Annotated in this window: 44 protein-coding genes, 1 tRNA gene and 2 pseudogenes (2 of these 47 cut by a window edge); 33 read left to right on the top strand and 14 right to left on the bottom strand. The window is 60.6% G+C overall.

Annotated elements, in window-relative coordinates; translation table 11 throughout:
- From rpsK to bfr, 6 genes are all read left to right on the top strand, one after another.
- On the top strand, positions 1–324 hold the 3' portion of the coding sequence (gene rpsK, locus ACZ5KU_RS28200) for a 30S ribosomal protein S11 (RefSeq protein WP_007924177.1). The gene continues 66 nt to the left of window position 1, outside the view; the window shows 324 of its 390 coding nt (coding positions 67–390); the start codon falls outside the window, past its left edge; its stop codon occupies positions 322–324.
- 18 nt (positions 325–342) lie between these two features.
- Positions 343–963 (top strand): 30S ribosomal protein S4, encoded by a 621-nt coding sequence (rpsD, locus tag ACZ5KU_RS28195; protein WP_017901543.1) that lies wholly within the window; start codon positions 343–345, stop codon positions 961–963.
- A 22-nt stretch (positions 964–985) separates the two neighbouring features.
- On the top strand, positions 986–1,987 hold the full coding sequence (locus ACZ5KU_RS28190) for a DNA-directed RNA polymerase subunit alpha (protein ID WP_003186012.1): 1,002 nt from the start codon (positions 986–988) through the stop codon (positions 1,985–1,987).
- A 42-nt stretch (positions 1,988–2,029) separates the two neighbouring features.
- Positions 2,030–2,416 carry a 50S ribosomal protein L17 gene (gene rplQ, locus ACZ5KU_RS28185; RefSeq protein WP_017901545.1) on the top strand — a complete coding sequence of 129 codons (387 nt, stop codon included), beginning with the start codon at positions 2,030–2,032 and terminating at the stop codon, positions 2,414–2,416.
- Positions 2,417–2,607: 191 nt separating this feature from the next.
- Positions 2,608–4,056, top strand: coding sequence for a catalase (locus tag ACZ5KU_RS28180; protein WP_054059481.1), 1,449 nt, complete (start codon positions 2,608–2,610; stop codon positions 4,054–4,056).
- A 156-nt stretch (positions 4,057–4,212) separates the two neighbouring features.
- Positions 4,213–4,677 carry a bacterioferritin gene (gene bfr, locus ACZ5KU_RS28175; protein WP_054062546.1) on the top strand — a complete coding sequence of 155 codons (465 nt, stop codon included), beginning with the start codon at positions 4,213–4,215 and terminating at the stop codon, positions 4,675–4,677.
- 182 nt (positions 4,678–4,859) lie between these two features.
- Here the strand turns inward: bfr and uvrA are convergent.
- Positions 4,860–7,693: pseudogene (gene uvrA, locus ACZ5KU_RS28170) on the bottom strand (excinuclease ABC subunit UvrA).
- A gap of 190 nt (positions 7,694–7,883) precedes the next feature.
- Between uvrA and ACZ5KU_RS28165 the strand changes: the two are divergent.
- The 14 genes from ACZ5KU_RS28165 (at position 7,884) to ACZ5KU_RS28100 (ending at position 24,742) form a co-directional block, all read left to right on the top strand.
- Complete coding sequence (locus ACZ5KU_RS28165; RefSeq protein ID WP_054059478.1) at positions 7,884–9,281, top strand: MFS transporter; 1,398 nt, start codon at positions 7,884–7,886, stop codon at positions 9,279–9,281.
- 9 nt (positions 9,282–9,290) lie between these two features.
- On the top strand, positions 9,291–9,800 hold the full coding sequence (locus ACZ5KU_RS28160) for a single-stranded DNA-binding protein (RefSeq protein WP_054059477.1): 510 nt from the start codon (positions 9,291–9,293) through the stop codon (positions 9,798–9,800).
- A 132-nt stretch (positions 9,801–9,932) separates the two neighbouring features.
- On the top strand, positions 9,933–11,153 hold the full coding sequence (locus ACZ5KU_RS28155; protein ID WP_464736572.1) for a tyrosine-type recombinase/integrase: 1,221 nt from the start codon (positions 9,933–9,935) through the stop codon (positions 11,151–11,153).
- A gap of 57 nt (positions 11,154–11,210) precedes the next feature.
- On the top strand, positions 11,211–12,773 hold the full coding sequence (locus tag ACZ5KU_RS28150) for a site-specific integrase (RefSeq protein ID WP_464736571.1): 1,563 nt from the start codon (positions 11,211–11,213) through the stop codon (positions 12,771–12,773).
- Complete coding sequence (locus ACZ5KU_RS28145) at positions 12,766–14,832, top strand: integrase (RefSeq protein ID WP_464736570.1); 2,067 nt, start codon at positions 12,766–12,768, stop codon at positions 14,830–14,832. Before ACZ5KU_RS28150 ends, ACZ5KU_RS28145 begins: the two co-directional genes overlap by 8 nt.
- Positions 14,823–15,272 (top strand): hypothetical protein, encoded by a 450-nt coding sequence (locus ACZ5KU_RS28140; RefSeq protein ID WP_464736569.1) that lies wholly within the window; start codon positions 14,823–14,825, stop codon positions 15,270–15,272. Before ACZ5KU_RS28145 ends, ACZ5KU_RS28140 begins: the two co-directional genes overlap by 10 nt.
- 81 nt (positions 15,273–15,353) lie before the next feature.
- Positions 15,354–15,737 (top strand): hypothetical protein, encoded by a 384-nt coding sequence (locus tag ACZ5KU_RS28135; RefSeq protein WP_464736568.1) that lies wholly within the window; start codon positions 15,354–15,356, stop codon positions 15,735–15,737.
- 833 nt (positions 15,738–16,570) lie between these two features.
- Entirely contained in the window at positions 16,571–17,701 is a 1,131-nt protein-coding gene (locus ACZ5KU_RS28130) for a type IV toxin-antitoxin system AbiEi family antitoxin (RefSeq protein WP_464736567.1), read from the top strand.
- A complete protein-coding gene (locus tag ACZ5KU_RS28125) occupies positions 17,686–18,588 on the top strand; it encodes a hypothetical protein (RefSeq protein WP_464736566.1) in 903 nt (300 codons plus the stop codon). Before ACZ5KU_RS28130 ends, ACZ5KU_RS28125 begins: the two co-directional genes overlap by 16 nt.
- 131 nt (positions 18,589–18,719) lie before the next feature.
- Positions 18,720–19,724 (top strand): hypothetical protein, encoded by a 1,005-nt coding sequence (locus ACZ5KU_RS28120; protein ID WP_464736565.1) that lies wholly within the window; start codon positions 18,720–18,722, stop codon positions 19,722–19,724.
- Positions 19,725–20,027: 303 nt separating this feature from the next.
- Positions 20,028–21,023, top strand: coding sequence for a ubiquitin family protein (locus tag ACZ5KU_RS28115; protein WP_464736564.1), 996 nt, complete (start codon positions 20,028–20,030; stop codon positions 21,021–21,023).
- A complete protein-coding gene (locus tag ACZ5KU_RS28110; RefSeq protein WP_464736563.1) occupies positions 21,020–22,096 on the top strand; it encodes a hypothetical protein in 1,077 nt (358 codons plus the stop codon). The genes ACZ5KU_RS28115 and ACZ5KU_RS28110 overlap by 4 nt, the downstream gene beginning before the upstream one ends.
- 114 nt (positions 22,097–22,210) lie before the next feature.
- The gene (locus tag ACZ5KU_RS28105) at positions 22,211–22,780 is read left to right on the top strand and encodes a hypothetical protein (protein WP_464736562.1); all 570 of its coding nucleotides are present in this window, start codon (positions 22,211–22,213) and stop codon (positions 22,778–22,780) included.
- Positions 22,781–23,299: 519 nt separating this feature from the next.
- The gene (locus tag ACZ5KU_RS28100) at positions 23,300–24,742 is read left to right on the top strand and encodes a hypothetical protein (RefSeq protein ID WP_464736561.1); all 1,443 of its coding nucleotides are present in this window, start codon (positions 23,300–23,302) and stop codon (positions 24,740–24,742) included.
- A 437-nt stretch (positions 24,743–25,179) separates the two neighbouring features.
- Here ACZ5KU_RS28100 and ACZ5KU_RS28095 read toward each other — a convergent pair whose 3' ends face one another.
- From ACZ5KU_RS28095 to ACZ5KU_RS28085, 3 genes are all read right to left on the bottom strand, one after another.
- Positions 25,180–26,016: a hypothetical protein gene (locus tag ACZ5KU_RS28095; protein WP_081006021.1), complete on the bottom strand. Its 837-nt coding sequence runs from the start codon at positions 26,014–26,016 to the stop codon at positions 25,180–25,182.
- Positions 26,017–26,106: 90 nt separating this feature from the next.
- Complete coding sequence (locus ACZ5KU_RS28090; protein WP_464736560.1) at positions 26,107–27,207, bottom strand: hypothetical protein; 1,101 nt, start codon at positions 27,205–27,207, stop codon at positions 26,107–26,109.
- 14 nt (positions 27,208–27,221) lie between these two features.
- The gene (locus ACZ5KU_RS28085) at positions 27,222–28,004 is read right to left on the bottom strand and encodes an MAC/perforin domain-containing protein (protein ID WP_464736559.1); all 783 of its coding nucleotides are present in this window, start codon (positions 28,002–28,004) and stop codon (positions 27,222–27,224) included.
- A 330-nt stretch (positions 28,005–28,334) separates the two neighbouring features.
- Here ACZ5KU_RS28085 and ACZ5KU_RS28080 point away from each other — a divergent pair, with 330 nt between their 5' ends.
- Entirely contained in the window at positions 28,335–30,509 is a 2,175-nt protein-coding gene (locus ACZ5KU_RS28080; RefSeq protein WP_464736558.1) for an ATP-binding protein, read from the top strand.
- Entirely contained in the window at positions 30,506–31,609 is a 1,104-nt protein-coding gene (locus tag ACZ5KU_RS28075) for a tetratricopeptide repeat protein (protein ID WP_464736557.1), read from the top strand. The genes ACZ5KU_RS28080 and ACZ5KU_RS28075 overlap by 4 nt, the downstream gene beginning before the upstream one ends.
- 2 nt (positions 31,610–31,611) lie before the next feature.
- On the opposite strand, the gene ACZ5KU_RS28070 is transcribed toward ACZ5KU_RS28075, so the two are convergent.
- The 3 genes from ACZ5KU_RS28070 to ACZ5KU_RS28060 form a co-directional block, all read right to left on the bottom strand.
- A complete protein-coding gene (locus ACZ5KU_RS28070) occupies positions 31,612–32,313 on the bottom strand; it encodes a hypothetical protein (RefSeq protein ID WP_081009827.1) in 702 nt (233 codons plus the stop codon).
- Positions 32,306–33,481 carry an AAA family ATPase gene (locus ACZ5KU_RS28065; RefSeq protein WP_206542424.1) on the bottom strand — a complete coding sequence of 392 codons (1,176 nt, stop codon included), beginning with the start codon at positions 33,479–33,481 and terminating at the stop codon, positions 32,306–32,308. The genes ACZ5KU_RS28070 and ACZ5KU_RS28065 overlap by 8 nt, the downstream gene beginning before the upstream one ends.
- A 149-nt stretch (positions 33,482–33,630) precedes the next feature.
- Positions 33,631–34,542: a LysR family transcriptional regulator gene (locus ACZ5KU_RS28060; RefSeq protein WP_054062544.1), complete on the bottom strand. Its 912-nt coding sequence runs from the start codon at positions 34,540–34,542 to the stop codon at positions 33,631–33,633.
- A 302-nt stretch (positions 34,543–34,844) separates the two neighbouring features.
- On the opposite strand from ACZ5KU_RS28060, the gene ACZ5KU_RS28055 reads away from it, so the two are divergent.
- Positions 34,845–36,920, top strand: coding sequence for a mechanosensitive ion channel family protein (locus ACZ5KU_RS28055; RefSeq protein WP_464737440.1), 2,076 nt, complete (start codon positions 34,845–34,847; stop codon positions 36,918–36,920).
- Between the two features lie 132 nt (positions 36,921–37,052).
- Here the strand turns inward: ACZ5KU_RS28055 and ACZ5KU_RS28050 are convergent, their stop codons facing one another.
- On the bottom strand, positions 37,053–41,351 hold the full coding sequence (locus tag ACZ5KU_RS28050; protein ID WP_464736556.1) for an Lhr family helicase: 4,299 nt from the start codon (positions 41,349–41,351) through the stop codon (positions 37,053–37,055).
- A gap of 189 nt (positions 41,352–41,540) precedes the next feature.
- Here ACZ5KU_RS28050 and ACZ5KU_RS28045 point away from each other — a divergent pair, with 189 nt between their 5' ends.
- Positions 41,541–42,425, top strand: a complete 885-nt coding sequence (locus ACZ5KU_RS28045) for a sugar nucleotide-binding protein (protein WP_162491335.1) — start codon at positions 41,541–41,543, stop codon at positions 42,423–42,425.
- On the top strand, positions 42,418–43,347 hold the full coding sequence (locus ACZ5KU_RS28040; protein ID WP_054061300.1) for an NAD-dependent epimerase/dehydratase family protein: 930 nt from the start codon (positions 42,418–42,420) through the stop codon (positions 43,345–43,347). Before ACZ5KU_RS28045 ends, ACZ5KU_RS28040 begins: the two co-directional genes overlap by 8 nt.
- A gap of 57 nt (positions 43,348–43,404) precedes the next feature.
- Here the strand turns inward: ACZ5KU_RS28040 and ACZ5KU_RS28035 are convergent, their stop codons facing one another.
- From ACZ5KU_RS28035 to ACZ5KU_RS28015, 5 genes are all read right to left on the bottom strand, one after another.
- Positions 43,405–44,103, bottom strand: coding sequence for an OmpW/AlkL family protein (locus ACZ5KU_RS28035; protein WP_054061299.1), 699 nt, complete (start codon positions 44,101–44,103; stop codon positions 43,405–43,407).
- A 241-nt stretch (positions 44,104–44,344) separates the two neighbouring features.
- Entirely contained in the window at positions 44,345–44,878 is a 534-nt protein-coding gene (locus ACZ5KU_RS28030; protein WP_464736555.1) for a DUF3299 domain-containing protein, read from the bottom strand.
- An 11-nt stretch (positions 44,879–44,889) separates the two neighbouring features.
- Positions 44,890–46,155, bottom strand: a complete 1,266-nt coding sequence (locus ACZ5KU_RS28025) for an ABC transporter permease (RefSeq protein ID WP_054061297.1) — start codon at positions 46,153–46,155, stop codon at positions 44,890–44,892.
- A 1-nt stretch (position 46,156) separates the two neighbouring features.
- A complete protein-coding gene (locus ACZ5KU_RS28020; protein ID WP_464736554.1) occupies positions 46,157–46,867 on the bottom strand; it encodes an ABC transporter ATP-binding protein in 711 nt (236 codons plus the stop codon).
- Between the two features lie 152 nt (positions 46,868–47,019).
- Entirely contained in the window at positions 47,020–47,616 is a 597-nt protein-coding gene (locus ACZ5KU_RS28015; RefSeq protein WP_054061073.1) for a DUF2796 domain-containing protein, read from the bottom strand.
- 145 nt (positions 47,617–47,761) lie between these two features.
- On the opposite strand from ACZ5KU_RS28015, the gene ACZ5KU_RS28010 reads away from it, so the two are divergent.
- From ACZ5KU_RS28010 to ACZ5KU_RS27975, 8 genes and pseudogenes are all read left to right on the top strand, one after another.
- Complete coding sequence (locus tag ACZ5KU_RS28010) at positions 47,762–48,115, top strand: hypothetical protein (protein WP_464736553.1); 354 nt, start codon at positions 47,762–47,764, stop codon at positions 48,113–48,115.
- 204 nt (positions 48,116–48,319) lie between these two features.
- Positions 48,320–51,388: a formate dehydrogenase-N subunit alpha gene (gene fdnG / locus ACZ5KU_RS28005; protein ID WP_152972995.1), complete on the top strand. Its 3,069-nt coding sequence runs from the start codon at positions 48,320–48,322 to the stop codon at positions 51,386–51,388.
- Complete coding sequence (gene fdxH, locus ACZ5KU_RS28000) at positions 51,388–52,338, top strand: formate dehydrogenase subunit beta (protein WP_054061077.1); 951 nt, start codon at positions 51,388–51,390, stop codon at positions 52,336–52,338. Before fdnG ends, fdxH begins: the two co-directional genes overlap by 1 nt.
- Positions 52,335–52,991, top strand: a complete 657-nt coding sequence (locus tag ACZ5KU_RS27995; protein WP_054061078.1) for a formate dehydrogenase subunit gamma — start codon at positions 52,335–52,337, stop codon at positions 52,989–52,991. The genes fdxH and ACZ5KU_RS27995 overlap by 4 nt, the downstream gene beginning before the upstream one ends.
- A 4-nt stretch (positions 52,992–52,995) precedes the next feature.
- A pseudogene (gene fdhE, locus ACZ5KU_RS27990) lies at positions 52,996–53,921 on the top strand (formate dehydrogenase accessory protein FdhE).
- A 158-nt stretch (positions 53,922–54,079) separates the two neighbouring features.
- Entirely contained in the window at positions 54,080–55,507 is a 1,428-nt protein-coding gene (selA, locus tag ACZ5KU_RS27985; RefSeq protein ID WP_464736552.1) for an L-seryl-tRNA(Sec) selenium transferase, read from the top strand.
- Entirely contained in the window at positions 55,504–57,426 is a 1,923-nt protein-coding gene (gene selB / locus ACZ5KU_RS27980) for a selenocysteine-specific translation elongation factor (protein WP_464737439.1), read from the top strand. Before selA ends, selB begins: the two co-directional genes overlap by 4 nt.
- 8 nt (positions 57,427–57,434) lie before the next feature.
- A tRNA-Sec gene (locus ACZ5KU_RS27975) sits at positions 57,435–57,530 on the top strand.
- Positions 57,531–57,597: 67 nt separating this feature from the next.
- On the opposite strand, the gene ACZ5KU_RS27970 is transcribed toward ACZ5KU_RS27975, so the two are convergent.
- Positions 57,598–57,671 carry the end of an asparaginase gene (locus tag ACZ5KU_RS27970; RefSeq protein WP_054061489.1) on the bottom strand. It continues 916 nt past the right edge of the window, so 74 of the gene's 990 nt are visible here — the last part of the coding sequence; its start codon lies off the right edge, out of view; the stop codon is at positions 57,598–57,600.

The following is a 57,671-nucleotide window of genomic DNA, read 5'->3' as shown; positions in this document are numbered from 1 at the left end:
ATCCACGCGTCTTTCAACAACACCATCGTGACCATCACCGATCGTCAAGGTAATGCTCTGTCCTGGGCTACCTCCGGCGGTTCGGGTTTCCGCGGTTCCCGTAAGTCCACCCCGTTCGCTGCCCAGGTTGCCGCTGAACGTGCTGGCCAAGCTGCGCTGGAATATGGCCTGAAGAACCTCGACGTCAACGTCAAGGGCCCGGGTCCAGGTCGTGAGTCCGCTGTCCGTGCTCTGAACGGCTGTGGCTATAAGATCGCCAGCATCACCGACGTGACGCCAATCCCGCACAACGGGTGCCGTCCGCCGAAGAAGCGCCGCGTGTAATCCAGGAGATTGTAAAGAATGGCTCGTTACATTGGTCCAAAATGCAAATTGGCTCGTCGCGAAGGCACCGACCTCTTCCTGAAGAGCGGCGTGCGCGCTATCGAATCCAAGTGCAACATCGAAGCAGCTCCTGGTATCCACGGCCAGCGTCGCGGTCGTCAGTCCGACTACGGCACCCAGCTGCGTGAGAAGCAAAAAGTTCGTCGTATCTACGGCGTACTCGAGCGTCAGTTCAGCGGCTACTATAAGCAAGCTGCTGGCAAGAAAGGTGCAACCGGTGAAAACCTGCTGCAACTGCTCGAGTGCCGTCTGGACAACGTCGTATACCGCATGGGCTTCGGCTCGACTCGTGCCGAATCGCGTCAGCTGGTATCGCACAAGTCCATCAGCGTTAACGGCAAGACCGTAAACGTTCCGTCCTACCAGGTTCGTGCTGGTGACGTGGTTGCTGTTCGCGAAAAGGCGAAGAACCAACTGCGTATCGTCCAGGCCCTGGAACTGTGTGCTCAGCGTGGCCGCGTAGAATGGGTAGATGTGGACACTGACAAGAAGTCGGGCGTTTTCAAAAGCGTTCCTGCTCGCAGTGACCTCTCCGCCGACATCAACGAAAGCCTGATTGTCGAGCTCTACTCCAAGTAAGGGCTAGAAAATAGGTGCATCCATGCAGATTTCGGTAAATGAGTTCCTGACACCCCGTCACATCGACGTGCAGGTTGTCAGTCCAACCCGCGCTAAGATCACTCTCGAGCCTCTCGAGCGTGGTTTTGGCCACACCCTGGGCAACGCGCTGCGCCGCATCCTGTTGTCCTCAATGCCAGGCTGTGCAGTAGTCGAGGCCGAGATTGACGGTGTGCTCCACGAGTACAGCGCCATCGAAGGTGTACAGGAAGATGTCATTGAAATCCTGTTGAACCTTAAAGGTCTGGCTATCAAGCTGCACGGCCGTGACGAAGTTACGCTGACCTTGTCGAAGAAGGGTTCGGGGGTGGTTACCGCTGCCGATATTCAGCTGGATCATGATGTCGAGATCGTTAACCCCGATCACGTAATCGCCAACCTGGCGTCCAATGGCGCCTTGAACATGAAGCTCACCGTAGCTCGTGGCCGTGGCTATGAACCAGCAGACTCGCGTCAGAGCGATGAAGACGAAAGCCGCAGCATCGGTCGCTTGCAGCTCGACTCTTCGTTCAGCCCGGTTCGCCGTATCGCCTACGTGGTGGAAAACGCCCGTGTCGAACAGCGTACCAACCTGGACAAACTGGTTATTGATCTGGAAACCAACGGTACCCTGGATCCTGAAGAGGCTATCCGTCGTGCTGCAACCATCCTGCAACAGCAGTTGGCTGCGTTCGTCGACCTCAAGGGTGACAGTGAGCCAGTGGTTGTCGAGCAGGAAGACGAGATCGATCCGATCCTGCTTCGCCCGGTTGACGATCTGGAACTGACTGTACGTTCGGCTAACTGCCTTAAGGCGGAAAACATCTACTACATCGGCGACCTGATTCAGCGTACCGAAGTAGAGCTGTTGAAGACTCCGAACCTGGGCAAGAAATCCTTGACCGAAATCAAGGATGTTCTGGCCTCCCGCGGTCTGTCCCTCGGCATGCGCCTCGATAACTGGCCGCCTGCAAGTCTTAAGAAGGACGACAAGGCGACTGCCTGATCGTCGTAATCACCGAACGTAGTGTTTGGTAAGGAATGAACCATGCGTCATCGTAAAAGTGGACGTCACCTGAGCCGCACCAGCTCGCACCGCAAAGCCATGTTCCAAAACATGGCTGTGTCGCTGTTCGAGCACGAGCTGATCAAAACCACTCTGCCAAAAGCCAAGGAACTGCGCCGCGTTGCCGAGCCGCTGATCACCCTGGCTAAAGTAGACAGCGTTGCTAACCGCCGTCTGGCTTTCGACCGTACTCGTTCGAAAGCTATCGTTGGTAAGCTCTTCAACGACCTGGGCAAGCGTTACGCTACCCGTCAGGGTGGCTACCTGCGCATCCTGAAGTGCGGTTTCCGCGCTGGCGACAACGCTCCTATGGCGTACGTCGAGTTGGTTGATCGTGCTACTGCTGGCGATGCTGTATCTGCCGAGTAAGACGTCAGTCTGAAACAGAAAACCGGGCCCAGTGCCCGGTTTTTTGTGCCTGCTATAAAGGCACAGGTTGTTAATAGTTGTTAACTATTGCCTTTGATGGATTAATGCATTTGTTCCTGTAACCTTCATGGTCAATACTTCCCCTCAGCCGATTAGCCGGCAGCACCAAGACCCAGAGAGGAAGGATGAGTATGAGCCAGAACAAAACGCTGACGACCGCCAGCGGCGCTCCCGTCGCAGATAACCAGAATTCCCGTTCCGCCGGCCCGCGTGGCCCGCTGCTGCTCGACGACTTTCACCTGATCGAGAAGCTTGCCCACTTCAACCGTGAGAACATCCCTGAGCGTCGCGTACACGCCAAGGGTTCGGGTGCCTACGGTACCTTCACCGTTACCAGGGACATCACCCAGTACACCAGCGCCAAGCTGTTCGAGGCGATCGGCAAGAAGACCGAGACCTTCCTGCGTTTCTCCACCGTCGGTGGCGAGCGTGGCTCGGCCGATACCGAGCGCGATCCACGGGGTTTCGCCCTGAAGTTCTACACCGAGGAAGGCAACTGGGACATCGTCGGCAACAACACGCCGGTGTTCTTCATTCGCGACCCGCTGAAGTTTCCAGATTTCATCCACACTCAGAAACGCCTGCCGCAAAGCAACCTGAAAAGCGCGCAGATGATGTGGGACTTCTGGTCGCACTCGCCTGAGGCATTGCACCAGATCACCATCCTGTTCTCCGATCGCGGGATTCCGGATGGCTACCGCCACATGCACGGTTTTGGCAGCCACACCTACAGCCTGATCAACGCCAAGGGCGAGCGTCACTGGGTGAAATGGCACTACAAGACCAAGCAGGGCATCAAGAACCTGGCGCCGGCCGAGGCGGCACGCCTGGCAGGTACCGATCCGGATTATGCCCAGCGTGACCTGTTCAACGCCATCGAGCGTGGCGATTTCCCGAAATGGCGCGTGTGCATCCAGGTCATGACCGAGGCCCAGGCGGCGGCACACTACGAGAACCCGTTCGACGTGACCAAGACCTGGTCGCAGAAGGAGTTCCCGTTGATCGAAGTCGGTGAGCTGGAACTGAACCGCAACCCGCTGAACTACTTCGCTGAAGTCGAGCAGGCGGCCTTCGGTCCAAGCAATATGGTCCCGGGTGTCGGCCTGTCGCCAGACCGCATGCTGCAAGGCCGCGTATTCGCCTACGCCGATGCCCACCGCTATCGCGTCGGTACCAACCACCAGCAACTGCCGGTGAACGCGCCACGCAGTCCGGTCAACAGCTACCAGCGCGACGGTGCCATGGCCTTTGGCAGCAACGGCGGTGCCGCGCCGAACTACGAGCCCAACAGCTACGCCGATGCGCCGAAACAGGCTCCTCGCTACGCTGAGCCGGCACTGGCCCTGAGTGGTGCCGCAGATCGCTACGATCATCGCGAAGATACCGACTACTTCAGCCATGCCGGTGCGCTGTTCCGGTTGATGAACGACGAACAGAAGGCGCTGTTGATCAGCAACATCGCCGGTGCGATGGCCGGTGTGTCCGATGACGTGGTGCAGCGCCAACTGCAGTATTTCTTCAAGGCCGACCCGGCTTATGGTGAAGGTGTCGCGAAAGCGTTGGGAGTAGTGCTGAAGTAAGTCTAAACGAGAAGCAGAACCGCCCTCAATTGGGCGGTTTTTCGCTTCAAATCGATGGTTTTTCTCTGCTATTTCTCACTTTTCTGCTGTTTTTGCCGTGACCTTCCGGTCAGCTTGGTTCAAAATACAGACTTTCAGGCAGGGAGATGTAGGGCGATGCAAGGTCACCCGGACGTAATCGATTACCTCAACACGTTGCTGACCGGCGAACTGGCAGCCCGTGACCAATATCTGATCCATTCGCGGATGTATGAGGACTGGGGCTTCAGCAAGCTCTACGAGCGCATGAATCACGAAAGTGAGGAAGAGGCTCAGCACGCCGATGCACTGATCCGCCGGATCCTGATGCTCGAAGGCACACCGCGCATGCGGCCGGATGATCTCGACATTGGTACCACTGTGCCCGAGATGTTCGAGGCCGACCTGCGCCTGGAGTACAAGGTGCGTGCCGCGCTGTGCAAGGGCATCGAGCTCTGCGAGCAGCACAAGGACTACGTCTCCCGCGATATCCTGCGTCAGCAACTGGCCGATACCGAGGAAGATCACACCTACTGGCTGGAAAAACAGCTGGGGTTGATCAAGTCCATTGGCCTGGAGAATTACCTGCAGTCGCAGTGCTGAGGTGAATGGCCGGTGCCATGCAGCGGTTCGCCGGCCAGCCAGGCTCCTGCAGGATCGCGTCGTGCCGCGATATCGGATACACCGCCCCCTGTAGGAGCCAGGCTTGCCGGCGAAAGCGTCCTCAACGCTCACCAAAAAGTCCCTGCCATCACACGATGACAGGGGCTTTTCATTCCCGTTGATTACGCCCGATCGCGAATCAGCAACGGCTTCAGGTAATGCCCGGTATGCGACTGCGGCATCTCGGCTACCTGCTCCGGCGTACCCACCGCGATGATCTGGCCGCCCTTGGAGCCGCCCTCGGGTCCCAGGTCCACCAGCCAGTCGGCGGTCTTGATCACATCCAGGTTGTGCTCGATCACCACCACGGTGTTGCCGTGGTCACGCAGGCGGTGCAGTACGTCCAGCAACTGCTGGATATCCGCGAAGTGCAGGCCGGTAGTCGGCTCGTCGAGGATATACAGGGTCTTGCCGGTATCGCGCTTGGACAGCTCGCGGGACAACTTGACCCGTTGCGCCTCGCCACCGGACAGGGTGGTCGCCGACTGCCCCAGCTTGATGTAGGAAAGCCCCACATCCATCAGTGTCTGCAGCTTGCGCGCCAGTGCCGGTACGGCATCGAAGAACTCCCGCGCTTCCTCGATGGTCATCTCCAGCACTTCGTGGATGCTCTTGCCCTTGTACTTGATCTCCAGGGTTTCGCGGTTGTAGCGCTTGCTCTTGCACACGTCGCACGGCACATAGATATCCGGCAGGAAGTGCATCTCCACCTTGATCAGGCCATCGCCCTGGCAGGCTTCGCAACGGCCGCCCTTCACGTTGAACGAGAAGCGCCCCGGACCATAGCCCCGGGAACGGGCCTCCGGCACACCGGAGAACAGTTCACGGATCGGCGTGAACAGGCCGGTATAGGTCGCCGGGTTCGAACGCGGGGTACGGCCGATCGGGCTCTGGTCGATATCCACCACCTTGTCCAGGTGCTGCAGGCCGTTGATGCTGTCGTGGGCCGCCGCTTCCAGGGTCGTGGCGCCGTTGAGTGCGGTCGCACTGAGGGGAACAGGGTGTTGTTGATCAGGGTCGACTTGCCCGAGCCGGACACACCGGTCACGCAGGTCAGCAGGCCGATCGGGATTTCAAGGTCGACATTGCGCAGGTTGTTGCCGCGGGCGCCCTTGAGGGTCAGCGACAGCTTCTTGTTGCGCGGCGTGCGCTTGGCCGGCACCTCGATCTTCACCCGCCCCGACAGGTACTTGCCAGTCAGCGAGTCCGGGTGCGCCATGACCTCGGCCGCGGTGCCCTGGGCGACAATGCTGCCGCCATGCACGCCGGCACCGGGGCCGATATCCACCACATAGTCGGCCAGGCGGATCGCGTCCTCGTCGTGCTCGACCACGATCACCGTGTTGCCGATGTCCCGCAGGTGCTTGAGGGTGCCGAGCAGGCGGTCGTTATCGCGCTGGTGCAGGCCGATGGACGGTTCGTCGAGGATGTACATCACGCCCACCAGGCCGGCGCCGATCTGGCTGGCCAGGCGAATGCGCTGGGCTTCACCGCCGGACAGGGTGTCGGCGCTGCGGTCCAGGGTCAGGTAGTCGAGGCCGACGTTGACCAGGAACTGCAGGCGCTCGCAGATCTCCTTGAGGATCTTGTCGGCGATCTCGCCGCGGCGCCCGGTCAGCTTCAGCCCCGAGAAGTAACCGGCTGCATCGCCGATCGGCAGGTTGGTGACCGCCGGCAGGGTTTTCTCGCCGACCCACACATGCCGGGCCTCGCGACGCAGGCGTGTCCCGCGGCAATCCGGGCAGGGTTGGGTACTGAGGAACTTGGCCAGCTCCTCGCGCACGGTAGCCGACTCGGTCTCGCGGTAGCGCCGCTCCAGGTTGGGCACGATGCCTTCGAACGGGTGCGAGCGCTTGACGATATCGCCGCGGTCGTTGAGGTACCTGAAGTCGACGTTCTGGTTGCCGCTGCCGTTGAGGATGACCTTCTGCTGGTCCGCCGGCAGGCTGTTGAACGGCACTTCCAGGCTGAAGCCATAGTGCGCGGCCAGCGAGCCGAGCATCTGGAAGTAGTAGACGTTGCGCCGGTCCCAGCCGCGTATCGCCCCTTCGGCCAAGGTCAGTTCGCCATTGACCAGGCGCTTGACGTCGAAGAACTGCTTCACCCCCAGGCCGTCACAGGTCGGGCAGGCACCGGCCGGGTTGTTGAAGGAGAACAGCTTGGGTTCCAGCTCGCTGATGGCGTGGCCGCAGACCGGACAGGCGAAACGCGCGGAGAAGATCATTTCCTCGCCCGGCTCGTCGTCCATCGGTGCGACCAGGGCAATGCCGTCGGCCAGCTTCAAGGCGGTCTCGAAGGATTCGGCCAGGCGCTGCTGCAGGTCGGCGCGGACCTTGAAGCGGTCGACCACCACATCGATCGTGTGTTTCTTCTGCTTGTCGAGTTTGGGCACTTCGTCCAGCTCGTACAGCTTGCCGTCGACCCGCGCGCGGACGAAGCCTTGAGCCCGCAGTTCCTCGAACACCGACAGGTGCTCGCCCTTGCGCTCGCGGATCACCGGTGCCAGCAGCATCAGCTTGGCGCCTTCGGGCTGGGCCAGCACCAGGTCGACCATCTGGCTGACGGTCTGCGCTTCCAGCGGGATGTCGTGGTCCGGACAGCGCGGCGTCCCCACGCGGGCATACAGCAGGCGCAGGTAGTCGTAGATCTCGGTAATGGTGCCGACCGTCGAGCGCGGGTTGTGCGAGGTCGATTTCTGTTCGATGGAGATCGCCGGCGACAGGCCTTCGATGGTGTCGACATCGGGCTTTTCCATCATCGACAGGAACTGCCGGGCGTAGGCCGACAGCGACTCGACATAGCGGCGCTGGCCTTCGGCATACAGCGTGTCGAACGCCAGGGACGACTTGCCGGACCCGGACAGGCCGGTGATGACGATCAGCTTGTCCCGGGGCAGGGTCAGGTCGATGTTCTTCAGGTTGTGGGTTCGAGCCCCACGAATCAGGATCTTGTCCAAAGTGGCCTCGCACGGCGGGCGGTAAAGGCAGGAGTATAAGGCTAAATACTGGATGGATGCACACTATCGCGACACAGCATTGCAGCCTTGCATGACAGGATGCTGAACGAGTGAGCGACAAAGCGTCACCCTATACCCGCTCAAACGATGGGACTGATAGAATCGCCGCCGGTTCACACGAGGTTTTTCCATGCACGATCCCCACAGCGAACGCATGAGTGGCGGCGAGACCCGCGCGGCAAGCGGCCTGGCCCTGGTGTTCGCGTTCCGTATGCTTGGCATGTTCATGGTGTTGCCGGTCCTGGCGACCTACGGGATGGATCTGGCGGGCGCGACACCGGCGCTGATCGGCCTGGCCATCGGTGCCTACGGCCTGACCCAGGCCCTGTTCCAGATCCCCTTCGGGATCATTTCCGACCGTATCGGCCGCCGCCCGGTGATCTACCTGGGCCTGGTGGTCTTCGCCCTCGGCAGCCTGCTGGCGGCCAACGCCGACTCGATCTGGGGCGTGATCGCCGGGCGCATCCTGCAGGGCGCCGGGGCGATTTCCGCGGCGGTCATGGCGCTGCTCTCGGACCTGACCCGCGAACAGCACCGTACCAAGGCCATGGCCATGATCGGCATGACCATCGGCCTGTCGTTCGCCGTGGCGATGGTGGTCGGGCCGCTGCTGACCCGGGCCTTCGGCCTGTCCGGGTTGTTCCTGGCGACGGGCGGCATGGCGCTGGTCGGCATCCTGATCATCGCCCTGATGGTGCCCAGGGCCACCAGCCCGCTGCAGCACCGCGAGTCCGGCGTGGCGCGCCAGGCCCTGTTGCCGACGCTCAGGCACCCGGACCTGCTGCGCCTGGACCTGGGCATCTTCGTGTTGCACGCGATGCTGATGTCGAGCTTCGTCGCCCTGCCGCTGGCCTTCGTGGAAAAGGCCCACCTGCCCAAGGAGCAGCACTGGTGGGTGTACCTGACCGCCTTGCTGATCTCCTTCTTCGCCATGATCCCGTTCATCATCTACGGCGAGAAGAAACGCAAAATGAAACGAGTTTTGCTCGGCGCGGTGACGACGTTGATGCTCACTGAGCTATTCTTCTGGGAGTTCGGTGATGGTTTGCGGGCCCTGGTGATCGGTACGGTGGTGTTCTTCACCGCCTTCAACCTGCTGGAGGCCTCGCTGCCGTCGCTGATCAGCAAGGTTTCACCGGCCGGAGGCAAGGGCACGGCGATGGGGGTGTATTCCACCAGTCAGTTCCTCGGCTCGGCTCTCGGCGGTATTCTGGGCGGCTGGATGTTTCAGCATGGCGGTCTGTCGGCAGTCTTCCTCGGATGCGCCGCACTGGCTGCCCTCTGGCTGGCCTTTGCTGTTACCATGCGTGAACCTCCCTATGTGACGAGCCTGCGCTTGCCGTTATCGCCTGAGGCGATCCGCGAAGCGGGTCTGGTCGAGCGCCTGAAAGCCGTCGTAGGGGTAACCGATGCAGTCGTCGTCGCCGAAGAGGCCGCCATCTACATCAAACTGGACACCGAATTGTTGGATCGCACCACCCTTGAGCGCCTGGTCAATGAACCGGCCTCGCAAGCGTGCGAAGCCTAGGAGAACGTTATGGCCCGTGGGGTTAACAAAGTCATATTGGTCGGCACTTGCGGCCAGGATCCCGAAGTTCGCTACCTGCCCAACGGCAACGCCGTGACCAACCTGAGTCTGGCGACCAGCGAGCAGTGGACCGACAAGCAGACCGGCCAGAAGGTCGAGAAGACCGAGTGGCACCGTGTGGCGATGTTCGGCAAGGTCGCCGAGATCGCCGGCGAATACCTGCGCAAGGGTTCGCAGGTCTACATCGAGGGCAAGCTGCAGACCCGCGAGTGGGAAAAGGACGGGATCAAGCGCTACACCACCGAGATCATCGTCGACATGCAGGGCACCATGCAGTTGCTGGGCGGCCGTCCACAACAGGGCGACCAGGGCGGCTACGATCAGTCCGCGCCACGCCAGCAGGCTCCGCGCCAGCAGGCACCGCGTCCACAGCAGGCACCCCAGCGTCCAGCCCCTCAGCAGGCCGCTCCGCAGCCGGCTCCGGACTTCGACAGCTTTGATGACGATATTCCGTTCTGAAACCCAGCTTTTTCAGAACTGTAAATACTAGAAGCGAAGCCATTGATTTGGCTTCGCTTTTTTATTGTTTACGGAATTTTGTGGCGTAAGGGCTACATTTGTTAAGCGTTTACCTTTCCAAGGTGTAAACAAATGGCCCTCAATCCCTATGCGGTGAAGACGCTCGTGCTGAGTTCCGGGGAGCGCTTGCCGGTGCTGATTGCACTGGCCACGGGTGCCCCCCTTTTTGAGCCGTCTGTTTACGTGCTCAGCGAGATTCGGGCTACCAACCGAGCGAGCAATACAATTGACCAGGTCCTGCGGTCGATCATGGTGTTGCAGCTATTCCTCGACTCGAGCGGGATCGATCTTGAGCAGCGAATCCGACTGGGTTCAGTTTTTTGCCTGAGTGAGCTCGATGAGCTTGTCCGGCACTGCAGGCGGCCTGTTGCCGATCAATTGAAGTGCACATCAACTCTCCCTTCCCGGCAGTCCGTACGTAGAGGCACCGCTGAAAGTGTGCGCCTTGTTCAACGAGATACGGCACCAGCTGAGGTGGCAGGCCATACCGCAGCCAACCGTATTCGGGTCATCCGCGACTATCTTGATTGGCTCGTGAGATACCACATGGCTCGTTATCACTCAGGTGCAGCTGAGAAAGAGCGACTTTGGAACGAATGGACGTCTTGCAAGGATGCGCTGGAGGCGCGACTGCCGCGTCGCAAAGGGCGGAATACCGTTGGACAGCGGGAAGGGCTTCAGCCAGAGGTGGTGGAGAAGCTTCTCACTGTCACGTCGCCAACATCGTCGGAGAACCCTTGGAAAGGGAGAGGCACATGCATTCGAAATGCTCTCCTGGTCCGCTGGTTCTACGAGCTTGGCCTGCGTCGTGGCGAAGTGTTGAACGTAAAAATTTCCGACATTAACTTTCAGTCGGAGGAGCTGACGGTGGTCAGGCGAGCAGACGATCCTGAGGATCCCCGTAAGGACCAGCCACTGGTCAAGACGCGCGACCGAAAGATTCCGTTATCCCCAGGGCTGTGCAAGCTGACGCACGAATACATCACGAAGACACGCCGAGCCACTGAGGGCGCAAGACGTCACCCATTTCTGTTCATCGCCATGGGCACCGGGGCACCTCTGTCGCTCAGTGCCGTAAATGTGATCTTCGCCGAGCTGCGGAATGCTTTTAATGGCGAGTTCGATGCTGTAACTCCGCATGTGCTTCGCCACACTTGGAATGATCGTTTCTCGGACGTAATGGACAAGTTGAAGGTTTCCGAAGCCGAAGAAGAGCGCATGCGTTCGTTCCTCATGGGTGGGCACCGACCTCGAAGACCTCTGCTAGTTACACCCGTCGGCACATCCGACTGAAAGCTCAGCAAGTGTCCTTGGCAATGCAAAGCAAGCAAGCAGAAGGTGTGCTGAGTGATGACTGAGAACCGAGCGATTACCTCTCAATCGTCGTGTTGTTTGAGCCTCCCAACCACTGTGAGGACGCTCAGCGGAGCCGTTTTCGATCCAAGTGCCAAGCGTTGGACGTTCCATGATGGCCTCCATTCAATCAGTGTGAATTTCGAAAGGTTGAGTGGCTGTGCAACAGATCAGTTGATCGCAGCAGCGAAATTTCCCTTGATTTGGTATGCCGAAAACGCCCAGGCAGTAACTATTGTCAACCTGTTTGACAACTTGCGACGATTACTGGCATCGGTATCGGCGGCACAGGGCAAGCCCGTCGGCATCATCGATGCACCAGAGCTCGCCAGTTATCGAGCTTCTCTGACATGGGAAACCGAGTGGAAGCTGGGAGGGTTAAGTGCCTTTTTCAAAAAGTGGGAGAGTTTAGGTATCCCGGGCGTAACGAAGGCTGCCGTGCGCTTGCTAAAAAGCCATCGCCTCAAGGGGAACCGCAAGGGGACGGCAGTCCTCACGATGGATCCGCTCACGGGACCGCTGACTGATATCGAGCGTTCAGCTACGCAAGCAGCACTTAACGATGCCTTTGCCGCCAAGAAGATTGCACTGGATGACTATCTTTTGGCCTGGCTTTGTCTGCTGTTGGGACAGCGGAACATCCAATACGCAATGCTGAAGGTTGGCGATGTCAGGGAAATTACGAAGGCTGACGGGGCTACTGAGTATGTACTCCGTGTGCCTAGGGTCAAGCAAGGGAGAGCGGAGGCGCGACGGGAACAGTTCAAGGAGCGGCTGATCACCCCCGGTATCGGGAAAATGCTCATCAACTACGCGAGCAGTCTCCGCACCCGATTCAGCGGGGAAGGCAAATTCGCCATCCCAGCATCGCAAGTGCCGCTGTTTCCTCAAAGGAAGTCGACGAAGAAGGTTCGTCCAGACTTTCATCATCACATGTCACCAGAGGGTATCGGTAAGAGAATCAGCTCGGTATTTGAAGCTTTGCAGGTGTACTCCGAGCGGACTGGTGAACCCATCCAGGTGACCTCGAAACGGCTCCGACATACGGTCGCTACGTCCGCGGCAAGAGAAGGGCATGGTGAGCTGATCATTGCTGAGTTGCTCGACCACAGCGACACCCAAAATGTTGGAATCTATGTAAAGGCCACGCCTGAAATCATCGAGCGGATCGATCGTGCCGTGGCGCTTGGAATGGCCCCGCTTGCCCACGCCTTTGCCGGTGTCGTCATTGGTAACGAGTCAGCGGCAACCCGTGGCGATGACCCAACAAGTCGCATTGTCGATCCCCGCTTCGACGAAGCGATGAAACCGATGGGAAGTTGTGGTCGTGACGGGCCGTGTAGTTTTATGGCTCCTATCGCTTGCTACACCTGTAAAAGCTTCCAGGCCTGGGGCGATGGCCCTCATGAAGCGGTGCTGGACTACTTGCTGGCCGAGCGTGGACGTCTGATCGCAGCGACTGATATGCGCATTGCCACAGTGAATGACCGGACGATTCTGGCCGTTGCCGAGGTGGTTCAGCTCGCTCGAGAGAGGCGCAAGGAGATGAAGGATGCCTGACAGCCTAGTGGTGTTTACCCCCAAGGCGGAGCGGGATGCTACGGAAAACCTGAGCGAGTTTATCGCGATGAGCCGGTCTCAACTGAGCATCTTCGGTGCCGATCTTCGTTTTGACGATATGGCCTGGGACGTTACCAATACCACTCAGCAGAAGGCGCTTGGGAGCAAGCGGGTCCGCATCTATTTCTCTACTCAAGAAACGGTAGACGACAGGTTGCCGACTCAGATGGCTGAGCCGTTTGTATCCTTTGCAAAGGCTTACATTCGCTACATGCAGGGGATGCGGCCAACGAAGAATCCTGCTTTTCGTGTCACTGCGTTACGTGCCCTTGATGCTGCTCATCGGCAGAGCGGTCGCTTGGGGCCGGTGATGATGGATGGTGGCACGTTCAATCGAGCGGCGCGAGTTGTCGCTGAGCGGCTTACAGGATCTACGGCCTATCGAGTGGGTGCTCAGCTTGAGCTCATTGCTAAGTTCATGTCCGAACACCGTTTGACCGCTGTTCCACTCGCGTGGCGAAGCCCTATTAAACGACCAATTGACACGACCCGTGTTGGGCCAGAGTTTGACAAGCGCCGTAGCGAGAAAATGCCGTCTCAAGCTGCATTGGAAGCGCTTCCAAAGGCGTTTCACATTGCGACCCAACCTAATGACGTTCTGTTCTCGTCGATTGCCGCGATCCTATGCTCTGCGCCTGACCGCATTAATGAGGTGTTACTGCTTGCCGAGAACTGTGAGGTTCATGAAAAAACTTCAGGCGGTAAAGATGCTTATGGCCTGCGCTGGCACTCAGCTAAGGGGGCTGATCCAATGGTCAAATGGATTATTCCCTCGATGGCTCCCGTTGTCGCTGAGGCCATTGCCAAAATCAGGAATTTGACTGCGGACGCTCGACGTATTGCGCAGTGGTACGAGATTAATCCAGAAAGGCTTTATTTACCTCAGAATTTTGAATATTTGAGGAGTCAGGAACTTCTGACATTGGATGAGATTCAGCGGGCGATTTTACTGGAGGAAGGCGCTTCCTCATTTGCGAGGCTATGGTACTCCGCAAATAACGTGTTGTTGAATAAGAGAGGGAATCGTGTGTACGCGCGATTCGCCGATGTTGAAAGAGCGGCAATAGCGCTTCTTCCGGCCGGATTTCCACTGTTAAACGCGGAGGTGAATCTTAAGTTTTCGGAGGCGCTCATTGTAGTGCGGCGTAATGAGCTGCACTCTGCAAAAGGTACATTTCGCTGTGTCATTGAGCCTGTCAACATCAACCAGGTCAATACAGCACTCGGAACGAGAAGCAAGCATGGTTTTGAGTCGATATTTGATCGCCTTGGCTTCACCGAGCCAGACGGCAGTCCAATCGGAGTTTCTACTCACCAGTTCCGTCACTACCTGAACACCCTGGCTCAGATAGGGGGGATGAGTCAGTTGGACATTGCGAAGTGGTCGGGTCGCCTGGATGTCCGCCAAAACGAGGCGTATGACCACGTGAGCGCAGATCAAATGGTGGCGAAGATTCGTGAATCCATTGGTGACCAGACTCTGATGTTTGGCCCTCTGGCAAAGCTGCCAAAGAAGATCCCGATTTCACGAGATGAGTTTGCACGGCTTAAGATTCCGACGGCCCATACGACTGATTTCGGCTTCTGCGTGCATGACTACACGATGACACCATGTGAACGGCATGCCGACTGTGTCAACTGCAATGAGCATGTATGCGTGAAGGGTGATGAAGGCAAGGCCATGATGGTGAAGCACCGGCTACAGGACGCGCAAGAATTGCTGGAGCGTGCTGAAGCTGCGACCGCGAAAGGCTACTACGGAGCGGATCGATGGATGGATCACCACAAGAAAACGGTTCTACGTCTGACACAGCTTACAGAGATTCTCGATAACCCAGCGGTTCCAGTCGGCGCTGTAATTCAGTTGGCTGATGTTCCCGATGTCTCATGGGGTGAGCACGCTTTAGAGGATGGGGTTGCACTGGACGGTCGTTCGGCGAAAACCCACTTGGAGGCTTCGAACCCCCCGCCACTTGAAAGGAATAGACAATGGCAATGACTAAAGGGCGAGCAAAGAACCTCAATGATGATGCCATTGGAGTCATCGTCGCCATATTGGATGGGTGGTCCGGCAAGCTCACCTGGGATCTCCTCATTGACATGATTGAGAGGCGCCTACTTGTTCGTTATACACGCCAGGCACTGGACAAGCGAGCTCGTGTGAAAATGGCTTATCAAGTCGCTAAGCAGCGAGTTGGTGGCGAGTCTAGTTATAAAGCTGGCCAAAAACCATCTGCTGTAGAAGCCGGGGTGTTAAGTCAGCGAGTTAGTCGGCTAGAGGCAGAAAATAGTCGATTGAAGATTGAAAATGAGCGGCTGCTCGAGCAGTTCGTTACGTGGGGCTATAATGCGTATCTAAAGGGTTTAACAAAAGAATACCTGAATACTCCGCTTCCTAGAGTAGACCGAGAGGTAACTAAGGTTGCGCGGCATAACTAGGTTTGGCTGAGGTGGAGGGAGTTTCGGATGCTTCGGCTGCTGGCGTAGTGAACATATATCTTACAAATTGAGGGGTGCCCTATGAGTAATGCTTATATGCTCAAACGTTTTCAGGAAGAAGTCATGAAGCAAGGTTGTGACGCTACGTTGCCCTCAAATTTGAGTGATTTTTGGATTGATGAGCTCCAGAGGAGTTTGGCGCAGCTGTTTGAAGGTCTCGACGATGCAGATGACTCTGACAGTAATGGCTGCATGTCCCTGCCGTTGGCAGCTATTATTCATATTCTGTTTGCCAAAAATGAAGGTTTGGTCGTAAAGGAGTCGATGGAGGATATGTACAGGTATTTTGAAGACTATAGAATTGAGTTGGCTTTGGAGGCGCTTCGAAGAAGAACAAGTGTGCAGGCTGAGCCGGCCACAATTGAATCTATTTTCACTAATCGAAAGGTTTGCATTAATGGCTAGATTTAAAGCTTTCGGCCTTTGACCCGCTAGGCAGCTTTCCAAGGGCATCGTTCAGCGATTTGAAACCCATCGCTGACATCAGCAACAGGCTTGCCTTTCTCGGTCACTTACTTGGCGGCTTCGATCTTGAATTCTTCGAGGTAACGTTGACGACTCTTGGCTCCTTCTATCTGGGACTTATTGTGAGGCTTAGAGGTGTCTACGGAACTAGGAGCGATTCAGGCATCGCTGAGTTCATCCAGATGACGGTGAAGCGCCCGGTGCCTCAGGTGTCGTTTGAGCATCCTCAGGATTGATGGAAGGTGGCAGCGCTCATTTTGGAGAACGAATGGGCGAAGCTTCAGCAAGATCGCCCATATGAGCTCTTCATCAAGTCGCTCGCTGCCCAGGCGCACTGGATGACCCAAGCTCGATTTGATGCTAATGGAGCCGCCGCGTTGCTCTTGGACAAACCGAGTCGAGCGAAGCACCTCCGCACGCTGCCAGAACTCCTTTAGGTGTGCCCAATCACGCTCCGGAATCGTAAAGGCCACTGCCTCGCGCTGAAGGTCATTTGTAGCAATCAGGGTAGTTTTGATAAGCAGGAAGTCTAAGCCCCCTAGGCTAATCAGTGGCGAGCCATAGCGATGGTGGCCGTAGGCTACCCTCAATCGCAGTATTGCCCCGCTAGCTCCTTTCACGCCAGTAGGAGTACAACCTAAGGCAGCGGGGAAGCCTTATCCTTAGCCTAGAATGGTTTGTTAGCTGGTCAGCTAATGATAACCTTAGACCTAAGATTAGCTGATGCGACAATATTTGCTGTGCAGCTAAAAAGGCACATGAGGCTAAGGTAAATGGATCAATATCATCGTCAATCGGGTGGATTCGAATTCGAGAACCTTGTCCTAGAGGAGCTAACGAGGACTCTCGACGAGGCCTTGGGACCCGATGCCATCGTACGACGTGTAGAGGGGATGCCGTTTGCTTCGTCAGCTGACTCCGAGCCAGATGGATTAATCGAGATCCAAACCCCCTACAAAATGCTGGTGGTCTATGTCGAGGTCAAAAAGGACGTTTACCCCCGAGACATTAGGGACGCCGTATGGTCGCTGAATAGATACATGCGCTACCAAGACCAGGCACACGACGCTATTGGGATGCTGGCTGCTGGTTCGTTAAGCCCTGGAGCAAAGGATGAACTGAAGGCCGAGAACATAGCTTTCTTCGATCTGGGGGGCAGCCTTCACCTGAGGCACGAGACTTGGCTTATCAGTATCAATAAGCCCTCCAAGCGCCTAAAAAGTTACTCACACGGCGTAGACCTTTTCACCGACGCACGTGGGAGTGTGGTACATGCCCTTCTGATGCATGCAAACGCATGGCTGACAGGCGCGGAGTTAGCAGAGCAGGCTGAGACCTCTCCGTATACCTGCTCTGTGGTTTTGCAAGAGCTGACGTTGCGTGAATGGGTGGAGTCTACTGGTGGAGGACCGAGTAAGCGCAGAATGCTCGTTCGCCCTGAAAAGCTTCTAGATGCTTGGGCTGAGCAATGGCAAGAGCGCAAAGAGAAGCAGACGAAGTGGTACACCTTCGTTGAAAACCCCAAGCACATGCTGGCTCACTTGGCTGATCGCATAGATCGCGCCCGAGTCGACTTTCCGTGGGCGTTTACTGGGGCCTCTGCTGCTAATGTCGTTGCTCCGCTGCTGACTAGCACTGATGGTGTGGAAATCATCGTGCCAAAAGGCTATGCAGAAAGGATGGCTGACATGGTAGGGCTGAAGCCAGTCACCAAGGGGGCAAACGTCACGCTCATCGAGCGAGAACCTGCGAGTTTGCTCTACCGTTACAGACATCCAGATCACCCTGCATTTTTTGCCAGTGCCTACATCTTGTACTTGGACTTGTTGGATGGCCGTGGCAGAAACAAAGAACTGGCAGACCATCTAAGAGAGAAATTGGAGTCATTATGGCAACGGGACTAAAGCCTCGTACAGCGGATGGATACGATCAGGATGTTACTTCGGCATGTGAGAGGACGTTACTCACGCTGCTGAGCGCTTTTGGGAATCTGAAGGAGACGCTGAGACTTGTCGGAGGCCTTGTTCCTCGCTACCTCACTCCTGCGACCCCACCAGACGTTCCGATGCATGCGGGCACTTCAGACGTAGACATTGTGTTAAATCTTGAGGTGTTGGCTGCTGGCAACGAATACGCCAGCCTCGCGGAACAGCTAAATGCTCGCGGTTTCACCCGCTGGGTCGAAGAGGGACAGGCAGCATCGTGGCGCTGGCGTCGTCGGGTTAGCGAGCATATCGAGGTCGTCGTTGAGCTTCTTCGAGACGCAGGTGATGAGGCGCCAGGTAGGTCCATCAACGTCGACGGAGAAAGGGTATCGGCACTGACAATCAAGCACGCCCGAATTGTCCACGACTGGTATCAGGAGATGGAGATTTCTGCCGAACTCCTGGATGGTGATGGAGTGTCAGTAGATGTTGTGCGATTTGCAGATGTGCCTGCGTTCGTAATCTTGAAGGCACTGGCTCTGGATCAGCGTCAGGAGAGGAAGGATGCCGCCGACCTCATTCATGTTGTGAGGTACTCAGGCTCGATCAAGGAAGTCGCAGCCCTATTTGTCGAGCGTATTCGTTCGGAACAGCACCCAGAGGCGGTGCGGGATGGGTTAGCGGCTCTTGCCAGGCGATTTGGGGATGACCAGCATAGTGAGGGCTTCGAGAAGGTAGGAGCAGTCGCCTACGCGCGTTTCTACGGCGACGAGGAAGAGGATGAGCTTGTGGGTCGACAGCGTTTTGCAGCAGGGTTAATTCAGAGCTTGCTGGCGGAAATTGACACCCAATTAACGGATGCTTAAGGCGGTTACTCGATTGGGCAGCATGGAGCATGGTGCCATATTCGGCCCCATGCCTCACTGCTATTTCCAGCTAGGCAAGTAGGAAGACAAATGAGGCTTTCGAACTCGCGCAGTTATAATAAGGAAATGGCATGAAATTAAAACGGGAAAATTTTCAGTTCGATCTGAAAAGTAGATTCGTATCTACAAAAGAATACGCCAACGGCCTAGTGGTGGCCCTAAATGATTTGGCCCCTCATCTGAGTTATGCAGAGCGAGAGGAATTGTGTTTTAAAAAGCTTGGCCTAAAGTCTGATAGCGTCTCCGAGCAAGCCTACATTCAAGCGGCTGTGGAGCTAACCGTCTGTACTCATTTTGCAAAATTTTTTCCTGATGCCTTCGTTTACGAGGAAAAGGTAAATCCGCCGAAAGACGTAGACTGTTCGTTCCGTGTTGGCGACTTGAAGTACAACGTAGAAGTGAAGTGTGCTGATTTCTCTAAGAAGCATGCCATTGATGAGCTTGATGGTTTTAAAATTGGTGCTCTTGGGCGGTTGGCAGATTATGATGCCGTTTTTTTGGATCTCGAGGGGCTGTTCTCAAGCGACGGCCATGTGCTTTCTCGGCAAAGGCACATGGATAATAATCTAAAGGATTTTCTAATTTCAGCTCATGAGAAATTTCCTCCCAATACGCCAGATAGAGAGCTTAATGTGTTGGTTGTTGGGTGCGATGATGCGATGGATATGCAGAAGTGGCACTCCTATCTTTACGGTTCGCAAGGGCTTTTTACCCTCGAGTCATATGCCGATGCATCCACCTATTCCAGGGTCGATTTGGTAATTCTGACCAATCTTTACCATCGCCATAAAGATCCAAATCAAAAGCCAATGCTGCACGGGCATTGGCGGTTAGTCGAAGCGTTTTGTATTTTGTGCGAAAATCCAAATTCAGGTAAGCCGGATAGTACCTTTTTAGAGTTTTCGCGGACTATACGACACCATAATGACGGTTTACATAATCACGTTGCCGAGGGGGACGCGCCTGATTTCATTTTGAAAGGATTAGCGATCCCTAGTTATGTTGCTGATGAGCTTCAGGCGAAAGGGGTTTACTATTTTCAACCGGCTAAGCCCGAGCCGAAGGAAGAGCAGTAGTAGCGTGCGGCCCGGAGAGGCTATGAAGGTTGAGTGCCTCTGAGATGAGTCCTCACGGATGATGCGACGCTCATGATTTTCGGCTCCTCGGATGCATCTGGAGGGATGACGTACTCCGCCTGCCAGCATGGCTATCCTGAGGGTAGAAGGTACTGACAGGAAGCCTTGAAGCTGATCGGGGCTCGATTTTTACGGGGATGGAGCAGGCCTTTGCGCTATGGCTCGAAGGACCGCTCGAAGGGTGCAGATGCTGCTATGATGGCCCTACGCCTGTACGATGGCTGACTTCTGTAGGGATGCGTGATGGCCGAAACAGTAAACATTGGCGAAATTGCCGAAAAATTAGTTGATGATATTTTTTCCTACTTTTTTTGGGAAATTAAACCTCGGACCAACGAGAATTTTGATTGCCATTGCCCGCATCATCAAACACCTAGTGGGGACCCTAAGACTCAACATCCCTGCGATCTGATTTTTCACTATCAAGATCCGTATTTGGGGTCCACAATATACCTGCATACGGATTTAAAAAGCTATGCAAAGGACTCCATAACAAAAAGCAAAATAAGAGATGCCTTTAAGTCTCTTGGAATGACTATTGAGTGCGCAAGGCAGTCGCAATCTTGGTGCGACACCTTCAGCATAGATACCTCCGAGGAGTACGAGGTTCGCGGTCTCCTATTCGTGCATAATCACGATCATGAATACAGAGCGACTTTTTCAAGCCTGATTGAGAAGGTAGGTTTCGACTCAATTCCTATTCCCGAGAATGTATGTCTGCATTGGCTTGGGCCTGATGACATTCTGCGGATGGTGAGTATTGGGAACGATATCATGCGTTTGATTGCGCAGAAGAAGATATCCTCAGAATATTCTTTCTACTATCCCGATTTGGTTATGAGGCATCGCCAAGGCGATGTATGGGCACAGCCTGCAACGGTTGAGGCGCTCACCAGTCCTTACGTGATTATTCAGCACAAGGGGGCTGAAGATAATCCACAAGTTGGCTATGTGGTTTATTATAATCGCACGGGGGCATCATCTGCGGAGTTTGAGTATTTTCTGGATAGCTTGTCTCGCTATCAGATGCTCGAGTCAAACAAGACGGTGCAGGTGCGTGTAACGGCCCGTGATCCCCATAAAAATCTAGTTGCAAATTTTAATGCGGCGAAAGAAAAGTACGCAAGGGTATGGGGATTCGATCCTATCCGGGAGCAAGTGCTGGACGACGTTAAGATAACCACTATTCCCGCAATGGTTGATGGTTACAGTCCTGGGTGGATGGGGTGGAGAGAATGAAAAAAAATAGAAATTACGGTCCCGCCCTATACTTCGCCTCGGACAAGAATGTCTTTGATGCACTGGTGCAGAAGCATAAGGTTGACTCGGCTACAATCGCTCAGCTCTTTAGAAATCGAAACACGATTGTTTCTAAAAAGACCGAGCGAGATGACTTGGCAGAGCATTTTTCCAGGCTTACACACGACTACTATGACCATAAAATTATTTCTTCAAAGCTCGGTGTTGCACCGCGTCGCGAGCGAGCTACTACAGTAGAGTTGGTGGGCGACGTAAAACCTGAGTCAGTGCAGGCCGCGGTTGAGGATCTAAAGAAACAGATTCTTAAGGTTGGGGATGTTGCAAAGGTAACTCGAAATGGGGACGACTTTATCTTAGAGGTTCAGTACTCTAGATATGATTATAAAAAATCTGAGTTCTCCCAGTTGATTGTTAAAGATGCGGTGATAAACATCCGCAAGACCGACCTCGGCTACACAATCGTGGCGCCTCAAAACGAATTTGTTAACGGGCTACGAGATGATTTAGCCAATGGGGTCGAGGCCAAGTCGGATCAGCCCGTTGAGAAATTTACTGTATCGCTTTTCCACATCCCATCGCCGAAGAGTCGTACAGAATTTTTCATCGAATTGATGAGTAAGATGAATGGATTTTCTCGCAGGGATGTAACTGATGTATATGTGTATAAACCGAAACCGGCAAAGGACTCAGATGAGGATTTGTCTTCGGATGATGATGAAACTCATATTGAGAAGGTGCTTCTACGCGGAAACGGAGTGACCAGATCTTCCATTCTCCAGGATCTGGTTGGCGCAGACGATTATTATATTGTCAAAATTTGTTGGTTGGCCAAGCGCGTGATGGGGAATGGTGATGTTTATAAAATGGAGGCGTCGTTTGCAGACCCTAGGAACTGTGAAGGCTTCTCTGTTTTGTTAAAAACGGTCTACCCTAATACTGATAATAAGTTCACTAAATATCGTCCCCCTATGGCACTCGAGATTGAAGAGCTAACTAGGGCCGTCGAGGCAGCTGCCAAATTAATTGTACAGACACATACGGGCTCAAAGTGAGGCGCTATGTTAGCTAGGTACAAATGGTATACGATTAGATTCCCTAGGCCATTGGCAGAGACGTTTGCTCGTCTAGACGCTTATCGTCAAGACGACGGTCAGACGCGCAGCTTTATGACGGATATAGCATCCTCTTCCTTTGAGTTTTTCTGGCGTACCCCGTTGTACGCAACATCTATTGATGTTGATGGGCAGGAGCAGAGAAGTGAGTTTTTTTCTACTAATCGTCAGAAAGCACAGATAGTCGGAGAGGATAAGTTGTTGCTAAGATTGGAGAATCCGCCTAGATCTTCCAAGGAGATGTTAAATTGCCTTGAAAATGTGGTGGGGTTTGGCTTTGTTTGTCAGCCTGTTTTAGTAACTGAAAATATAGTTTTGAATGCTATTTCGGGATTCTCGCCGATATTATTAAGCTCCATAAAAATGTCTGGGGGAATTCCAAGTATCGTTGCTGTAGGGCGTGTAGAACTGGCTTCGAAGGTTGGGTTGAATAAAGAACATCTGGATAGCTTTGGATTGGAAGGCGTTACTGTCGAATCTGCGTCTTATTCCGTTAGGCATAACAGTCTGAGCGGTCAGGTGGGATTTTCCAGGACGGGGATATGCAAAATTAGCGGTGAGTTGTCCCCACTGCTGTTGTCTAGAATTGAACGTAGCATTTTGGCTTCGTCGATTAGAGGGTGATGAGTAGACAATATAATCCCTTGATGGATTGTGCGTTATGAAAAACTGTTAGGGTAAATCTGACAAGGGTAAGGAGGTTTACCCTATTCACTTTTCTTTCTGCCCTGCGGGTCGCGCTGGGATAAGACTATATCAGGTGAGTCGCGCCACGAACTGAATAGTCCCGAGGCTCATTCCGCGCAGTGGCTTGATCGGAAGTTGGAGTTTGCGTCATATCCAAAGGAGCGTAGAGCATCATTAATAGCGGAATCCCTTTCTGATTTCACCTGCCAGGCGCTGGTCGTCGTCAGCGATACGGGCCGCCGTTGGGTCCGCAACTGAACCGTTTGTGAAAGATGGACATGTAACCAATTCACCTTTAGTGTGTGACCGGCCATCTGGGTCTTCGCGCCTGTCTGTAGAGGGGAGGTCGTAACTGCTGTGGGCATGATGACCCAGTGGATGCAATCACAATTTACCTCGCACTACGCGGTCAACTCACATAGGGAAGCCCTGATCAGGCTTGGCTAGGGGAATGCAATGAGTGGAAGCAAAACAGAACTGGTGGCCATTGACGTGGGGCAGTTGGTTTCTCCGATTGGTGAGCTAAATGTTCAGCTTGAGGGATATCTTTCCAGCATCGGGCTTCCTGTTTCAGACGTTGTGGCGCCAATCGCAGAGCGTAAAAAAATCATCACGCAGCTATCCGACGCCCTTGATGTACTACCATACGAAACCAGAGCAAAGTCTCATTACCTGTCGCGTTTCACAATAGCCATTGCGGCGGGGTTGTTTGATGGTGCGCTCAACTATCTTTGGGATGAGACAGTAAAAGCGTTACGCCTTCAGGTAATTGCTTTTGATGTTCAATATTTCTATTCGGTTGCGGAGAAGATTAGTTCGCGATATAGGAATCTCTCGAAGCCAGAAGAAATTGATCAGATTAGTGAGCACGATCTGCTAGAGGGTTGTCGTCGAATCGGGCTCGTGACAGATGTCAACTATCAGCGTCTTGAGCATGTAAACTACATGCGAAATCATGCAAGTGCTGCGCATCCTAACGACAGTGTAATTGATGGCTATGAGATGCTTGGCTGGCTTACCGTCTGCTTAAAACACGCAATCACAGCACAGCCAGACCATTCATTAATATCCATTAAGCAGCTTCTGCAAAATATTCGTACTATCGCACTCCCTTCTTCTGACTTCGGGGCAATCTGTGATGATCTTGCGAAGCAGCCGCAGGAGCGTATCGATGACTTCCTTTGGACTTTATTCGGTATTTACTTAGACGATAAGTCCGCCCAGCATGCTCGTGACAATATCGAAGGTATCAGCCCCCGTGTTTGGGTAGCGGCTACTGAAGATAGAAAGTATGAGATCGGCGCAAGATTCGGAACGCTACGTAAAAATGGTGAAGTCTCAAAGAAGGAAGCCTGCAATAAGTTCCTCGAAACCGTAGGAGGAGCGGCTTACAAAGATGAGGATAGTCTTGCTGAAGAGCTGATTGAAAAGCTGGATAATCTTTATCGTGCCCATTTTGGTTCCAATAATTTTTACAATGAGTACCCGCATGCAAAAGCTCTCATGGCTAGCTTGCCGGCAACGGGTAAAATTCCACGAGCAGCTAGGGCTAAGTGGGTGAAAATTGTATCGATTTGCTACGTTGGCAATGGGCATGGATACAGGCAAGGTGTGGACGAGCAGGCGGTTCCATATTATTCAAAATATGTGAATAATTTTACTGAGGCTGAATCCGTGGAGTTTGTAAAGCTCTTCCTTGATCCGGAGTTCACCAGTCCGCTTTCTCGCTCAACTCCAGATAAACGGGTGAGAGATCTGGCTGTTGTCCTCAAGTCTAAGTACTCTAATGTGCATTTGCAGCGATCTCTTGATCTTGTGATTGCTGCGCCAGCTGGAACTCTTCATGGTCTTCATCTGACGTCCGAGTTCAAAACGGTGATTGCGAACCTGCCGGTTTAAAATTGGCAATAAACAATCGGTGCATTGACAAGGGGCGTTCGTCCCCTTGTCATTTGACCTGCATAAGCCACGGCAGAGCTGGGTCTAGTCCCTGGCTGGCAAGCCCGCCCTTTCTGGGCTAACCCAGGTGATCGACCGGCTTCAGCCTGGTAGAAAAGTGTAAACAACGGTGCTTCAAAACTTGGTGGTGTTTACGCTTTTTTGGAAAATGATGCGTAGCTGATTTTTAATGTGTTGATTCACAGGGGAAATCTGGGTTGTTGACGATTTTGGATGAATAGAACCGTTCTAGGCCGCTGCTTATCCAGCACTGAGAACCTGAAAAGCGAAGCCAGCAACCTGGCTTCGCTTTTTTATTGCCGGCTGCAAAGCCATTGATCGGCCCACATGCCCGTCCTGAACTTTCGCACAAGCCCAGGCCCGGGCTTGCAGGACGTCTACAGCAGCGATTCGTGGCGCGTCGGCGTCTTCTCTTCGTGGTAGTGCGGGCGGCCCGTATCGGAATCCATCAGTGCCGGGGTGGCGAGGATGGTTTCGGTCGGCAGGCAATCCTCGTTGCCCTGGAACCAGCAGGCCAAGGCCGAGTTGCGGTTGCCGTGCATGTCGACGACGCTCAGGTACGTGTTCGTCCCGGGCGGCGGCGGGGCAGGAAACGTCTTGGGCGGCAGCACCAGCGCGTCGCCCGGCTTGACCCACAGGTCGGCCAGTTCGATCTGGTTCACGTAGGGCCGCCAGCGCGCCACGCTGATGACCAGCGGCAGCCGGGTATAGCGGGCCAGGAACACGTGGGCGAAGTTGTGGTACTCGAGGTCGGTCGGGTTGTAGTTGAGCAACTCGCGCTGGCGCTCCGGCCCGAGATAGGGCGATTGATGACCTGCCCACTTGCCGTAGGTGTACTGCGCGATCATCAGTTGCTCGTATTCGAAGCGGATGCATTCGCCACTGCGCAGTAGGGTCATGCCAAAGGCCTGGGCCGTTTCCTCCGTGGCCCATAGCGGTTTGTAGCAGACCTCCCTGGCATGGAAGTCGAACTCGGTGATTTCATAGGAACCGCAGGCCGTAGGCACCCGGCGTGGCTTGCTGCCGATGCCTGTGTATTTATGGCCAAGCTCCAGCTCGGGTCTGGTCGGCGCCAGCTCGATCAGGTGACCACGAGGTTCGCTGCAGGGGACTGCCAGGCCCTGATCGTTGTACAGGAACGGGAACTTGTTGGTATCGAGCGGCTGCTGGGCGCCGTCCTCGATGAAGGAAATGCTGTTGAAGAACTGCATCATGACAGGGACCATCCAGGTCGGGGGCTGGGAACAGGCCGGTTGATCGAGGGACCGATCCGGCGGTCGTGCCGGATCGGTGAGCTTACCTCTTTAACGTTGCGGCTGTTGCTGCACGCGGAACCAGTCCATGCCATGGGGTTCGCGCCAGCGGCGAACGGCTGCGCGTTTTTCAACCTGGGTCAGGCACAGGCCGGCCCCATGGTGGTAGACCATCAGCAGGTGGAAGATGTCGTCGCCACGCCGGTCCCAGATCACGTCGTCCTCCTGGCGCCCCGGTTTTATCGGGTGCAGGCGGCAATCGCTCTGGTCCTGCATGCCTTGCAGGAGGCTGCCGGTCTCGTAGTTGATCAGCAGGATCGGATGGTTGATCTCCGGGTAGGGCTTCTCCAGTTCCCTCATGTACCAGAGCTGCCCTGGATTGCTGGCATCCGTTTTCTGCATGGCGATCCGGCTCTTGTTCTGCGGGTCGGCGACCAGTACCGGATGGTCACCGGTGTTGTTGTGCAACCGGTAGAGGACGGTTTGCGTGTCTTCGAGCACCTTGGCGGTCTGTACCAGTTTCACCCGGCCGAAGGAATCGTGGGACAGCCGTGCGCTGATCTTCACTCGTGGCCTGAGGTCTTTTCCCGCGTCGCCGAAGCCGGCAATCACGCCGTCCACACCGGCATCTTCCAGGTTGTTGCCGGCCAGCGCGTAGGTCAGGCCAGCCAGGAAGTTGGGCTGCATGCTCCTGACCAGGATCTCCCAGCGCGTCAGGGTGGCTTGCGTGGCGCCGTGGACCAGCAGCGCTTCACGCATGGCGGCGTTCGGGTAGTAGCGGCTGTCGCGCGGCCAGCGTTCGGTGGTCAGCAGCAATTTGTGCTCGGATTTCCCGTTCAGCAGCAGTGCCATGGCGTCCCAGAACTTCTCGAAGGCTTGTGGCGCGGCATCGGCCGCCGGTGGGTAGTGCACGGCTTCGCTGGTCTGCTTGCTCTTGTTGTCGATGAACACCGCACGCAATGCCGGGCCGTTGGCAGCCGCATTGGGCGAACTGCGACGACTGTCGCGGCCGATGACAATCACCGACTCGGACCAGGTCGCATCGATCTCGGCCTTGTAGCTGGTATACCACTGGTAGGCATCTTCCAGGGCCGTTCGGCGCGGGCCATCCTTGACGAAGAGATAGATCGGGGAGAGCTTGAGCTCCACCACCCGTGGACTATCGATCAGGGAATGGCGCCACTTGATGAATTCCGGCTGATAGTTCTGAGGGTTGATCGAACTGAAGTCGATGGAGTGTGTGCCCCACAGGTGGTCAGCCGGCTTTGACGGTTGGCGATGCGGCTTTTGACCTCCTCGGTGGTCGCGGTCGAGGCTGTGGCGCTGACAAACGCCCCGTACTCGGCTTCGAGCATCGCCTTGAGGCTGGTCTTGTTGCTCAGGTATTTCTTGGAGGCGGTCATGGCGTAGTTCAGCGACCCGCCGACCACGACTTCCTTGACGATGTCGACGCCGAAGTCGACGAAGAAATTGAAGAATTTCCGGGCGTCAGCCGGATCGAAGACCTCGGGCAGTTCCGTGACCCGGCTCTTGAACACCTCGGTGGCGTTGTCGGGGTTGACCGCCAGGCTCAGCCTCCACAAACGTACCGTGTGGCTGTAGAGCGCGGCCTCGTGTTCCTGGAGTTGTGAAATATCGCTGCCGAAGGTGGCCTTGAAGCCGGCCGAGAAGGCGCCATAGCTGCCCTTGGCCTCGACGCTCGATTGACTGTGCCGCTCATATTCCTCATGGGAGGAAAAGCTCTCGGTGAAATAGTCTTCCTGGGTCACCAGGTCGAGGGTGACGTGCTTGCCGATGTTGTAGGTGCGCTCCAGGCATTTGATCGGCTGCTTGCCGAACTCGGTATCGCCAACCTTCTGGCATTCCTTGCTGTCGCCGGCCCAGTCCAGTTTGTTCAGGCCCAGTCCCAACAGCTGCGAACCACTGATGTCTGTCAACTCGCCGCTCATTGCAGGCTCCTTTCGTCCAGGTTGTATCAATTGGGGCCAATTGATGGGGCCCAGTATCGGGAGAGGGGCCAATGCCAGATAGTCCAGAGCGGTCTCAGTGCAGTATCAGTTTGGTATCAGCGAGCTGACCAAACTGCCGCACCAGTGGGTTAACGTGGTCGCGGTGCTGGAGTACACTCCCGCGACAGCCGGCTGATAGCAACTTGGTATTGCCCTACACCGATATCCCGGCGCTTTCATTGGCGAGCCCGCCCAGGGTGAGGGGCGCTCGGGGCTATCGACATGGACTCCAGAGATCTTCCGCTTTCCGTCGTGCCGAGGGTCGAGCCGATGCTTTCCGATGGTCGGGTCCTGCTCGACAGCGGCCTGCTCAAGGCCCTGCGCAAGCAGCATGGCCTGAGCCAGGAAACCCTCGCCGAAGCCTGCCTCAATCGTCATCTGTGCGTCTCCATCGCCTCCATCAAGCGGGCCGAAACCGGCAAGCCGGTGCTGTATCGAACGGCCCGCCACCTGGCGACAGCCTTCGATGTCGACGTCAGCACCCTGCTGGGGCAATCGGCCACCGAGGCCTTGGCCGAAGTCGAAAGCACCATGGCCGAACTGCACGAGCGTCTGTTCCAGGCACCGGAATACGCGATGACGCGCTACGTCCTGGAGTTGTGCTTTGTCACCGATGAAGGCGCGCGTTCGGCGCCGTTGACCGAAGGCATCGAGCGGTTGATCCAGCAGTTTGGTGGCGTCTGCATCGGCAATGCCCAGGGCCTGGTCATTGCCCGGTTCGGTTCGCCCCAGGCCTACCGCAGTGACAGCGAACGGGGCCTGCTGTGTGCCCTGGCGTTGAGCCGCGAGCAGTTTGTCCGGGGCGGGCACGGGATCGTGCTGCGGCTGGTGCGCGAGCACGAGGCGATGCCGCTCGAGGTCCTGGCCCAGGTCCACCATGTGTTTCCCTCCCTGTATGGCAACGCGCCGGTGCATGTCGCGCAGGACCTGATCGAACAACTGGCCCTGCGCTTCGAATTCGCCGCGGCCGACCCGGTGTTGCCCAGCTATCGCAAATGCCTGCGCCTGCGAAGCCTCGACGACAATGCGCCGCGGCCGTTGGTGGGCCGGGCGATCGAGCTGTTGCAGTTCAAGGGCGTGATCGAGGCCGCCGAGGAATGCCAGGACGGTCATGTGGTTTACCTGCGTGGCATGGCCGGTATCGGCAAGACCCGGCTGGTCAGCGAGTTCTGCGAAATGGCCCGGCAGGGCGGGTTCGTCTGTCATCGTGGCGATGTGCTGGATTTCGGCATGGACCATGGCCTCTGGCCCCTCGGCCAACTGGTCCTCAGCCTGCTGGGCCTGGGGACTGCGGAGCCGGTTCAGGCACAGGCCCTGGAGGTGGCGGTGAGCCGGTTGAAACTGGCCGAGCCGTCGCTGATGTTTCTGCAGATGCTCACGGGTGTTCAGTACGTCGATCGCGCGTTCAAGGCACAGCAGGCGCTGTACGCGGCGATGGGCGGCGAGGCGCGCTCGCAGGGATTGTTCAACGCGCTGTTGCAACTGCTGTTGCGTGTCGCCGTGCAGCAGCCTTTGCTGATCATCGTCGAAGACCTGCATTGGGGCGACAGCGGCCTGTTGGCGATGCTCGGTCGGCTGCTCGATGCCAGCCGCGAAGCGCCGATTGTCTGGCTGCTCACCTCGCGCCCCGAAGGCGACCCGCTGGAAAGCGAACTGCGCCCGCGTTGCGCCAGCCCCATGAGCCTTCTGGAACTCGCGCCGATCCGCCCGCGTGAGGCGACGGTACTGGCCGAGCAGTTCGTCGACGTCGACCCGGCCTATCGCGCCGACTGCGTGGTGCGGGCCCAGGGCAACCCGCTGTACCTGACGCAGTTGTTGTCGAGCCAGGAGCGGATTGTCCCCGACAGCCTGCGGCACCTGATCCAGACGCGGGTGGAACGTTTCACGCCGTCGCAGCGCCGGGCCCTGCATTACGCCGCGGTGTTCGGCAACCGTTTCGAGCTGGCGCTGTGGCGCGAGGCGCTGGCCCAGCCCGACTACGTGCCCGAGGCGCAATGGCGCCAGAGCCTGCTGCGGGAGGTCGAGCCGGGCAGCTACAGGTTCGTCCACGATCTGGTCATGCACTGCCTCTACGATGCGATGCCGCAGGTATTGCGCGACCAATTGCACCGCGAGGTGGCCTCGCTCTACCGCCAGCGCGACCAGGCGCTGTGTGCCCAGCACCTGCTGCGGGCCAACGCACCGGAGGCGTTCGACGCGCTGCTGCTGGCCATGGCGGAAAAACTGCAGAACTGCCAGTACGAGTCGGTCCTCGCCCTCGGCCAGCAGGCGGTGGGCCTGGGCAAGCGCGGCGAGGCCAGCTTCGACCTGGCGCACCGTTGCGCCCAGGCGTGTTCGGGGCTGGGGCGGACGTTGCAGGCCCGCACGCACTTTCAACAGGCGCTGATGCTGGCGGCCCGGGGGAGGAGCGCATCGAGGCGGCACTGGGGCTGGCCTCGGTATTGAACACCCTCGACTGCCTGGAGGAAGAAGAGCGCCTGATCGAACAGATCCTGCCGGTGGCACACAGCCTGCGGGCGCACACGGCGCTCGCCCGGCTGTATCACCTGCGCGGCAATATCTACTTCCCCCGTGGCGACTATGCCGAGTGTCGGCGCCTGCACGAAGAGTCGCTGTCCTTTGCGCGGATCGGCAAGCACCTGGAAACCCAGGCCAAGGCCCTCAGCGGCATTGGCGATTCCTACTATGCCCAGGGCAGCATGCAGACGGCCTGCGAAGTGTTCGACCAATGCGTGCGCCTGTGCGAGCGCCATGAGCTGGTGCAGGTGGAAGCGGCCAATCGCAGTGCCCGTGGTTCGGCGCGTTTTTATCTGGGACAGCCGGAGCTGGCCCTGCAGGACGCCATGCAGGCTGTCGCCGGCAGCCGCCGGATCGGCAACCACCGCGCCGAAGTGTTCTCCCGGCTGACGGCGGCCTGGGTCCTGCTGGCGTCGGGTGAGGAGGTGAGGGCGCAGCAGGAACTGTCCGAAGCCCTGGAGTTGGCGCGCAACCTGGGCGCCAGCCGTTTCGAGGTGCTTGTGCTGGAGGGGCTGGCGCGGGTGGCGCTGTGCCAGGGCGAGCGCGAACAGGCCCAGGCACTGATCCTGGCAGCGGTGGAGCGGGTCGAGCGCTTCGACCTGCAGCGCTACATCGGCCCCTGGGTCTATGGCAGCCAGGCCCTGATGCTGGATGATGCAGCCCTCAAGCGCCAGGCCCTGCAGCGGGGAGAGGCGTTACTGGACCAGGCGTGCCTGGCCCATAACACCCTGCGCTTTCGGGTGAGCGCGGCCGAGGTCTGCCTGCTCGCGGGCGATTTCGAGCAGGCCGTCGGGCACGGGCAGCAGATGGCGCTGCTGCCCGAGTCCGCGTCCTGTGCCTGGGTGCGTCACCATGTACGGCTGATCGGTGCGGCGGCACAGTGGCTGCAACACACCGATCAGGTCAGTGCCCAGGCGTTGCGGGCAATCCGCCGCGACGCCGAAGCACTCGGTTTCGTGGCGACCATGCCTCTTCTGATCAGTAGTTTGAATGCTTCATCCCGACAGTCAGACTTGTCCGCTGAGTAAATTCAAGGACGATTCAGATATTCGCGTAGAGAATTTTCAAAAACAACAGCCTGGCCGCACAGTGTTTTTACTTGTGCCCAGTTCGTGCGGACACTATCGGCGTTCTCCCTATAGGCTCGAACGCTTTTCCTGATGCGGTTCGCTTTCGGCAGTCGCTCCAGCGCATCCTCCAACGCAGGGTTGCATTCTGCGTCAGCGCAAAGCGGATGCTCCTCGGGAAGTATGGCGGTTGCCAGCCAACTTCCTGTCGATTGTGCCGGTAGGCACCAGAGGGTTTTGGCGTCTGGTGTCGTTGGCGACAACCAACTCCTCATCATTGCTTCGAGTTGTGCACAGGTATCCGCGACCGGTGGGCAAGGCTGGTTGCAGGGTAACGGCCGCCAGTTTTTCTGACGTGCCATCTCTTCTATCGCCGGGCCACAGTCGGCATAGCGTTTGAGCGCCACGTCGGTATCCAGATGAATGATGAACAGGTCGTAACCTTCCAGCGTCGGGTCCGAACTCAGGGGGCCGCAATGCCTTTCACCAGCGTCCTTGCACCATTTAAGTACACCCGGCCAACCATTTCCTCGCAAGCCCGGTTTCGGCTCGGGCTGAAGCAGTGTCATTTGGAATGGATCCGGAAGAATGGCCCGCAATGCTGCGCTGATCAGCTCATAGTCCGTTGGCCCTTCGGCAATCAGAGCGATGTGCAGCTCAGACATTCGGCACACCTCCCAGGTGCCCCATCAACCAAAGGCGCGATAACGGGTACTCCTCATTCATTGCCCGAAGTTTGTCTGACAGCTCCAGCCTGCGTACCCGGGTCAGTCCTTCGCTATTACGTTCCACGACAAACAGCCGAACATCAGGATCCGACAAGTCCAGCCCATCAAGCACCGCTGGGTTATGTGCGGTAAAGAGCATTTGCCGTTCTGGCCCGTTGTGCTTCAGCCAGCCGGCCAGGCGTGCTGTCAGGCGTGCGACCAGTCTTGGGTTGAGCGCCTGATCCAGGTTGTCGATGGCAAAAAGTCTGGGGGCAGACGGCAATAGACAAAGAAGTGCGCAGAATATGACATAGAGGGCACCCTCACTGGCGTCATAGGCTGTCAACTCGTTGCGGCTTTTGTGCATATGGCGATCGGTGAATTTCAGCATCCATTTGGTTCGCGGAACCTTGGGGGAGAGTAATGCTGAACCCCGTGTCGTGGCCTGGACGTCTGAAACCCAGTCGATCAACTCAAGAACTTCATCCAGTACCTCGCTGTCATCAAGCAGCTTGCTCAGCTCTGAAAAACCCTCAGCCAACTGACCACCACTAAGGCCTACCGGTGCCCGTGGCTGCATGTCCGGTACCGTCCCGCGCAGAGTCGGAGTATTCGGGCAGTAGATCGCATATTCCTGCAGGCACTTCATCAACTGCGCTGCCGGGTTTGCCTGTTCTATCTCGACCAGTCGCAACGCCGCCAGGCCAGCTTGCGGATTGAGGTTCTTCTTGTTGCGTACACCGTCGGAAACAATGTCCTGAACCCCATCTTTCAGGACTTCGGTCTTGTAGGTCCACGCCGGCTCCGGCGATTCCAGAGGATTGAGCAGAGAGACACGGTAAAGTTGTTCGCAGCAGCCTTCTGCACTGATACCGATATGCGCCGGGGTCCGTTTGGTGGTAAACGAACTTTTGAACAGCCGTGGTACCCCTGCCCGTACGCCACGACGCAACAATGCCTCATCATCGACAACCCCGTTGGCAGCGGAGCCCAGCACTCCTATCGCTTCCAGGATATTGCTTTTGCCCACGCCGTTGGCGCCAATGAAACAGTTGACACGACCTAGTTCAACCGTTTCCGAATGGATGGACTTGAAACCATCAACATGAATGGTTTTGACGATCATGGCGTACCTGTCATTGAAGTTGGCGGAGATACTGGGCTCAGGCACTGTGCCCTCCTATCAGGACGCGTGCATATCCAGTCGGGTACTGTACAACGTTCTGAGCTGGCTCTCAGCTAGCAGTGAGCTGACACCTTCGTTCCGGTGTTGCCTCAGCCAAACCGCTGCTCCAGCAGAAAATCGACGAACGCCCTGAGCCGCAGCGGCACGTGCCGGCCATGGGGATAGAGCAGGGTGAAAGGGCGCGAGCGGCCGGCGAAAGGCTGCAGCACCTCCACCAGCGAACCCTCGGCCAGTTCCTTCTCGACGATGAAGCGGTAGGTCTGGAACAGGCCGGCACCATGTCGGGCCAGCGTCACACCGCCCAGCACGTCTTCCGAACAGCAGTAGCCGCTGTCGGCCAGCACCTCGCGGTCCTTGCCATCTTCCCTGAACAGCCAGGTGATGCGCCGCCCGTTGCTGGGCAGTTCGAACTGGATGCACTCATGGTCCTGCAAGTCCTCCAGCTGTCGCGGCGTCCCGGCCCGGCGCAGATAGTCGGGGCTGGCGACCACCACCAGTGCCGCATCCTCCAGATGCCGGGCGATCAGCCCGGAGTCGGGCAGCACCCGTACCCGGATCGCCAGGTCGTAGCCTTCCTCGACGAAATCGATGTTGCGGTTGCTGATATGCGTCTCGACCTGTACTGCCGGGTAGCGCGCGCGAAAGGCCGGCAGCAGGGGCAGCAGGCGATGGTGGGCGTAGGTGGTGGGAATGCTGATGCGCAGGGTGCCGGCCGGCTCCTGCTGTTTGCCCATGACCTCGCGCTGGGCCTCGGACAGTTGCGTCAGCGCCTGTCGACACTGCTCGAAGTAGGCCCGACCGCCTTCGGTCAGGCGAATGCTGCGGGTGGTGCGGGTAAACAGGCGCACGCCCAGGCGCTGCTCCATGCGCGAGATCGACCGGCTCACGGCCGCCGGCGTGACGCCGGCCACCGCGGCCGCACCGGTGAAACTGCCGGCTTCGGCGGCCAGGCAGAACAGCTCGATACTGCCGAGCAGGATGTCGTCGAATTGTCTTCGCATGCTGGATGGCACCCGGGACCCAAGGGGGAATGGCTAGTGAAATACCGCGACTGGCCCGCTGGCGCAATCTTTCGTCTCCCACAGGGGCCGCGCCGAACGCAAAACGAGGGTATCCCCCTAACCGTAGGAGGGTGGCTTGCCCGCGAACACGCCCTCAAGCCTTGCGCAAAACCATGGAGTCCGCGCAGGTGGAACGCTCGGGTGAACCCCAAGCGAACTTTGCCGGTCTTGCGGGACTCAGTTCCTTACAGTGACCGCCGAAGAGGAATTGCGCCGTGCCCGGATTCAAGCTGGCCATCGTCTTGTCGACCTTCCTGCTAGCCGTCAGTTGCGGAGTTGGCGCCGCTCCCGCCGCCACGCCCCAGGCTCCGCCCGAGCCGCTGGTGCAGGGTGGCCTGCTGGGCGCCCTCAGTTCCAGTATCGAGGAGGTCCAGGACAAGCTCGACCTCAACGACAACCTGCTGGACGCCTGGCGCCTGCGAGCCGACCGGGCGGCTGATGAAATGGATCGGCTGGTCAGCCAGACCGTCGAGCGTTCGCCCTGGAGCGTGGCCGCCGACTTCCTGCTGCTGTCGCTGGTGTGGATCGGCAGTTTCGCCGGGCTGAGTCTGCTCGGCCGGTTCGCCGCCCGCCGGCTTAACCGCCAGCCACTGTTGCTCAATCGCGAACGCGGCCGCTCGCTGGTGGGCTACCTCCTGCCCTACATGTTGCCAGCCCTGGCCAGCCTGCCGCTGACCCTCTATGCCAGTCATCTGCTGCCGGTCTCGGTGGGCCGCGCCCTGGCGCTGTGCCTGGCCTATGCCACCAGCAGCGGGGTGTTCTCCACCGGGTTGCTGCTGTGCCTGAGCGTGCTGTTCGATCTTGGCCACAAGCGCCAGGCGGTGCGGGTCATCCGCAGCTACAGTCCGCGCCCGCTGTTCCTGATCGGTTTCCTGGCGGCCCTCAGCGATGCGCTCACCAGCCCGCAGATCGCCCGGCAACTGGGCGGCAATATCACCAGCAGCGTCGCCGTGTTCACCGGGCTGTTCGCCTCGCTGTGTTTCGGTGTGCTGGTGTTCCGCCTGCGTCGCCCGGTGGCCCACCTGATCCGCAATCGGCCCCTGGCCCAGCGCCTGCGCCAGCCGGCACTGCAGGAGTCGCTGCGGATCTTCTCCGGCCTGTGGTACTGGCCGATCCTGCTGATGGTGCTGGTCTCGGTGGTGAACCTGATCGGTGCCGGCGAAGACAGCCAGAAGGCCTTGCGCTGTGCCTTGCTGACCACCGTACTGCTGATCGGCACGGTGTTTCTCAGCACCATCATCCAGCACCTGTTCAAGGGCCGCAGCGCCGGGGCGATCCAGCGCAGCAGCGTGTACAAGGAGCGTCTGCTGAGCCTGTTGCATGCGCTGTTGCGGATTGCCCTGGCGGTGACCTTCATCGAATTGCTCGGGCGGATCTGGGGGCTGTCGCTCTACGAGTTCGCCGCCCAGAACTCCGTGGGGCGGGCGATCAGCGATGCTCTGAGTCGCATCGGCCTGATCCTGCTGGCCACCTGGTTGCTGTGGGTGGTGCTCGACACGGCGATCCAGGAAGCGCTGAAGCCGCCGATCAACCCGCGCTCCTCGCGCCAGCCGAGCATGCGGGTGAAAACCATCCTGCCGTTGCTGCGCAATGCGGTGAAGATCATCCTCGTGGTGATCTGCACCATCACCACCATGGCCAACCTGGGGATCAACGTTGCGCCACTGCTGGCGGGGGCCGGGGTGGTCGGGCTGGCGATCGGCTTCGGTTCCCAGCAACTGGTGCAGGATGTGATCACCGGCCTGTTCATCATCATCGAGGACACCCTGTCGATCGGCGACTGGGTGGTGCTCGACTCCGGCCACGCCGGCACGGTGGAGGGGTTGACCATCCGCACCCTGCGCCTGCGTGACGGCAAGGGTTTCGTCCATTCGGTGCCGTTCGGCCAGATCAAGGCGGTCACCAACCAGTCGCGGCAATTCGCCTTTGCCTTCTTCTCGGTGCAGTTCACCTACGACACCGATGTCGACAAGGCCACCGCGCTGATTCGCGAGGCCGGGCGGATGATCAGCGAGGACAGCTTCCTCAAGTTCAACCTGCAGGGGCCGCTGGAGGTATTCGGGGTGGACCGGATGGATTTGAATGGCGTGGTGCTGACGGCACAGTTCCGCACGGTATCCGGTGGGCAGTACGCGGTGAGCCGGGCATTCAACGAGCGCTTGAAGAAGCTGGTGGATCAGAGCCCCTGGGTGCACTTCGCGCAGACTTATCCACAGACGGTGATGTTGCCGAACCGCACACCGCCGCAGGAAGAGGTGGCGCCAAAACCGGAAGGCGGGGCGGTGCTGCTGCCTGGGGAACGGGTGCAGACTCAGTGATTCGGGGTGCCTGTCCTGGCCCTTTGGCAGATGAATCCGGCCCCACAAGTGCTCGCGTCGTGCATGAATCCTGCGAACCACGCTGACACTGTGGGAGCCGGATTCATCCGCGAAGAGGCCCTTCAGTCTTTTCTAATGCCGGATCAGCTTTTGTTTGACCTCATTCGCTGCCGGCTGCTCTAGTTCCAGCCAGAACAGCTGTTTGCCGGCGATTTCGGCGGCTGCGGGTATCCCATCGCGATACACCAGCCGATTACCTGCCAACGCCGGCACCTTGCTGCCCGGCAACAAGGTGCCGGCCAGGTTCAGCGGGTCGGCGCCACATACCGCGACCAGGCTGCCATCCAGGGGTCGACGACGAACCTCGCGCAACAAGGGAATGGCCTCGGGCAAGGCGAACTGTTCTCCGGCCAGGCCACTGACGAAGCGCCCGCCCCGAATCTCGCCACGGGCTTCCAGGCGATGGAGGGTGCGCAGCAGCTCGCGCCAGCTCGGCAGCCATTCCGCTTCCCGTTCCAGCAGCCGCCAGAACACCACGCCATAGCGGCGCAGCAGGGTCCTGGCGATATGCTCGAGGGTTTCTTCCGGCAAGCGATCAGTTGCCTCGGCCGGGGAGCGGCGCAACAAGGCCCAGCGTCCGGCGTCCTCCATCCCGCCGACCAGCGGCCCACGCCCGCGCCGCGCGCCCCGAGCCTGGCGTTTGCTGGCCGGTGTGATCAGCGCCCGCAGCCCGGCGAAGCTGTCGGCGTTCACCAGCCCGGCGCCGACCAGTTCCTGCAGCGCGGCCTCCAGTTCGGTCGGCAGCAGATGGGCCTCGTGCAGCAGTTCGTCGAAGAACAACGCGCCGTGCTGGCTCAGTGCGGCATGGACCTTGAGGGTGCGCGGTGACAGCTCCTCGATCGCGGTCTGTTGCGCCAGGCTGCTCCACCGCGCCACCTGGGGCCGCGGCAGCAACACGACCGGGGTGCTGCGCAGCGTCATCGCCGCACCCTTGCCGCGGGCGTTGAGCCGCATCCACACCAGCTTGCCCGAGCGGCACAACTCATCCAGCCAGCTCGACGAATAATCCTTCAGGCGGGCATTGAGCAGTTCGCTGTCCCAGGCGCCGGCGGCTGCGGCATAACCTTCGAGCTGGCTGACGATCGCTGGCAGGGCGGCATTGCCGCGGGCCTGGCTGGCGCTGGAGAGGTGCTGCCAGTCGAACAGGAAACGCATGAAGTCCTGCAGGCTGACCGGTTCGATTTCCCGCCGCAGGCGCTTGACCGTATAGCGATGAATGCGCGCCAGCAGATGCCGTTCGCACCACTGTTCGGTGCTGGCGCCAGGGCTGAAACGGCCGCGCAACACATAACCCTCTCCCTCCAGTTTCGCCAGGGCCTGGGCCACCGTGGTGTCGTCCAGGGCCAGCGGCCGGGCGATCTGCGCCAGCGACAACGGGCCAAAGCCACTGAGGCGGGCGCGGACCACCTCGACGGCGGCCTCGTCGCGGTCGCGGTTGCGCTCGAATTCCGCCAGCGGTTGTAACGCCGGTTGCAGTGCGGCCTGTGGATAAAGGGCCCGCAGGCAGCCCAGGCGCTCCAGGGCCACCCAGCCGCCCTGGCCGTCGAGTAGTTGCAGGCGGGTGGCGCGCCCACTGTCAGCCAGGGCCTGGAGCCAGTCCGCCCAGTGCGTGTTGTCCGCCACCTCGGCATCGCTGATCAGCGCCAGGCTCATCAGCGCTTCGTGCATTTCGTCGACACTGGCCGGTTGTGGCCAGGCTTCTGCCCGCACCGCGTTGATCGCGTCGCCGTCCAGTGCGCCCAGATCGTCGGTACTCTGCGGGTCGCTCCAGCGGCGGTTGAGCACGGCCTGGGTCCGGCGCTCCTCCAGTGGCGCGTCGTCGAGAAAGGTGTAGGGCTTGGCGTTGAGGATCTCCGCCGCCAGGGGCGAGGGCGCCGGCAGGTCGCGGGCGATCAGGCGGATGTCACCGGCCTCCATGCGCCGTAGCAGGGCCAGCCAACCCTCGCTGTCCATGGCTTCGTGCAGGCAGTCGTCGAGGGTTTGCCGTACCAGCGGGTGATCGGGAATCTCCCGTTCGCCGGCGAGGTTTTCCAGGCAGGCGATCTGGTCGGGGAAGACGCAGGCGGTCAGGTCCTCGCCTTTCATCCGCTGTATCTGCGGCGGCACCTTGCGCCCGCCGACGAAGCGCGGCAAGGCCAGCGCGACCCCGGCATTCCAGCGCCAGCGCACGCCGAACAGCGGTGCGTCGAGCAGCGCCTGGACGAGGATCTGCTCGGCGCTCTGGCTACGCAGGTAACGCCAGACTTCCTCCAGGGCGAAGCTGTGGCTGGTGGACAGCGACAGCACGATGGCGTCCTCGCTGGCCGCTGCCTGCAATTCGAAGTTGAACGTGCGGCAGAAACGCTTGCGCAGGGCCAGGCCCCAGGCGCGGTTGACCCGGCTGCCGAAGGGGCTGTGGATAACCAGCTGGGTGCCGCCGGATTCGTCGAAGAACCGCTCCATCAGCAGGGTATCCTGCGACGGCAGCGCGCCGAGGGCCTGGCGGGCGCGGGCCAGGTATTCGACGATCTGCTCGGCGCTGGCCAGGTCCAGGCCGAGCTCATGGCACAACCAGTCCAGGCTCGGCCGCAGATTACCCGGCGTGGCCCCCAGCAACTCGTCCAGCTGGCTGCGCAGGCGCGCCACGGCAAACGACAGTTCGTTGCTGCGTCCGGGCGCTTCGCCGAGCCAGAACGGAATGCTCGGCGGCTGGCCTTGGGCATCCTCGACCCGCACCCGGCCGGTCTCCACCCGTAAAATCCGATAGGAATGGTTGCCCAACTGGAAGACATCGCCGGCGATGCTCTCCACGGCGAAATCCTCATTGACGGTGCCGATGTTCAGCCCCTGGGGTTCGAGCAGCACGGCGTAGTCGGCGTTGTCCGGAATGGTCCCGCCGCTGGTCAGCGCCGTCAGCTGGGCGCCGCGCCTTCCGCGCAGGGTGCGGGCCACGCTATCGCGGTGCAGGTAGGCGCTGCGCAGACCCTGGCGACTGTTGAAGCCCTCGGCGAGCATCTGCAGCAGTGCCTGGTAGGTCTGTTCGTCGAGTTCGGCGTAGGGGCTGGCGCGGCGGATCATCGCCAGCAGCGCCGCTTCCTGCCATTGCTGGCAACTGACTTCGGCGACGATCTGCTGTGCCAGCACATCCAGCGGCGCGCGGGGAATCAGCAGGACATCGAGCTCGCCGCGGCGTACGCAGTCGAGCAGGGCGGCACATTCGAGCAGGTCGTCGCGGCTGGTCGGGAACAGCCGGCCCTTGGGCGTGCCGCCGACCTGATGGCCGGAGCGGCCGACCCGTTGCAGAAACGCCGAGATCGAGCCCGGCGAGCCGATCTGGCAGACCAGCTCGACTTCGCCGATGTCGATGCCCAGTTCCAGCGACGCGGTGGCGACCAGTACTTGCAACTCGCCGCGCTTGAGACGCTGCTCGGCCTCCAGCCGGTGCGCCTTGGCCAGGCTGCCGTGGTGGGCGGCGACGGCCTGCTGGCCCAGGCGCTCGCTCAGGTGGCGGGTCAGGCGTTCGGCCAGGCGCCGGGTATTGACGAACACCAGGGTGGTGCGATGTTCGCGGGCCAGTTCGGCGAGCCGGTCGTAGACCTGTTCCCAGACGTCGTTGGCCATCACCGCGCTCAACGGCACCCTGGGTACTTCGAGGGCCAGGTCGCGCGGGCGGGCGTGGCCGATATCGATGATTTCGCAGGGGCGCCGGGTGCCGACCAGGAAGCGTGACACCGCGTCGATCGGCTTCTGCGTGGCGGACAGGCCGATCCGCAGCAGCGGTTCGCCGCACAATGCCTGCAGGCGCTCCAGGCTCAGTGCCAGGTGGCTGCCGCGCTTGCTGGCGGCGATGGCATGGATTTCGTCGACGATCACTGTGCGGGTGCTGGCGAGCATGCGTCGCCCGGACTCGGAGCCGAGCAGCACATACAGCGATTCCGGAGTGGTGACCAGGATGTGCGGCGCACTCTTGCGCATCTGCACACGCTCCCGGTCCGGGGTATCGCCGGTGCGCACCGCGGTATCGATCCGCAAGGGCGGCAGGCCCTGGCGCTCGAGTTCGGCGGTGATCCCGGCCAGCGGCTCCTGCAGGTTGATGCGGATATCGTTGGAGAGCGCCTTGAGCGGCGAGACGTAGACCACCCGGGTTTCGGCTGGCAGCTTGCCACCTTGGGCGAGGCCCTGGCGCACCAGCTCGTCGATCACCGCGAGAAAGGCCGTGAGGGTCTTGCCGGAGCCGGTGGGCGCGGCGATCAGGGTCGACCGGCGCTGACCGATGAGCGGCCAGGCACGGGCCTGGGCGGCGGTGACGTCCGGGAAGGTGTGGCGAAACCAGGCGCTGACGGCCGGGTGAAAACCCGCCAGGGCGCCGGGGACCGATTCGGGAAGGTTCATACTGTCCTTTATGCGGCCGCCGGCCGCAGGTTGCAAGCGGGACCGGCCGACCGTGCCTCCCGGCACTTTCTCCGTGACGATTGCCTCCAAAACCCGCAAAATGCAACGATTGTGGTTATCGCCAGTGGGAAACCCCCGGTTTTCCGTACACCTTCATCGTTCTGAACTGATTCTGGGCCAGCTGACTCTATGCGAATGCGCCTTATGTTATTGGGCGGCGGGAATGCCCTCGGGCAGGCGCTGATTCGCCTGGGTGCGGAGGAAGACATCAGTTTCCTCGCCCCCCGCCCGCCGCAGGACGGCTGGGACGCCGCGAGCCTGACGCAACTGCTGGACGACACCCGTCCGGATGCGTTGATCAACCTCGCCTACTATTTCGACTGGTTCCAGGCCGAAACGGTCAGCGAAACCCGCCTGGCCGGCCAGGAGAGTGCGGTCGAGCGTCTGGCCGAACTTTGCCAGCATCACAACATCATCCTCGTCCAACCCTCCAGCTATCGGGTTTTCGATGGCTCGCGGGCGACCGCCTACAGCGAAAAGGACGAGCCGGTCCCCCTCGGCCTGCGTGGCCAGGCCCTGTGGCGCATCGAGCAGAGCGTGCGGGCGACCTGTCCGCAGCACGTGCTGTTGCGTTTCGGCTGGCTGCTGGATGACAGCACCGACGGTTCCCTGGGGCGCTTCCTGGCCCGGGCCGAGCAGCCCGAGGAACTGCTGCTCGCCGACGACCGGCGTGGCAACCCGACGCCGGTGGACGATGCCGCGCGGGTGATCATCTCGGTGCTCAAGCAACTCGATTGCGCCGCGCCGCTGTGGGGCACCTATCACTACGCCGGCCATGAGGCGACCACGCCGCTGGCGCTGGGCCAGGCGATCCTCGGCGAAGCGCGCAACTACCGTTCGCTGGCGATCGAGGCACCGACGGCCCAGGCCCACGCGGCCCGTCCGGACGCCGCCGAAGAGCCGCAGCACGCGGTGCTGGCCTGCAAGAAAATCCTTCACACCTTCGGTATCAAGCCCCGCGCCTGGCGCGCCGGGCTGCCGGCTTTACTGGACAGGTTCTATCGTCATGGCTGATGCCCCCATTCTGATCACCGGTGGCGCCGGTTTCATTGGTTCCAACCTGGCCGAGCGGCTGCTGGCAAAGGGTTATTCGATTCGCGTGCTGGACGACCTGTCGACCGGCAAGCGCAGCAACCTGGCCCTGGACGATCCGCGGGTCGAACTGATCGTGGGCGACGTGGCCGATGCCGCGCTCGTCGCCCGGACCATGGTCGGCTGCCAGGCGGTGGTGCACCTGGCGGCGGTGGCTTCGGTGCAGGCCTCGGTGGACGATCCGGTGCGCACTCATCAGAGCAACTTCATCGGCACGCTGAATGTCTGCGAGGCCATGCGCCAGGCGGGCGTCAAGCGGGTGCTGTTCGCGTCGAGCGCGGCGGTGTACGGCAACAACGGCGAAGGCGAGTCGATCGTCGAGGACACGGCCAAGGCGCCGCTGACGCCCTACGCGTCGGACAAGCTGGCCAGCGAATACTACTTCGACTTCTACCGTCGCCAGCATGGCCTGGAACCGGTGATCTTCCGCTTCTTCAACGTTTTCGGACCACGCCAGGACCCTTCCTCGCCGTACTCCGGGGTGATCAGCATTTTCAGCGAACGGGCGGAGAAGGGCCTGCCGATCACCGTGTTCGGCGATGGCGAGCAGACCCGCGATTTCATCTACGTCGGCGACCTGGTGGATGTGCTGGTGCAGGCGCTCGAAGCGCCACGGGTGGAAGAAGGCGCGATCAATGTCGGCCTGAACCGCTCCACCACCCTCAACCAGATGCTGCAGGCGCTGGCCGAAGTGGTCGGGCCGCTGCCACCGGTGAGCTACGCGCCGGCCCGTTCCGGCGATATCCGCCATTCGCGGGCGAACAACCAGCGTCTGCTGGAGCGTTTCGCGTTCCGCGAGCCGACACCGATGAGCGTCGGGCTGGCCCGCCTGCTGGGCCGCTGAGGTCAGTCGGCAGAAACGAAAAAGGCGCCTTTCGAGGCGCCTTTTCGTTGGGCTGGATCAGAACTTGTAGCCCAGGCCGACCATGTAGACCATCGGGTCGACATCGACGTTGACCTTGGCACGGGTGCCGCCGGCCACGGCGTTGTTGTCGACGTAGGCGGTGGTATCGATATCGATGTAGCGGACCTGGGCGTTGATCATCAGCTTGTCGGTGAGCATGTAGTCGGCACCGACCTGCCAGGCCACGCCCCAGGAGTTCTTCGCACGGAAGTTGTCGAAGCCGGCGGCGTTCGCCTCGCTGCCGACGTGCTCGTCGTAGATCCAGGTGTAGTTGATACCCGCGCCCAGGTAAGGCTGGAAGGCCGACTTGGCGTCGAGTGGGTAGTACACCAGGCTCAGGGTCGGCGGCAGGTGCTTGAGGGTACCGAGCTTGCCGTTGGCAGCGCCCAGGGCGGTGTTCTTGATCTTCACGTCATGCTCGAACGGGGTCGCCGCCAGCAGTTCGATACCGAGGTGATCGGTGACCATGTAGGCGAAGTTCAGACCCAACTGGGTGTCGCTGCTCATGGTCGCCTTGCCGCCCAGGTCGGCGCCGGCCAGCGGGCCGCGATCGACCTTGACGCTGGAACTGTCGGCTTTCGGGTTGACCGTGATCGCACCGGCGCGAACGATGATGTCGCCGGCGTCGTGCGCATGGGCAAGTGGAGAGGCGAGGGCGAGCGCAACGAGAGAGGCGCTGAGCAGGGACTTGTGCATGGGGGCTCCAGAGGACGTTTCGAATTCACTGGGGCCAATGGTAAGGAGCGGACCGAACGGGTCCTTGACTCAGCTCAATGAAAGGCCAATGGAGGGGCCTTCCAGGGATTTTTGTGTAGCTATTCGCGGATAAATCCGGCTCCCACAGTTTGTGGTGCACACGGGATTTGCGTTCAACACGATCCCTGTGGGAGCCGGATTCATCCGCGATGAGGTTGCCACCTACCGCAAGACTACCCCCTCAATTCGGCAGCTCGTACACGTAGATCTTCTGCGCCTCCATGCTGTACCCGGCATCCGCCAGCTCACTGGTGCTCGGTTTCACCTGCAACGCCCCCTCGATCCAATACGGCTGGTACAGCTCATCGAGCTTGACCCCCAGTTCGCTGGTCACGTGCACGATCTGGTTCGATGGCGGTGGTGGCACATGGATGCAGGCGCCGAAATACGGCACCAGCAGGAACTCGGTGGTGCGTCCTTCCTCGCTCACTTCCAACGGCACGATGTAACCCGGCAGGCGCACGTGCTGGCCATCGAGGGCCTTGACCACCGGCGCATTGGGCAGGGCCTGCCTGGCCGCCGGCGCGGCCTCGGGGTCCATGTTGCCCAGTTGCGACAGGTCGTGCAGCGGGCGCATGTCGGGTTTTTCCTCGGGCGCATCCGGCGGGATCATCTCCTGCCAGACCAGCTCGCGGATGGCGTCCTTGGCCCAGGTGGGCAGAGCCACCAGCAACAGCAGCGCCAGCAGGGCGCGGGGCAATACGGCTTTCTTCATTGCACAGGGGCTCACAAACGAATGGACAGGCCATCGGCCAGGGACTGTCGATAGGCGCGCCAGGCCGGCACGCTGCCCATCAACAGGGCGGCGACGAGGATACCGCCGAGCAGCGTCCATTCATATTCGCTTGGCCAGGACAGCGGCAGGTAAAGCCCGTAGTTGGACTGCACGTAACCCTGGGCCAGGGCGATGCCCAGGTACAACAGACCAAGCCCGGCCGTCACTCCGGCCAGCGCCAGGGCGAAGGCTTCCAGCACCAGCAGGCTGGCGATATGCCAGGGGCGCGCGCCCACCGAGCGCAGGATCGCCATTTCCCGCCGGCGTTCGTTGAGGCTGGTGAGGATCGCCGTGAGCATGCCGATCAGGCCGGTCAGCACCACGAACAGCGAGACCACGAACAGGGCCTTTTCCGCCGTGCCCATCAGGCTCCAGAGTTCCTGCAGGGCCACGCCCGGCAGGATCGCCAGCATCGGCTCGCCACGGAACTCGTTGATCTCCCGTTGCAGGGCGAAGGTCGCGATCTTGCTCTTGAGGCCGAGCATGAAGGCGGTGATCGCCTGGGGCGTGAGGTCCATGTTGCGCGCCTGGTCGGCGCTGATCCGCCCGGCGCCGTGGGCCGGGACACCGTTGTGCCAGTCGATGTGGATCGCCTCCATGCCGCCGAGGCTGATGTGCAGCGTGCGGTCCACCGGCGTGCCGGTGCGCTTGAGGATGCCGACCACGGTGAACGGCTTGTCATCGTGCTTGACCAGGCTGATCGCGGCGACCCCATGGGCCAGCACCAGCTTGTCGCCGAGCTTGTAGTGCAGGGCCTCGGCGACTTCGGCACCGAGCACCACCTCGAACGGATCGGTGGCGAAGGCGCGGCCGCTGGCCAGTTCGAGGTTCTGCTGGTGGCCGTACTGGTAGTGCTCGAAGTACGCCTCGCTGGTGCCCAGCACCCGGTAGCCGCGGTGCGAGTCGCCGAGGGACATCGGGATCGCCCACTTCACCCGCGGGTCGTTGGCGAAGTGCTCGAAGCTGTCCCAGCGGATATTGTTGGTGGCGTTGCCGATGCGGAACACCGAGTACAGCAGCAGGTTCACCGAGCCGGAGCGGGCACCGACGATCAGGTCGGTGCCGCTGATGGTGCTGGCGAAGCTGGCGCGGGCTTCGGTGCGCACCCGTTCCACCGCCAGCAGCAGGCAGACCGAGAGAGCGATGGCGAAGGCCGTGAGCAGGGCGGTGAAACGGCGGTTGGCCAGGCTGGCCAGGGCCAGTCGTAACAGGTACATCTCAAACCTCCGCGGGCGCGGCCGCGCGATTGAGTTCGGCCAGGGACAGGTGGCGGTCGAACAGCGCTGCCAGGCTCTGGTCATGGCTGACGAACAGCAGGCTGGAGCCGGCCTCGCGGCATTCGGCGAACAGCAGTTGGAGGAAGGCTTCGCGGGCATCGTAGTCGAGGGCCGAGGTCGGCTCGTCGGCGATCACCAGTTCCGGTTGGCCGATCAGTGCGCGGGCGGCGGCGACCCGTTGCTGCTGGCCGATCGACAGCGAGTCGGCACGGCGTTCCAGCAGCGCCGGATCCTTGAGGCCCAGGTGGGCGAGCAGGGTCGCGGCGGCCTGGTCGACACTGCCGTGGCGCTGCGCGGCGCGGCTGGCGCGCAACCTGGAGAAGTGACAGGGCAGCTCGACGTTCTCGCGCACCGAGAGAAACGGCAGCAGGTTGAACTGCTGGAAGATGTAGCCGGTGTGATCGACGCGAAAACGGTCGCGGGCACCGGCGCCCAGTTCGGTCAGTTCCTGGCCGAGCAGGCGGATGCTGCCGCGGCTGGGTTTCTGCACACCGCCGAGCAGGCCGAGCAGGGTGGTCTTGCCACTGCCGCTGGGGCCCTTGAGAAACAGGGTTTCGCCGCGTTCCAGGCGGAACATCGGGATATCCAGCAACTGCGGATGCCCGGGCCAGTTGAAGCCCAGGTCGGACAGTTCGATAAGTGCTTGGGTCATGGAAACCGCTTCACAGGTGATAGGCCTTGTAGGAGCCGGCGTGCTGCCGGCGGCTTTCCGACGATCCACCCCAGGCGGCCATCCGAGAATGAGTCGGTGGCGCCAGTGGCATCGCTATGGCCAGCAAGCCGGCTCCTACCATGGGCATTGGATCAGAATTTCAGGGTAGCGGCCTTCGGCGTCGCATCGACACCCTGCTGGCCGCTTGGCGAGATCAGTTGTACCTGGATTTTCTGGGTGGCGGGGAACGTCTTGAAGACCTGGCTCAGGTCGAGCTGCTTGAGCGCAGTCGGCGTGCTGCAGGTGAACTGGTAGTGCGCGTGGATTTCGCTGTGGTCGTGATGGTGCTCGTGCTCGCCGCCTGCCTGGGCGTGGTCGTCGTCATCATCGTCGTCGTGGTCGGCATCTTCCGGCGCCGGGTCACCGAACAGCGGGCTCTCCAGCTCCTGGTTGGCGACCACGCAACCGGCCCCCTTGGGCAGGTTGAACAGTTCCAGCGGCTTGTCCAGCAGCGCACGCACGGCGGCGACCTTGGCCTTGTCGGCATCGCTGGTGGCCGCGTGCTCGAAGCCCACCAGGTTCATCGCCGGGCTTTGCAGTTCCAGTTCCAGGGTCTGCGCATCCAGCACCGCATTCAGGCGGCCCACGCCGTGTTCATGGGCACCGAGGCTGCCATGTTCTTTTTCATGGGCCTGGGCGGCGACCAGGGGCAACAGGGCGAAAGGCAGGGCGAGAAGCAGGCGGCGCATGGCGTTTCTCCGGAAACGGCGAAGGGGATTTTGTTATGTGATCTTATAACGTTTCTGGCTGTTTCGGCCACCCGCTTGGCTATCCTGCTGACGCATGGGAGCATGCAGCCCTGCCTGTGGCACAAAGATGAACGAGGACCGATGCATGGTGAGGATTCGTGGGACCGTCGGCCAGTGGCCGGTGGACTTGACGCTGGAGCTGGACGACAACGAGTGGGCCCGTCTGGGCGCGCAGTTGCAGGGCGTGACGCCGCAGCAGGCGAGCGCCGCCGCAGTGGTGAGCAAACCGGCGAGCCAGGACGACACCCAATGGCAACTGGCCCGGGAGCTGTTGCGCCAGGCCGGACAGCTGAGCGGGCCGGAACTGCTGGAGCAGTTGGAGGCGCTGACCGGCAGCACGGCAGCGGGCAAGCGTCTGCTGGTGCGGTTGCGCCATAGCAGCGAGGTCCGGGTCGAGAGTGGCGCGGATTCGCCGCTCTTCAGTTGGATCGGTGGTTGATTGCCAACGTCCGGTTGCCGGACACGCGACTTCGGCAAATCTTCCTCATTACCCCGCGTCAACTGTCGGCGTCTTGACCCATGTCATCGCACGTTCAGGAATCTTGGCTAGAGTTACCTATTGGCAGGCAGTATTTGCCTCCACCGTGATTGCCAAGAGGCGCCGGCCATGTCCCGTGCGCCCCCACCTGATCAGGAGTGCACGATGGACCTCAACCGTCGGCAGTTCTTCAAGGTCGCCGCTGTCGGCCTTGGAGGCTCGAGCCTTGCAGCGTTGGGCATGGCCCCGACGCCGGCGTTCGCCGAGCAGGTGCGCCATTTCAAGCTGGCGCATACCAAGGAAACCCGCAACACCTGTCCCTACTGCTCGGTCGGCTGCGGCCTGATCCTGTACAGCCAGGGCGACGCGGGCAAGAACGTCAAGCAGAACATCATCCATATCGAGGGCGATGCGGACCATCCGGTCAATCGCGGCACCCTCTGCCCGAAAGGCGCCGGCCTGCTGGACTTCATCCACAGCCCGAGCCGGCTGCTGTACCCCGAGGTACGCAAGCCCGGCAGCAAGGAGTGGACCCGCATCAGTTGGGACGAGGCGCTCGATCGCGTCGCCGAACTGATGAAGCAGGACCGCGACGCCAACTTCATCGAGAAGAATGCCCAGGGCCAGACGGTCAACCGCTGGCTCACCACGGGGTTCCTTGCCGCGTCCGCCGCTTCCAGCGAAGCCGGCTACCTGACGCACAAGGTGATCCGTTCGCTCGGCATGCTGGGGTTCGATAACCAGGCGCGTGTCTGACACGGTCCGACGGTGGCAAGTCTTGCCCCGACGTACGGCCGTGGCGCCATGACCAATCACTGGTCTGACATCGCCAACGCGAACCTGGTCCTGGTGATGGGCGGCAACGCCGCTGAAGCGCATCCGTGCGGCTTCAAGTGGGTGACCGAAGCCAAGGCGCACAACCAGGCGCGGCTGATCGTGGTCGACCCGCGGTTCACCCGTACCGCCTCGGTGGCGGACTACTATGCGCCGATCCGCACCGGTAGCGACATCGCCTTCATGGGCGGGCTGATCAACTATCTGCTGAGCAACGACAGGATCCAGCACGAATACGTGCGCAACTACACCGACGTGTCGTTCATCGTCAAGGCCGGCTATGGCTTCGAGGATGGCCTGTTCAGCGGCTATGACGCGGCCAAGCGCACCTATGTCGACAAGTCCGGCTGGGGCTACGAGCTCGGCGAGGACGGTTTCGCCAAGGTCGACCCGACCCTGCAGCACCCGCGTTGCGTCTACCAGTTGATGAAGCAGCACTACAGCCGCTACACGCCGGAAGTGGCGAGCATGACCTGTGGCATGCCCCAGGACCGGATGATGACGATCTGGGAAGAGATCGCCACCTGCTCGGCACCGGGCAAAACCATGACCATCCTCTATGCCCTGGGCTGGACCCAGCACTCGATCGGCGCGCAGATCATCCGCAGCGCGGCGATGGTGCAACTGCTGCTGGGCAACGTCGGCATGCCGGGTGGCGGGGTCAACGCCCTGCGCGGTCACTCCAACATCCAGGGCCTGACCGACCTGGGCCTTTTGTCCAACTCGCTGCCGGGCTACCTGACCCTGGCCGGCGATGCCGAGCAGGACTACGCCGCCTTCATCGACAAGCGTGCGCCCAAGCCGCTGCGGCCGGGGCAGTTGTCCTACTGGCAGAACTACGGCAAGTTCCACGTCAGCCTGATGAAGGCCTGGTATGGCGCCAACGCCACCGCAGCCAACAACTGGGGCTACGACTGGTTGCCCAAGCTCGATGTGCCGGCCTACGACGTGCTGCGCATGTTCGAGATGATGGGCCAGGGCAAGGTCAACGGCTACATGTGCCAGGGCTTCAACCCGATCGCCGCGCTGCCGGACAAGAACCGCGTCACCGCCGCGCTCGGCAAGCTCAAGTGGCTGGTGATCATGGACCCGCTGGCCACCGAGACCTCGGAGTTCTGGCGCAACGCCGGGCCGTTCAACGACGTCGACACGGCCAATATCCAGACCGAGGTGATCCGCCTGCCCACCACCTGCTTCGCCGAGGAGGATGGCTCGCTGGTCAACAGCAGCCGCTGGCTGCAGTGGCACTGGAAGGGCGCCGACGGCCCGGGCGAAACCCGTACCGACGTGCAGATCATGAGCGAGCTGTTCCTGCGCCTGCGTCATCGCTACCAGGCCGAGGGCGGTGCCTACCCGGCCCCGATGCTCAATATCAGTTGGCCGTACAAGATCCCCGAGGAGCCTTCGCCCGAAGAGCTGGCCAAGGAGATGAACGGCTGGGCGGTCAGCGACCTGAGCGACCCGAGCGGGGTCACGCTCAAGGCCGGCCAGCAGCTCTCGGCCTTCGCCCAGTTGAAGGACGACGGCAGCACCGCGTCCGGCTGCTGGATCTTCGCCGGTTGCTGGACCGAACAGGGCAACCAGATGGCCCGGCGCGACAACAGCGACCCGTACGGTATGCACCAGGTGCAGAACTGGGCCTGGGCCTGGCCGGCCAACCGCCGCATCCTCTACAACCGCGCCTCCAGCGACCCGCAGGGCAAGCCCTGGGATCCAGAGAAGAAACGCCTGGTGTGGTGGAACGGCAAGGCCTGGGGCGGTACCGACGTGCCGGACTTCAAGGCCGACTCGCCGCCGGAAGCGGGGATGAATCCGTTCATCATGAACCCCGAAGGCGTGGCGCGCTTCTTTGCCGTCGACAAGATGGCCGAGGGGCCGTTCCCCGAGCACTACGAGCCGTTCGAGACACCGATCGGCATCAACCCGCTGCACCCGCAGAACAAGAAGGCCATCAGTAACCCGGCCGGGCGGATCTTCGATTCGGTGTGGGACACCCTCGGCAAGCACGAGGAGTATCCCTACGCGGCGACCACCTACCGGCTGACCGAGCACTTCCACTTCTGGAGCAAGCATTGCCGCCTCAACGCGATTGCCCAGCCCGAGCAGTTCGTCGAGATCGGCGAGGTGCTGGCCAACGAGAAGGGCATCAAGGCCGGCGATCGGGTGCGTGTGTCGAGCAAGCGCGGACACATCGACGCGGTGGCGGTGGTGACCAAGCGGATCCGTCCGCTGCAGGTCAACAACCAGACCGTGCACCAGATCGGTATCCCGTTGCACTGGGGCTTCACCGGTACCACCCGGCATGGCTACCTGACCAACACCCTGGTGCCGTTCCTCGGTGATGGCAACACCCAGACGCCGGAGTCCAAGTCGTTCCTCGTCAAAGTGGAGAAACTCTGATGGCCAGCCAAGACATCATCGCCCGCTCGGCCACGACCACCGTGCCGCCTTCGGTACGCCAGCAGCAGGAAGTCGCCAAGCTGATCGACACCACCAAGTGCATCGGCTGCAAGGCCTGCCAGGTGGCGTGCTCGGAGTGGAACGAACTGCGTGACGAGGTCGGCCACAACCACGGCACCTACGACAACCCCCAGGACCTCTCCGCCGAGACCTGGACCCTGATGCGCTTCACCGAGCACGAGCGCGACGACGGCAACCTGGAGTGGCTGATCCGCAAGGACGGCTGCATGCACTGCGCCGAGCCCGGTTGCCTGAAGGCCTGCCCGAGCCCGGGAGCGATCATCAAGCACGCCAACGGCATTGTCGACTTCAACCAGGACCACTGCATCGGTTGCGGCTACTGCATCACCGGCTGCCCGTTCAACATCCCGCGGATCTCGCAGAAGGACCACAAGGCCTACAAGTGCACCCTGTGCTCCGACCGCGTGACCGTCGGCCTGGAGCCGGCCTGCGTGAAGACCTGCCCGACCGGGGCGATCGTCTTCGGCAGCAAGGACGAGATGAAGGAGCATGCCGCCGAGCGCATCGTCGACCTCAAGTCCCGCGGCTACGACAAGGCCGGGCTGTACGACCCGGATGGCGTTGGCGGCACCCACGTGATGTACGTGCTGCACCATGCCGACACGCCGAAGCTGTACGCCGGCTTGCCGGAGCAGCCGGTGATCAGCCCGCTGGTGGGGTTGTGGAAGGGCGTGACCAAGCCGCTGGCGCTGCTGGCGATGGGCGCGGCGGTGCTGGCCGGGTTCTTCCACTATGTGCGGGTCGGGCCGCAGCGGGTCGAGGAAGAGGAACATCCGACACCACCCGACGGCAGCGTTCATCAGGTGGACCCTTCGGTGCATGTCTATGATCCGAACCGTCCCGGTGGGCAAGGGGAGCAGCGGCCATGAAGGACAACAAGCCTATCCTGCGCTACAACGCCAACGAGCGCAGCAACCACTGGATCGTTGCGATCCTGTTCGTGCTGGCCGGGTTGTCGGGGCTGGCGCTGTTCCATCCGGCGCTGTTCTGGCTGAGCAACCTGTTCGGTGGCGGCCCGTGGACGCGGATCCTGCACCCATTCATCGGCGTGGCGATGTTCGTGTTCTTCCTCGGCCTGGTGCTGCGTTTCTGGCGCGCCAACTTCATCACCGCCAACGACCGCCTGTGGTTGCGCCGGGTCGACCGGGTGATGCGCAACCAGGAAGAGGGCGTACCGCCGATCGGCAAGTACAACGCCGGGCAGAAGCTGTTGTTCTGGACCCTGCTGGCGTGCATGCTGGTGCTGCTGGTCAGCGGCGTGGTGATCTGGCGGGCGTACTTCAGTCACTACTTCGACATCGGCGCGATCCGCTTGAGCGCCTTGCTCCATGCCCTGGCGGCGTTCGTGCTGATCCTCAGCATCATCGTGCACATCTACGCCGGCATCTGGATCAAGGGCTCCATCGGCGCCATGCTGCATGGCTGGGTCAGCCGGGCCTGGGCACGCAAGCACCATGAACTGTGGTATCGCGAGGTGACCGGCGACAAGAACCCTCACGACCACGGCGGAAAACAAGGATGAACGTTTGAGCACCCTTCTCGAACCCGGGCAGATCGAAGCGTCGGCGGTGGCGCCGCCGTTCCTGCATCTGCCGCCGGCCAACCTATTCGAACTGCGTGCCGCGCGCCTGGAACAACTCGCCGAGGGGCATGCCCTGGGTGACTACCTGCACCTGGTCGCCCAGTTGTGCCGGGTCCAGCAGCAACTGATCGACAATCCACCTGGCGGTTTGCCGGTGGCCGAGGAACGCCAGCGGCTGTGCATCAGCCATGGTCTCCCCCCTCTGGCGGCGGACAGTCTGGTGCGTGAAGGCCCCTGGCTGGCCTGGTTGCAGGCGTTGCTCGATGGCCTCGATTCACCGGTGACGGGGCCTTGGCCGAGGCGTTGGACAGTTTGCGTGGCAGTGACGACAACCAGCGCAAGGGCTGGGGCATCGCCCTGCTCGGCGGTCAATACGACGCGGTGCCGGCGGCCCTGGTGCCATTCCTCGGCGCCGCGTTGCAGGCGGCCTGGGCCAGTTGGTTGCTGGCCTTGCCCAGCCAGGAGCTCAAGCCCGCCGGCAGCCTGGCCCAGTGCCCGGCCTGCGGTTCGCCGGCCATGGCCGGGGTGGTGCGCAACCGTGGCAAGCACAATGGCCTGCGTTACCTGGCCTGCTCGCTGTGCGCCTGCGAATGGCATGTGGTGCGGGTCAAGTGCGTGTACTGCGAGTCGAGCAAGGACCTGCGCTACACCAACCTCGAAGACGATCGGCATGCGCCTGGCAAGGCGCCGTTGCGGGCGGAATGTTGTCCGGGCTGCCAGGGCTATCTCAAGCAGAACTACCTGGAGAACGACGCCGCCGCCGAGCCGCTGGCGGATGACCTGGCAAGCCTGGCCCTGGACATTCGGCTGGACGAGGAGGGTTTCCACCGGTTGGCCCCGAACCTGATGCTGGCGCCTGGAGGAGGGTGAGTGGCTACACTGGAAAATCGAGTCGTCTTTCGCGGGCAAGCCACGCTCCTACAGAAGCCTGCACTGCGCCGAATATGTGAACGACTCAACCCTTGCAGGAGCGCGGCTTGCCCGCGAATGGTCCCGCCCCGACACCGAATGAACCAAAGGTTGCCCGAATGCCTGCGAGCCTCGCCAACGAAACCCCACGCCTGCCTTCTATCGACACCCTGTTGCGCCACCCCGCCTGCCAGCCGCTGCTCGACCGTCATGGTCGCGACGCGGTCCTGGCCACCCTGCGCCAGTTGCTCGACGATCTGCGCGAGCCGACCCGTCAGGGCCAGTTGAGTGCAGCGGAGCTGGCCGCCGAAGTCCTGCTCGGCCGCGCCGGCGAGCGCCTGGCGATCCGGCAGCGCAGCCAGGTCCGCCGGGTGTTCAACCTAACCGGCACGGTGCTGCACACCAACCTCGGGCGGGCGCTGCTGCCCGAAGAAGCCGTCGAGGCCATGCAGACCGCCGCCCGCTACCCGCTCAACCTCGAGTTCGACCTGAGTACCGGCAAGCGTGGCGACCGCGACGACCTGATCGAAGGGCTGATCCGCGAGCTGACCGGCGCCGAGGCGGTCACCGTGGTCAACAACAACGCCGCTGCGGTACTGCTGGCGCTCAACAGCCTGGGGGCGCGCAAGGAAGGGATCATTTCCCGCGGCGAACTGATCGAGATCGGTGGTGCGTTCCGCATCCCCGACATCATGGCCCGCGCCGGCGTACGCCTGCACGAGATCGGCACCACCAACCGTACCCACGCCCGCGACTACGAAGGCGCGATCAACCCGCGCACCGGCCTGTTGATGCGTGTGCATTGCAGCAACTACAGCATCCAGGGGTTCACCACCCAGGTGCCCACCGCCGAGCTGGCCCGCATCGCCCATCAGCATGAGTTGCCGTTGCTCGAGGACCTCGGCAGCGGCAGCCTGCTCGACCTGACCCGTTGGGGGCTGCCCGCCGAGCCGACCGTGCGCCAGGCGTTGGCCGACGGCGCCGATATCGTCACCTTCAGTGGCGACAAGCTGCTCGGCGGCCCCCAGGCCGGGATCATCGTCGGCCGCAAGGACTTGATCGCGAAGATCAAGAAGAACCCGCTCAAGCGCGCCCTGCGGGTGGACAAGATCACCCTGGCGGCGCTGGAGGCGGTGCTGGCGCTGTACCGCAATCCCGACCGTCTGGCCGAGCGCCTGCCCAGCCTGCGCCTGCTGACCCGGCCTCAGGCCGAGATCGCCGCCCAGGCCGGGCGGCTGGCGCCGGAACTGGCGGCCCGTCTTGGCGCGCAGTGGACGGTCAGCGTCGAAGCCGCCCTGGGCATGATCGGCAGTGGCAGCCAACCGGTGGCACGCCTGCCCAGTGCCGCACTGTGCCTGCGTCCGCAGGTGTCGAAGAAGTTGCGCGGGCGCAGCCTGCATGTGCTGGAGCGGGCCCTGCGCGACCTGCCGGTTCCGGTGCTCGGTCGTATCGACGACGACGCGCTGTGGCTCGACCTGCGCCAACTGGACGATGAAGCCCAGTGGCTGGCGCAACTGCCGGCGCTGCAACTGGGGCCGGTGCAGTGATCGTCGGCACCGCCGGGCATATCGATCACGGCAAGACCGCGTTGCTCCAGGCCCTGACCGGCCAGGCCGGCGACCAGCGCCAGGAAGAGCGTGCCCGTGGCATGACCATCGACCTCGGCTACCGCTACGCCACCCTCGCTGAGGGGGAAGGGCTGACCGGTTTTATCGACGTGCCGGGGCACGAACGGTTTATCCACAACATGCTCGCCGGCGCCCACGGTATCGACCTGGTGTTGCTGGTGGTGGCCGCCGACGATGGGGTCATGCCGCAGACCCGCGAGCACCTGGCGATCATCGAGTTTCTGGGCATTCCCCAGGCGCTGGTGGCGATCAGCAAGTGCGACCGGGTCGAGCCGGCGCGGTTGGCTGAAGTCGACACGCAAGTGGCCGAGCTGCTGGCGCCGGGGCCTTATGCCGGGGCGTTGCGCTTTGCGCTGTCGAGTGTTACCGGCGAAGGTATCGAGGCGTTGCGCCTGGCCTTGCGCGAAGCCCAGTCGCGTGTGCGCCGGCGCAGTGTCGCGGGCGGTTTTCGCCTGGCGGTCGACCGGGCGTTCTCGGTGTCTGGCGCCGGTATCGTCGTGACCGGCACGGCCTTGTCCGGGCAGGTCACCGTCGCAGACAACCTGCTGTTGGGCGCGGCCGGCAAGGCGGTGCGGGTGCGCGGCCTGCACGCGCAGAACCAGGCGGCGCCGCAGGCCGTGGCCGGGCAACGGGTGGCGCTGAACATCAGTGCCGAGCGCCTGGCGGTGGAGCAGGTGCATCGCGGCGACTGGCTGCTGCCGGCCTGGCTGCATGCGCCGAGTTCGCGAGTCGACATCGAGCTGCAGCTGTTGCCCGGTGAAACCCGTACTTTCGAACACTTCAGTGCCGTGCACGTGCACCTCGGGACCCAGGATGTCACCGCCCGGGTGGCCTTGCTCGAAGGCGAGAAGCTGCTGGGCGGCCAGCGCATGTTCGCCCAGTTGCTGCTCAACGCGCCGTTGCAGGCGGTGCATGGCGATCGTCTGGTCGTGCGCGACCAGCGTGCCCAGCGCACGCTGGGAGGTGGCCGGGTGCTCGATCCTTTTGCGCCGAGCCGGCAGCGTCGCAGCGAGGTGCGTCTGCGCCAGTTGCAGGTGCTGCGCGATGCCGGCGATCTGGAGCAGGCCCTGCCCGCGTTGCTCGAAACCGCTCCGGGCGGGCTCGACCCGCAGCGGCTGGAGCGGCAGTTCAATCGCCTGCGCGAGACCTGGCAACTGCCGGAGGGGGTACAGGTGATTGTTACTCGCCAGGGCCCGTTGCTGTTTGCCCGAACGCAGTGGCAGGCACTCCGGGAGCAGTTGCTGGAGCGGCTGACAGCCTTCCATCAACAGGAGCCCGACCAGTTGGGGCCGGACCGCGATCGACTGCGCCGTTTCAGCGCCTTGCCCCTGGAGCGGCCGGCGTTTGTCAGCCTGCTGGAGGAACTGCTGGGCGAGGGCGGCATCAGCAGCAGTGGTCCGTGGTTGCACCGGCCGGATCACACGGTGCAGTTGAGCGAGGCCGATGAGCTGCTGTGGCAGCGCCTGCAACCGCGCCTGCTGGCGGGCGAGTTCGATCCGCCCTGGGTCAGGACCCTGGCCGGCGAAGAGCAACGGGAGGAAGGCGAAGTGCGCCTGCTGCTGCGCAAGCTGGCGCGGCTGGGGATGTTGCACCAGGTGGTGCGGGACCTGTTCTATCCACAGGCGACGTTGCAACGCATGGCCGAGCTGCTGTTGCGGCAGGCTGCGGCATCGCCGATAGTGCAGGTGGCGGCGTTTCGCGATATGTTGGGCATCGGTCGCAAACGCAGTGTGCAGATACTGGAATACTTCGACCGTATCGGCCTGACCCGCAGGGTCGCCGACCAGCGTCATATCCGTGTTGACAGTGCCCTGGCCCGGCAGCAGGCCAGGGACTGAAGCTTCAGGGAAGGCAATCGCGCCCGGTGGCGCGGCCGGGCTTCAAACCCGGTTGGGGACGGCAACCGTTCCCGGGCAGGTTCGACTCCCGCTGCCTTCCGCCAATTTCACCAGAGCCTTGTGCAGGGCTTACCGGTTGGTTGCCCGCGAATAGGCCCGCAAGAGCGGCGCTTACGCGCGCTCCCCGCACAGGTCCAGAGCAAACCACTGCTGCGCCGCCTGCACATCCAGCCCCGCACCGAGCA

The sequence above is a fragment of the Pseudomonas sp. Tof1 genome (genome assembly GCF_055390395.1).
The sequence above is the reverse complement of the archived record's forward strand: the minus strand, read 5'-3'. Positions and strand labels throughout refer to the sequence as shown.

Bases quoted from the DNA above. Each gene is read 5' to 3' on its own strand.
- rpsD (WP_017901543.1), top strand. From the start codon at position 343: ATGGCTCGTTACATTGGTCCAAAATGCAAATTGGCTCGTCGCGAAGGC.
- ACZ5KU_RS28190 (WP_003186012.1), top strand. From the start codon at position 986: ATGCAGATTTCGGTAAATGAGTTCCTGACACCCCGTCACATCGACGTG.
- rplQ (WP_017901545.1), top strand. From the start codon at position 2,030: ATGCGTCATCGTAAAAGTGGACGTCACCTGAGCCGCACCAGCTCGCAC.
- ACZ5KU_RS28180 (WP_054059481.1), top strand. From the start codon at position 2,608: ATGAGCCAGAACAAAACGCTGACGACCGCCAGCGGCGCTCCCGTCGCA.
- bfr (WP_054062546.1), top strand. From the start codon at position 4,213: ATGCAAGGTCACCCGGACGTAATCGATTACCTCAACACGTTGCTGACC.
- ACZ5KU_RS28165 (WP_054059478.1), top strand. From the start codon at position 7,884: ATGCACGATCCCCACAGCGAACGCATGAGTGGCGGCGAGACCCGCGCG.
- ACZ5KU_RS28160 (WP_054059477.1), top strand. From the start codon at position 9,291: ATGGCCCGTGGGGTTAACAAAGTCATATTGGTCGGCACTTGCGGCCAG.
- ACZ5KU_RS28155 (WP_464736572.1), top strand. From the start codon at position 9,933: ATGGCCCTCAATCCCTATGCGGTGAAGACGCTCGTGCTGAGTTCCGGG.
- ACZ5KU_RS28150 (WP_464736571.1), top strand. From the start codon at position 11,211: ATGACTGAGAACCGAGCGATTACCTCTCAATCGTCGTGTTGTTTGAGC.
- ACZ5KU_RS28145 (WP_464736570.1), top strand. From the start codon at position 12,766: ATGCCTGACAGCCTAGTGGTGTTTACCCCCAAGGCGGAGCGGGATGCT.
- ACZ5KU_RS28140 (WP_464736569.1), top strand. From the start codon at position 14,823: ATGGCAATGACTAAAGGGCGAGCAAAGAACCTCAATGATGATGCCATT.
- ACZ5KU_RS28135 (WP_464736568.1), top strand. From the start codon at position 15,354: ATGAGTAATGCTTATATGCTCAAACGTTTTCAGGAAGAAGTCATGAAG.
- ACZ5KU_RS28130 (WP_464736567.1), top strand. From the start codon at position 16,571: ATGGATCAATATCATCGTCAATCGGGTGGATTCGAATTCGAGAACCTT.
- ACZ5KU_RS28125 (WP_464736566.1), top strand. From the start codon at position 17,686: ATGGCAACGGGACTAAAGCCTCGTACAGCGGATGGATACGATCAGGAT.
- ACZ5KU_RS28120 (WP_464736565.1), top strand. From the start codon at position 18,720: ATGAAATTAAAACGGGAAAATTTTCAGTTCGATCTGAAAAGTAGATTC.
- ACZ5KU_RS28115 (WP_464736564.1), top strand. From the start codon at position 20,028: ATGGCCGAAACAGTAAACATTGGCGAAATTGCCGAAAAATTAGTTGAT.
- ACZ5KU_RS28110 (WP_464736563.1), top strand. From the start codon at position 21,020: ATGAAAAAAAATAGAAATTACGGTCCCGCCCTATACTTCGCCTCGGAC.
- ACZ5KU_RS28105 (WP_464736562.1), top strand. From the start codon at position 22,211: ATGACGGATATAGCATCCTCTTCCTTTGAGTTTTTCTGGCGTACCCCG.
- ACZ5KU_RS28100 (WP_464736561.1), top strand. From the start codon at position 23,300: ATGAGTGGAAGCAAAACAGAACTGGTGGCCATTGACGTGGGGCAGTTG.
- ACZ5KU_RS28095 (WP_081006021.1), bottom strand. From the start codon at position 26,016: ATGATGCAGTTCTTCAACAGCATTTCCTTCATCGAGGACGGCGCCCAG.
- ACZ5KU_RS28085 (WP_464736559.1), bottom strand. From the start codon at position 28,004: ATGAGCGGCGAGTTGACAGACATCAGTGGTTCGCAGCTGTTGGGACTG.
- ACZ5KU_RS28080 (WP_464736558.1), top strand. From the start codon at position 28,335: ATGCTTTCCGATGGTCGGGTCCTGCTCGACAGCGGCCTGCTCAAGGCC.
- ACZ5KU_RS28070 (WP_081009827.1), bottom strand. From the start codon at position 32,313: ATGTCTGAGCTGCACATCGCTCTGATTGCCGAAGGGCCAACGGACTAT.
- ACZ5KU_RS28065 (WP_206542424.1), bottom strand. From the start codon at position 33,481: ATGATCGTCAAAACCATTCATGTTGATGGTTTCAAGTCCATCCATTCG.
- ACZ5KU_RS28060 (WP_054062544.1), bottom strand. From the start codon at position 34,542: ATGCGAAGACAATTCGACGACATCCTGCTCGGCAGTATCGAGCTGTTC.
- ACZ5KU_RS28050 (WP_464736556.1), bottom strand. From the start codon at position 41,351: ATGAACCTTCCCGAATCGGTCCCCGGCGCCCTGGCGGGTTTTCACCCG.
- ACZ5KU_RS28045 (WP_162491335.1), top strand. From the start codon at position 41,541: ATGCGAATGCGCCTTATGTTATTGGGCGGCGGGAATGCCCTCGGGCAG.
- ACZ5KU_RS28040 (WP_054061300.1), top strand. From the start codon at position 42,418: ATGGCTGATGCCCCCATTCTGATCACCGGTGGCGCCGGTTTCATTGGT.
- ACZ5KU_RS28035 (WP_054061299.1), bottom strand. From the start codon at position 44,103: ATGCACAAGTCCCTGCTCAGCGCCTCTCTCGTTGCGCTCGCCCTCGCC.
- ACZ5KU_RS28030 (WP_464736555.1), bottom strand. From the start codon at position 44,878: ATGAAGAAAGCCGTATTGCCCCGCGCCCTGCTGGCGCTGCTGTTGCTG.
- ACZ5KU_RS28025 (WP_054061297.1), bottom strand. From the start codon at position 46,155: ATGTACCTGTTACGACTGGCCCTGGCCAGCCTGGCCAACCGCCGTTTC.
- ACZ5KU_RS28020 (WP_464736554.1), bottom strand. From the start codon at position 46,867: ATGACCCAAGCACTTATCGAACTGTCCGACCTGGGCTTCAACTGGCCC.
- ACZ5KU_RS28015 (WP_054061073.1), bottom strand. From the start codon at position 47,616: ATGCGCCGCCTGCTTCTCGCCCTGCCTTTCGCCCTGTTGCCCCTGGTC.
- ACZ5KU_RS28010 (WP_464736553.1), top strand. From the start codon at position 47,762: ATGGTGAGGATTCGTGGGACCGTCGGCCAGTGGCCGGTGGACTTGACG.
- fdxH (WP_054061077.1), top strand. From the start codon at position 51,388: ATGGCCAGCCAAGACATCATCGCCCGCTCGGCCACGACCACCGTGCCG.
- ACZ5KU_RS27995 (WP_054061078.1), top strand. From the start codon at position 52,335: ATGAAGGACAACAAGCCTATCCTGCGCTACAACGCCAACGAGCGCAGC.
- selA (WP_464736552.1), top strand. From the start codon at position 54,080: ATGCCTGCGAGCCTCGCCAACGAAACCCCACGCCTGCCTTCTATCGAC.